The 55,508-nt window shown below is 61.8% G+C and carries 53 protein-coding genes and 1 pseudogene (2 of these 54 only partly in view); 29 read left to right on the top strand and 25 right to left on the bottom strand.

Translation table 11 applies throughout. The annotated features are described in order from the left end of the window. The 4 genes from arcC to arcD (PFZ56_RS28510) form a co-directional block, all read right to left on the bottom strand. A protein-coding gene (arcC, locus tag PFZ56_RS28525; protein WP_102860581.1) for a carbamate kinase crosses the window boundary here: on the bottom strand, window positions 1–72 show its 5' end (the start). 858 nt of this gene lie to the left of the window's left edge; the window shows 72 of its 930 coding nt (coding positions 1–72); its start codon is at window positions 70–72; its stop codon lies off the left edge, out of view. 59 nt (window positions 73–131) lie between these two features. Continuing rightward, on the bottom strand, window positions 132–1,142 hold the full coding sequence (locus PFZ56_RS28520) for an ornithine carbamoyltransferase (RefSeq protein WP_015636749.1): 1,011 nt from the start codon (window positions 1,140–1,142) through the stop codon (window positions 132–134). 77 nt (window positions 1,143–1,219) lie between these two features. Next, window positions 1,220–2,476, bottom strand: a complete 1,257-nt coding sequence (arcA, locus tag PFZ56_RS28515; RefSeq protein WP_102860582.1) for an arginine deiminase — start codon at window positions 2,474–2,476, stop codon at window positions 1,220–1,222. Between the two features lie 51 nt (window positions 2,477–2,527). Continuing rightward, window positions 2,528–3,955, bottom strand: a complete 1,428-nt coding sequence (arcD, locus tag PFZ56_RS28510; protein WP_115580751.1) for an arginine-ornithine antiporter — start codon at window positions 3,953–3,955, stop codon at window positions 2,528–2,530. 451 nt (window positions 3,956–4,406) lie between these two features. Between arcD (PFZ56_RS28510) and arcD (PFZ56_RS28505) the strand changes: the two genes are divergently transcribed. Next, entirely contained in the window at window positions 4,407–5,834 is a 1,428-nt protein-coding gene (gene arcD, locus PFZ56_RS28505; RefSeq protein WP_110594852.1) for an arginine-ornithine antiporter, read from the top strand. Window positions 5,835–5,902: 68 nt separating this feature from the next. Here arcD (PFZ56_RS28505) and PFZ56_RS28500 read toward each other — a convergent pair whose 3' ends face one another. The 8 genes from PFZ56_RS28500 to gap form a co-directional block, all read right to left on the bottom strand. After that, complete coding sequence (locus PFZ56_RS28500) at window positions 5,903–8,047, bottom strand: methyl-accepting chemotaxis protein (RefSeq protein ID WP_123394098.1); 2,145 nt, start codon at window positions 8,045–8,047, stop codon at window positions 5,903–5,905. A 226-nt stretch (window positions 8,048–8,273) separates the two neighbouring features. Beyond that, a complete protein-coding gene (locus PFZ56_RS28495) occupies window positions 8,274–8,687 on the bottom strand; it encodes a YbaN family protein (RefSeq protein ID WP_102880668.1) in 414 nt (137 codons plus the stop codon). A 117-nt stretch (window positions 8,688–8,804) separates the two neighbouring features. Beyond that, window positions 8,805–9,413: a biliverdin-producing heme oxygenase gene (locus tag PFZ56_RS28490; RefSeq protein WP_102860588.1), complete on the bottom strand. Its 609-nt coding sequence runs from the start codon at window positions 9,411–9,413 to the stop codon at window positions 8,805–8,807. A 112-nt stretch (window positions 9,414–9,525) separates the two neighbouring features. Continuing rightward, on the bottom strand, window positions 9,526–12,144 hold the full coding sequence (locus PFZ56_RS28485) for a TonB-dependent receptor (protein WP_110594845.1): 2,619 nt from the start codon (window positions 12,142–12,144) through the stop codon (window positions 9,526–9,528). A gap of 119 nt (window positions 12,145–12,263) precedes the next feature. Next, window positions 12,264–13,235 (bottom strand): FecR domain-containing protein, encoded by a 972-nt coding sequence (locus tag PFZ56_RS28480; protein WP_110594843.1) that lies wholly within the window; start codon window positions 13,233–13,235, stop codon window positions 12,264–12,266. 113 nt (window positions 13,236–13,348) lie between these two features. Then, window positions 13,349–13,867, bottom strand: coding sequence for an RNA polymerase sigma factor (locus tag PFZ56_RS28475; protein WP_102860591.1), 519 nt, complete (start codon window positions 13,865–13,867; stop codon window positions 13,349–13,351). Window positions 13,868–13,940: 73 nt separating this feature from the next. After that, the gene (locus tag PFZ56_RS28470) at window positions 13,941–14,405 is read right to left on the bottom strand and encodes a methylglyoxal synthase (RefSeq protein WP_170001698.1); all 465 of its coding nucleotides are present in this window, start codon (window positions 14,403–14,405) and stop codon (window positions 13,941–13,943) included. 15 nt (window positions 14,406–14,420) lie between these two features. Continuing rightward, a complete protein-coding gene (gap, locus tag PFZ56_RS28465; protein ID WP_102880664.1) occupies window positions 14,421–15,425 on the bottom strand; it encodes a type I glyceraldehyde-3-phosphate dehydrogenase in 1,005 nt (334 codons plus the stop codon). Window positions 15,426–15,648: 223 nt separating this feature from the next. On the opposite strand from gap, the gene edd reads away from it, so the two are divergent. The 11 genes from edd to PFZ56_RS28410 all read left to right on the top strand — a co-directional run bounded on the left by edd (window position 15,649) and on the right by PFZ56_RS28410 (window position 29,077). Continuing rightward, window positions 15,649–17,475: a phosphogluconate dehydratase gene (edd, locus tag PFZ56_RS28460; protein WP_102860594.1), complete on the top strand. Its 1,827-nt coding sequence runs from the start codon at window positions 15,649–15,651 to the stop codon at window positions 17,473–17,475. Then, entirely contained in the window at window positions 17,472–18,428 is a 957-nt protein-coding gene (locus tag PFZ56_RS28455; RefSeq protein WP_102880663.1) for a glucokinase, read from the top strand. The genes edd and PFZ56_RS28455 overlap by 4 nt, the downstream gene beginning before the upstream one ends. A 107-nt stretch (window positions 18,429–18,535) precedes the next feature. Beyond that, window positions 18,536–19,267, top strand: a complete 732-nt coding sequence (locus PFZ56_RS28450) for a response regulator (protein ID WP_102860596.1) — start codon at window positions 18,536–18,538, stop codon at window positions 19,265–19,267. Continuing rightward, on the top strand, window positions 19,257–20,726 hold the full coding sequence (locus PFZ56_RS28445; protein WP_170001700.1) for an ATP-binding protein: 1,470 nt from the start codon (window positions 19,257–19,259) through the stop codon (window positions 20,724–20,726). Before PFZ56_RS28450 ends, PFZ56_RS28445 begins: the two co-directional genes overlap by 11 nt. Before the next feature lie 226 nt (window positions 20,727–20,952). After that, on the top strand, window positions 20,953–22,212 hold the full coding sequence (locus PFZ56_RS28440; RefSeq protein WP_170001702.1) for an AGE family epimerase/isomerase: 1,260 nt from the start codon (window positions 20,953–20,955) through the stop codon (window positions 22,210–22,212). Window positions 22,213–22,328: 116 nt separating this feature from the next. After that, a complete protein-coding gene (locus tag PFZ56_RS28435; RefSeq protein ID WP_102880658.1) occupies window positions 22,329–23,621 on the top strand; it encodes an ABC transporter substrate-binding protein in 1,293 nt (430 codons plus the stop codon). A 122-nt stretch (window positions 23,622–23,743) separates the two neighbouring features. Next, the gene (locus PFZ56_RS28430; RefSeq protein WP_102860601.1) at window positions 23,744–24,652 is read left to right on the top strand and encodes a carbohydrate ABC transporter permease; all 909 of its coding nucleotides are present in this window, start codon (window positions 23,744–23,746) and stop codon (window positions 24,650–24,652) included. Next, window positions 24,645–25,490 (top strand): carbohydrate ABC transporter permease, encoded by an 846-nt coding sequence (locus tag PFZ56_RS28425; protein WP_102880657.1) that lies wholly within the window; start codon window positions 24,645–24,647, stop codon window positions 25,488–25,490. The genes PFZ56_RS28430 and PFZ56_RS28425 overlap by 8 nt, the downstream gene beginning before the upstream one ends. Before the next feature lie 3 nt (window positions 25,491–25,493). Further along, window positions 25,494–26,654, top strand: a complete 1,161-nt coding sequence (locus tag PFZ56_RS28420) for an ABC transporter ATP-binding protein (protein ID WP_102880656.1) — start codon at window positions 25,494–25,496, stop codon at window positions 26,652–26,654. Between the two features lie 88 nt (window positions 26,655–26,742). Next, window positions 26,743–28,092: a carbohydrate porin gene (locus tag PFZ56_RS28415; RefSeq protein WP_123394102.1), complete on the top strand. Its 1,350-nt coding sequence runs from the start codon at window positions 26,743–26,745 to the stop codon at window positions 28,090–28,092. A 130-nt stretch (window positions 28,093–28,222) separates the two neighbouring features. After that, window positions 28,223–29,077 carry a D-hexose-6-phosphate mutarotase gene (locus PFZ56_RS28410; RefSeq protein WP_115580741.1) on the top strand — a complete coding sequence of 285 codons (855 nt, stop codon included), beginning with the start codon at window positions 28,223–28,225 and terminating at the stop codon, window positions 29,075–29,077. 29 nt (window positions 29,078–29,106) lie between these two features. Here PFZ56_RS28410 and PFZ56_RS28405 read toward each other — a convergent pair whose 3' ends face one another. Next, window positions 29,107–29,967 (bottom strand): MurR/RpiR family transcriptional regulator, encoded by an 861-nt coding sequence (locus PFZ56_RS28405; protein ID WP_170001736.1) that lies wholly within the window; start codon window positions 29,965–29,967, stop codon window positions 29,107–29,109. Between the two features lie 225 nt (window positions 29,968–30,192). Here PFZ56_RS28405 and zwf point away from each other — a divergent pair, with 225 nt between their 5' ends. Genes zwf through PFZ56_RS28390 form a run of 3 tightly spaced genes read left to right on the top strand, consistent with a single transcriptional unit; the run spans window position 30,193 to window position 33,045 of the window. Next, window positions 30,193–31,662 carry a glucose-6-phosphate dehydrogenase gene (gene zwf / locus PFZ56_RS28400; RefSeq protein ID WP_102880653.1) on the top strand — a complete coding sequence of 490 codons (1,470 nt, stop codon included), beginning with the start codon at window positions 30,193–30,195 and terminating at the stop codon, window positions 31,660–31,662. Continuing rightward, window positions 31,649–32,362, top strand: a complete 714-nt coding sequence (gene pgl, locus PFZ56_RS28395; protein ID WP_110651425.1) for a 6-phosphogluconolactonase — start codon at window positions 31,649–31,651, stop codon at window positions 32,360–32,362. Before zwf ends, pgl begins: the two co-directional genes overlap by 14 nt. 17 nt (window positions 32,363–32,379) lie before the next feature. Next, a complete protein-coding gene (locus tag PFZ56_RS28390) occupies window positions 32,380–33,045 on the top strand; it encodes a bifunctional 4-hydroxy-2-oxoglutarate aldolase/2-dehydro-3-deoxy-phosphogluconate aldolase (protein WP_102880651.1) in 666 nt (221 codons plus the stop codon). A 114-nt stretch (window positions 33,046–33,159) separates the two neighbouring features. On the opposite strand, the gene PFZ56_RS28385 is transcribed toward PFZ56_RS28390, so the two are convergent. Both PFZ56_RS28385 and PFZ56_RS28380 read right to left on the bottom strand, forming a co-directional pair. Continuing rightward, a complete protein-coding gene (locus PFZ56_RS28385; protein ID WP_170001706.1) occupies window positions 33,160–34,350 on the bottom strand; it encodes an aminotransferase class V-fold PLP-dependent enzyme in 1,191 nt (396 codons plus the stop codon). Between the two features lie 13 nt (window positions 34,351–34,363). Further along, window positions 34,364–34,600, bottom strand: coding sequence for a DUF3820 family protein (locus PFZ56_RS28380; protein ID WP_025126856.1), 237 nt, complete (start codon window positions 34,598–34,600; stop codon window positions 34,364–34,366). Window positions 34,601–34,829: 229 nt separating this feature from the next. Between PFZ56_RS28380 and PFZ56_RS28375 the strand changes: the two genes are divergently transcribed. The 4 genes from PFZ56_RS28375 (at window position 34,830) to PFZ56_RS28360 (ending at window position 38,512) form a co-directional block, all read left to right on the top strand. Beyond that, window positions 34,830–35,297 (top strand): PA2169 family four-helix-bundle protein, encoded by a 468-nt coding sequence (locus PFZ56_RS28375; protein ID WP_102860610.1) that lies wholly within the window; start codon window positions 34,830–34,832, stop codon window positions 35,295–35,297. A gap of 156 nt (window positions 35,298–35,453) precedes the next feature. After that, entirely contained in the window at window positions 35,454–37,442 is a 1,989-nt protein-coding gene (locus tag PFZ56_RS28370; protein WP_170001708.1) for an FUSC family protein, read from the top strand. Next, window positions 37,429–37,635: a DUF1656 domain-containing protein gene (locus PFZ56_RS28365; RefSeq protein WP_102860611.1), complete on the top strand. Its 207-nt coding sequence runs from the start codon at window positions 37,429–37,431 to the stop codon at window positions 37,633–37,635. Before PFZ56_RS28370 ends, PFZ56_RS28365 begins: the two co-directional genes overlap by 14 nt. Window positions 37,636–37,645: 10 nt before the next feature. Beyond that, window positions 37,646–38,512, top strand: coding sequence for an HlyD family secretion protein (locus tag PFZ56_RS28360; protein WP_102880649.1), 867 nt, complete (start codon window positions 37,646–37,648; stop codon window positions 38,510–38,512). Window positions 38,513–38,593: 81 nt separating this feature from the next. Here PFZ56_RS28360 and PFZ56_RS28355 read toward each other — a convergent pair whose 3' ends face one another. Both PFZ56_RS28355 and PFZ56_RS28350 read right to left on the bottom strand, forming a co-directional pair. Further along, a complete protein-coding gene (locus PFZ56_RS28355; protein ID WP_011062855.1) occupies window positions 38,594–39,064 on the bottom strand; it encodes a MaoC family dehydratase in 471 nt (156 codons plus the stop codon). A gap of 50 nt (window positions 39,065–39,114) precedes the next feature. Beyond that, window positions 39,115–40,059, bottom strand: coding sequence for an alpha/beta hydrolase (locus PFZ56_RS28350; protein WP_110594823.1), 945 nt, complete (start codon window positions 40,057–40,059; stop codon window positions 39,115–39,117). A gap of 213 nt (window positions 40,060–40,272) precedes the next feature. Here PFZ56_RS28350 and fadD2 point away from each other — a divergent pair, with 213 nt between their 5' ends. Both fadD2 and fadD1 read left to right on the top strand, forming a co-directional pair. Next, window positions 40,273–41,961, top strand: a complete 1,689-nt coding sequence (gene fadD2 / locus PFZ56_RS28345; protein WP_170001710.1) for a long-chain-fatty-acid--CoA ligase FadD2 — start codon at window positions 40,273–40,275, stop codon at window positions 41,959–41,961. Between the two features lie 339 nt (window positions 41,962–42,300). Beyond that, window positions 42,301–43,989, top strand: a complete 1,689-nt coding sequence (gene fadD1 / locus PFZ56_RS28340; RefSeq protein ID WP_102860615.1) for a long-chain-fatty-acid--CoA ligase FadD1 — start codon at window positions 42,301–42,303, stop codon at window positions 43,987–43,989. Between the two features lie 67 nt (window positions 43,990–44,056). On the opposite strand, the gene PFZ56_RS28335 is transcribed toward fadD1, so the two are convergent. Continuing rightward, window positions 44,057–44,434 (bottom strand): hypothetical protein, encoded by a 378-nt coding sequence (locus tag PFZ56_RS28335; RefSeq protein WP_110594821.1) that lies wholly within the window; start codon window positions 44,432–44,434, stop codon window positions 44,057–44,059. Window positions 44,435–44,646: 212 nt separating this feature from the next. Here PFZ56_RS28335 and PFZ56_RS28330 point away from each other — a divergent pair, with 212 nt between their 5' ends. From PFZ56_RS28330 to def, 3 genes are all read left to right on the top strand, one after another. Then, window positions 44,647–44,838, top strand: coding sequence for a CsbD family protein (locus tag PFZ56_RS28330; protein ID WP_110594819.1), 192 nt, complete (start codon window positions 44,647–44,649; stop codon window positions 44,836–44,838). A 188-nt stretch (window positions 44,839–45,026) separates the two neighbouring features. After that, window positions 45,027–45,971, top strand: coding sequence for a YihY/virulence factor BrkB family protein (locus tag PFZ56_RS28325; RefSeq protein ID WP_102860618.1), 945 nt, complete (start codon window positions 45,027–45,029; stop codon window positions 45,969–45,971). A 2-nt stretch (window positions 45,972–45,973) separates the two neighbouring features. After that, on the top strand, window positions 45,974–46,513 hold the full coding sequence (gene def / locus PFZ56_RS28320) for a peptide deformylase (protein ID WP_102860619.1): 540 nt from the start codon (window positions 45,974–45,976) through the stop codon (window positions 46,511–46,513). 9 nt (window positions 46,514–46,522) lie between these two features. Here def and PFZ56_RS28315 read toward each other — a convergent pair whose 3' ends face one another. Together PFZ56_RS28315 and gstA are read right to left on the bottom strand one after the other, a co-directional pair. Beyond that, a complete protein-coding gene (locus tag PFZ56_RS28315) occupies window positions 46,523–46,948 on the bottom strand; it encodes a GNAT family N-acetyltransferase (RefSeq protein WP_170001712.1) in 426 nt (141 codons plus the stop codon). 323 nt (window positions 46,949–47,271) lie between these two features. Further along, a complete protein-coding gene (gene gstA, locus PFZ56_RS28310; RefSeq protein ID WP_170001714.1) occupies window positions 47,272–47,874 on the bottom strand; it encodes a glutathione transferase GstA in 603 nt (200 codons plus the stop codon). Between the two features lie 97 nt (window positions 47,875–47,971). Here gstA and PFZ56_RS28305 point away from each other — a divergent pair, with 97 nt between their 5' ends. From PFZ56_RS28305 to PFZ56_RS28295, 3 genes and pseudogenes are all read left to right on the top strand, one after another. Then, entirely contained in the window at window positions 47,972–48,832 is an 861-nt protein-coding gene (locus tag PFZ56_RS28305) for a LysR family transcriptional regulator (RefSeq protein ID WP_170001716.1), read from the top strand. Between the two features lie 527 nt (window positions 48,833–49,359). After that, a pseudogene (locus PFZ56_RS28300) lies at window positions 49,360–50,088 on the top strand (PAS domain-containing protein); the annotation flags it as partial. Window positions 50,089–50,106: 18 nt separating this feature from the next. Further along, on the top strand, window positions 50,107–50,676 hold the full coding sequence (locus PFZ56_RS28295) for a methyl-accepting chemotaxis protein (protein ID WP_253169425.1): 570 nt from the start codon (window positions 50,107–50,109) through the stop codon (window positions 50,674–50,676). 63 nt (window positions 50,677–50,739) lie between these two features. Here PFZ56_RS28295 and PFZ56_RS28290 read toward each other — a convergent pair whose 3' ends face one another. The 4 genes from PFZ56_RS28290 to PFZ56_RS28275 form a co-directional block, all read right to left on the bottom strand. Next, window positions 50,740–51,246 carry a hypothetical protein gene (locus PFZ56_RS28290; protein WP_102880641.1) on the bottom strand — a complete coding sequence of 169 codons (507 nt, stop codon included), beginning with the start codon at window positions 51,244–51,246 and terminating at the stop codon, window positions 50,740–50,742. 182 nt (window positions 51,247–51,428) lie between these two features. Next, window positions 51,429–52,172: an NAD(P)-dependent oxidoreductase gene (locus PFZ56_RS28285; protein WP_102880640.1), complete on the bottom strand. Its 744-nt coding sequence runs from the start codon at window positions 52,170–52,172 to the stop codon at window positions 51,429–51,431. Between the two features lie 32 nt (window positions 52,173–52,204). Beyond that, complete coding sequence (locus PFZ56_RS28280; RefSeq protein WP_102860626.1) at window positions 52,205–52,837, bottom strand: glutathione S-transferase family protein; 633 nt, start codon at window positions 52,835–52,837, stop codon at window positions 52,205–52,207. A gap of 100 nt (window positions 52,838–52,937) precedes the next feature. After that, window positions 52,938–53,369, bottom strand: coding sequence for a PACE efflux transporter (locus PFZ56_RS28275; RefSeq protein ID WP_102860627.1), 432 nt, complete (start codon window positions 53,367–53,369; stop codon window positions 52,938–52,940). Between the two features lie 123 nt (window positions 53,370–53,492). Here PFZ56_RS28275 and PFZ56_RS28270 point away from each other — a divergent pair, with 123 nt between their 5' ends. Beyond that, window positions 53,493–54,410, top strand: coding sequence for a LysR family transcriptional regulator (locus PFZ56_RS28270; RefSeq protein ID WP_110594811.1), 918 nt, complete (start codon window positions 53,493–53,495; stop codon window positions 54,408–54,410). On the opposite strand, the gene PFZ56_RS28265 is transcribed toward PFZ56_RS28270, so the two are convergent. Next, complete coding sequence (locus PFZ56_RS28265; protein WP_170001718.1) at window positions 54,407–55,336, bottom strand: LysR family transcriptional regulator; 930 nt, start codon at window positions 55,334–55,336, stop codon at window positions 54,407–54,409. The genes PFZ56_RS28270 and PFZ56_RS28265 overlap by 4 nt on opposite strands. A 66-nt stretch (window positions 55,337–55,402) precedes the next feature. Between PFZ56_RS28265 and PFZ56_RS28260 the strand changes: the two genes are divergently transcribed. After that, window positions 55,403–55,508: the beginning of a LysE family transporter gene (locus PFZ56_RS28260; RefSeq protein WP_102880637.1), read on the top strand. The gene runs 515 nt beyond the window's last position; the window shows 106 of its 621 coding nt (coding positions 1–106); it begins with the start codon at window positions 55,403–55,405; the stop codon falls past the right edge of the window.

The following is a 55,508-nucleotide window of genomic DNA, read 5'->3' as shown; positions in this document are numbered from 1 at the left end:
TTGGTTGTCCGCGGTCATGGGTTCACCACGGCGGAGCAGGGCGTTACCGCCCAGTGCAACGACGATACGCATAATGCAGTCCTTCTAGAGGTTGCAGGCGCTGGCAAGCCAGCACCTGCAGGGGAGGCGGGTTAGAGGTCGGCCAGGGTCGAAACCAGGATCGCCTTGATGGTGTGCATGCGGTTCTCCGCTTGCTCGAAGGCGATGCAGGCCGGGGACTCAAATACGTCGTCGGTGACTTCGATGCCGTTGGCCAGGTGCGGATACTGCTCGGCGATCTGCTTGCCCACCTTGGTGTCGCTGTTGTGGAAGGCCGGCAGGCAGTGCATGAACTTGGTCCGCGGGTTACCGGTGGCTTTCATCAGCTGGGCGTTGACCTGATACGGCAGCAGTTGCTCGATGCGCTCGGCCCAGGCTTCCACCGGCTCGCCCATGGAGACCCAGACGTCGGTGTGGATGAAGTCCACGCCCTTGACCGCGGCCTTCGGGTCTTCGGTGAGGGTGATGCGGGCACCGCTTTCCTCGGCGTATTGCTTGCAGCGCTGCACCAGGTCGTCATGGGGCCACAGGGCCTTGGGCGCGCAGATGCGCACGTCCATGCCGAGCTTGGCGCCCACCAGCAGCAGCGAGTTGCCCATGTTGTTGCGGGCGTCCCCCAGGTAGGCGTAGCTGATCTCGTGGATCGGCTTGTCGGCGTGTTCACGCATGGTCAGCACGTCGGCGATCATCTGGGTTGGGTGGTATTCGTCGGTCAGGCCGTTGAACACCGGGACGCCTGCGAATTTCGCCAGTTCTTCGACGATTTCCTGCTTGAAGCCGCGGTACTCGATGGCGTCGTACATGCGCCCCAGCACCCGGGCGGTGTCCTTCATGCTTTCCTTGTGGCCGATCTGCGACGAGTTGGGGTCGATGTAGGTGACGTTGGCGCCCTGGTCATAGGCGGCCACTTCGAAGGCGCAACGGGTGCGGGTCGAGGTCTTTTCGAAGATCAGGGCGATGTTGTTGCCCTTGAGGTGCTGCTGCTCGGTGCCGGTGTACTTGGCGCGCTTGAGGTCACGGGACAGGTCCAGCAGGTAGCGCAGTTCGCGTGGGGTGTGGTGTTCCAGGCTCAGCAGGTTACGGTTGTGGATGTTGAACGCCATGATTAATTTCCTCGGATTCGGTAATCGGTCCGACCGGCGCCGGGTAGGCGCGGTCGGAGAGGGTGTCGTCTAAAGGCTCAGTAGTCGATCGGATCGCGGATGATCGGGCAGGTCATGCAGTGGCCACCGCCACGGCCGCGACCCAGTTCGCCGGCGCTGATGGTGATGACCTCGACCCCGGCCTTGCGCAGCAGGGTGTTGGTGTAGGTGTTGCGGTCGTAGCCGATGACCACGCCCGGCTCCACGGCCACCACGTTGTTGCCGTCGTCCCATTGCTCGCGTTCGGCAGCGAAGCTGTTGCCACCGGTTTCCACCACGCGCAGGGCCTTGAGGTTGAGGGCCTTGGCCACGGTGTCGAGGAAGCTGGTTTCTTCGCGGCGCACGTCAATGCCACCCGGTTTGCTTTCGTCAGGGCGCAGGCTGAAGGCGACGATCTGGCTCACCACTTCCGGGAAGACTGTGACCAGGTCGCGGTCGCAGAAGCTGAACACGGTATCCAGGTGCATGGCCGCGCGGGACTTCGGCAGGCCGGCAACGATCACCCGTTCCACGGCCTTGTGCTTGAACAGGCTCAGTGCCAGTTGGCCGATGGCCTGGCGCGATGAGCGTTCGCCCATGCCGATCAGGACCACGCCATTGCCGATAGGCATCACGTCGCCGCCTTCCAGGGTGGCATTGCCGTGTTCCTGGTCCGGGTCGCCGTACCAGATCTGGAAGTCGGCGTGGGTGAACTCGGGGTGGAATTTGTAGATGGCGGTGGTCAGCAGGGTTTCCTGACGTCGCGCCGGCCAGTACATCGGGTTCAGGGTTACGCCGCCATAAATCCAGCAAGTGGTGTCGCGGGTGAACTGAGTGTTGGGCAGCGGCGGCAGGATGAAGCTGGAGTGGCCGAGGAAGTCGCGGAACATCTCGATGGTCTTGCCGCCGAAGCTGCTGGGCAGGTCGTCGGCGGAGACGCCGCCGATGAGGAACTCGGCGACCTTGCGTGGTTCCAGGCTGCGCAGCCACGAGCCGACTTCGTTGACCAGGCCCAGGCCGACCTGATTGGCGGTGATCTTGCGCTCCAGAATCCAGTCCAGGGCTTCGGGGATGGCGACGATGTCGGTCAGCAGGTTGTGCATTTCCAGCACATCAATGTCCCGCTCGCGCATCTTGGTGACGAAGTCGAAATGGTCGCGTTTGGCCTGGGCCACCCACAGCACATCATCGAACAGCAGTTCGTCGCAGTTGTTCGGGGTCAGCCGCTGGTGGGCCAGGCCTGGGGAGCAAACCATGACTTTGCGCAGTTTACCGGCTTCGGAATGGACGCCGTACTTAACTTTTTCCGTGGTCATTACTGTGATCCTCCAGAGACAAAACAATCGGGTGTTGCTTGAAAGGCGGTGTTACAGGGTCAGGAAGCCGTCGTAGAGCCCGTAGGCCGCCACCAGGGCGCCTATGACCACCGCGGCAAAAATCAGCTTCTCGACGTTGGTGAAAATCGGTTTGTGCAGTTCCATCTTGGCCTTGGCGAACAGCACCACGCCGGGGGCGTAGAGCAGGGCCGAGAGCAGCAGGTACTTGACCCCGCCGGCATACAGCAGCCACATCGCGTAGAGCAGGGCGATGCCGCCGATGATCAGGTCCTTCTTGCGCTCGGCCAGGGCTTGTTCGTAGCTTTCGCCGCGCACTGCCAGCAGCACCGCGTAGGCCGCGGACCACAGATAGGGCACCAGGATCATCGAGGTGGCGAGGTAGATCAGCGACAGGTAGGTGCTGGCCGAGAACAGAGTGATGACCAGGAAGATCTGCACCATGGCATTGGTCAGCCACAGGGCGTTGGCCGGTACATGGTTGGCGTTCTCGCGGCGCAGGAACTCCGGCATGGTGTGGTCCTTGGCCGCGGCGAACATGATCTCCGCACACAGCAGCACCCAGGACAGCAGCGCCCCCAGCAGCGAGATGATCAGGCCGACGCTGATCAGCACCGCGCCCCAGTGGCCCACCACATGCTCCAGTACGGCAGCCATGGACGGGTTCTGCAGCTTGGCCAGTTCCGGCTGGGTCATGATCCCCAGGGACAGTACGTTCACCAGCACCAGGAACAGCAGCACGGTGATGAAGCCGATGACAGTGGCCTTGCCCACGTCCGAGCGCTTTTCCGCCCGGGAGGAGAAGATGCTGGCGCCCTCGATGCCGATGAACACCCAGACGGTGACCAGCATCATGTTGCGCACCTGGTTCATCACGCTGCCCAGGTCCGGGTTTTTCACGCCCCAGATGTCGGCGGTGAAGATGTCCAGCTTGAAGGCGAACAGGGCAATCAGCACGAACAGCAGCAGCGGTACGACCTTGGCGACCGTGGTCACCAGGTTGATGAAGGCCGCCTCCTTGATGCCGCGCAGCACCAGGAAGTGCACCGCCCAGAGCAGGATCGAGGCGCCGATCACTGCGGCCGGGGTGTTGCCCTCGCCGAAGATCGGGAAGAAATAGCCCAAGGTGCTGAACAGCAGGACGAAGTAGCCGACGTTGCCCAGCCAGGCGCTGATCCAGTAGCCCCAGGCGGACGAGAAGCCCATGTAGTCGCCGAATCCGGCCTTGGCGTAGGCATATACACCACCGTCCAGATCAGGTTTGCGATTGGCCAGGGTCTGGAAGACAAATGCCAGGGTCAACATGCCGACAGCGGTAATTGCCCAACCAATAAGAACTGCACCGACATCGGCGCTGGCTGCCATGTTTTGCGGTAAGGAGAAGATCCCGCCGCCAATCATGGAACCCACTACCAGGGCGACTAAGGCGCCCAGTCTTAGTTTACCGGGGGATTCAGACATTGCGTGACTCCAATGCAGGAGAAGAGAGACTTCAGAGTAAATCTGCTGGCAATCCGAACAGCTGACTTAGATCAGTTCATCGCTACATTCCGTTGTGAATGAATGACTTAAGATTTATTGCGGGAGGTAGAATGCTGCCCTGAAAGGGCCATTCCAGACGCTTTTTGATCTCCTAATCAGTAGGGGTTCTCATTACCGACGATGTTTGAAACTAGACCCTTTTGCAGAATGTGCAAATCTTTACCGGTGTTTAATAATCACTTGCTGATGATGGCACTTAGTACACTTACAGAACAAAACACTCGGTTATTCAGTGCCTTCTGCAGGGTATCTAAAGCCAGTGCGGATAAAGGATGATTAATTGACTGTTACTGTTAGACGCACATTTGTAGACGTTATTTAATAAACTTCAGGTTTATCGCCAGATCGACTCACTGAGGCAGAGGTAGGGATGACACAACCGGCGCAGAAGCTTCAACTCGGTGCACTGATCGCTCTGGTCGTGGGTTCCATGATTGGCGGTGGGATCTTTTCCCTGCCGCAGAACATGGCCGCCCGGGCCGATGCCGGTGCGGTGCTGATCGGCTGGGGAATTACCGCTGTGGGCATGCTGACCCTGGCGTTCGTTTTCCAGACCCTGGCCAATCGCAAGCCGGAGCTGGATTCCGGAGTCTATGCCTATGCCAAGGCCGGATTCGGCGACTACATGGGCTTCTCGTCCGCCTGGGGTTACTGGATCAGTGCCTGGCTGGGCAACGTCGGCTACTTCGTCCTGCTGTTCAGTACCCTGGGCTATTTCTTCCCAGTGTTCGGCCAGGGCAATACCCCGGTGGCCATCGGTTGTGCGTCATTGCTGCTGTGGGCCGTGCACTTTCTGGTGCTGCGCGGGATCAAGGAGGCGGCGTTCATCAACCAATTGACCACGGTGGCGAAGATTGTGCCGCTGGTGATGTTCATCGTCATTGCGGCCGTGGCGTTCAAGGCCGACATCTTCACCCGCGATATCTGGGGCCGCAGCAACCCGAATTTTGGCGGGGTGATGGACCAGGTGCGCAACATGATGCTGGTCACGGTATTCGTGTTCATCGGCATCGAGGGCGCCAGCGTCTACTCGGCCCGGGCGCAGAAACGCGCGGACGTCGGACGGGCCACGGTGATCGGCTTCCTGGGGGTGCTGGCGCTGCTGGTGCTGGTGAATGTGCTGTCCCTGGGGATCATGAGCCAGCCGGAGCTGGCCAAGCTGCAGAACCCTTCCCTGGCAGCGGTGCTGGAACATATCGTCGGCCCCTGGGGCGCCTTGCTGATCAGCATTGGTCTGGCGATTTCCCTGCTGGGGGCGCTGTTGTCCTGGGCCCTGCTGTGCGCGGAGATTCTCTACGCGACCGCCCGGGACCGGACCATGCCGGCGTTTCTGAAGAAGGAGAACGCCAACCATGTGCCGGTCAATGCTCTGTGGCTGACCAACGTGATGATCCAGATCTTTCTGTTGATCACCCTGTTTTCCGCCGGCACCTATACCAGCCTGATCTATTTGGCATCGTCGATGATCCTGGTGCCCTATCTGTGGTCGGCGGCCTACGCGGTGTTGCTCAGCGGCCGTGGGGAAACCTACGAGCAAGCCTCCCGGGAGCGGATGAAGGACCTGTTCATCGCCGTCGTGGCCCTGAGCTACGCCATCTGGCTGTTGTACGCCGGCGGCTTGAAGTACCTGCTGCTGTCGGCGCTGCTCTACGCCCCCGGCGTGGTGCTGTTCGCCAAGGCCAAGCGCGAGCAGGGCGAGCCGCTGTTCACGGCGTTGGAGAAGCTGATTTTTAGCGCGGTGCTCATGGGGGCGTTGTTGGCGGCTTACGGGTTGTACAGCGGCTTGCTGAAGTTGTGATGCAACAGGCGCCGCTGTCGATCGTCCTTGAGCGACAGCGTCCCTGACCTTGGGGGCAAGGCCTGGTGTTACACCCGGAATTGATCCATCAGCTTCATCTGCTGGGTCGCCAGGGCATTGAGCTGGCTGCTGACCTGGGCCGACTCGCTGGCTTGCTCGGTGAGGGTTTCGGTCACGCTGCGAATCGCCGAGACGTTGCGGTTGACCTCTTCGGCCACAGCACTCTGCTCCTCGGCGGCGCTGGCGATCTGCAGGTTCATGTCGCTGATCACGGTGACCGCGTCGCTGATCTTGCCCAGGGCCTGGACCGCTTGCTGGATCTGTCCGGCGTTGTTCTGCGCCTGGCTCTGGCTGGCGTGCATGGTGCTGACCACATCGCGGGTGCCGCTCTGGATGCGTTCGATCACCACGCGGATTTCCTCCACCGAGTCCTGGGTGCGCTTGGCCAGGTTGCGCACTTCATCGGCGACCACCGCGAAGCCGCGGCCGCTTTCGCCGGCACGGGCCGCCTCGATGGCGGCGTTGAGGGCCAGAAGGTTGGTCTGCTCGGCGATGCTGCGGATCACCTCCAGCACCGAGCCGATCTGCTCGCTGCTCACCGCCAGGGCTTCGACTTCACCCACCGCCTTGCTCACCTCGTCGGCCAGCAGGCTGATGTCCCGGGTGCTGCGTTCGATGATGCTCATGCCTTCCTTGGCCGACTGGTCGGCGCCACGGGCAGCCTGGGCGGCGTTGGACGCACTGCTGGCGACTTCGTGGGCGGTGGCGCTCATTTCGTTGGAGGCGGTGGCCACCTGGTCGATCTCGCGGAACTGCACTTGCATGCCTTCGCTGGTCTGGCGGGCGATTTCCGAAGACTGGTCGGCGGTGCCGCGGGCCTCGATGATGCTTTGCTTGATCTGGGCAATGGTCGGTTGCAGCTTGTCGAGGAAACGGTTGAACCAACTCACCAGCTCGCCCAGTTCGTCTTTCTTGCTGTAGTTCAGACGCTGGGTCAGGTCGCCGTCGCCGCTGGCGATGGCCTGGAGCATCTGCGCCACGCTGTTGATCGGCCGGGTTACGCCGGAGGCGCTGAGCCACATCAACAGCAGGCCCAGCAGGCCGGCACCGACGGCGACCAGCAGGGTTTTCAGGGTGCCGCTGGTCTGGGCTTGATCCAGCAGGGTTTGCAGCTTGACCGAGTCCGCCAGCAGTACCTGTTGTGGCAGGTCGATGGTCACGCCCCAGGCCTTGGCATCGGCAATCGGGCTGAAGGGATAGACCGCGCGGATCAGGTCGCCTTGCTGGAGGATTTTCGATGGGCTACCGCTGAGTGTTGCGAGGATGTCCTTGCCCTGGGCGCCAAGGGTTTCATTGATGTTCTTGCCGACCTGGCCGGCATCGGTGCCGACAGCGGCCAGCAGCCCACTACCGGCGAGGATCATCATGTGCCCGGCTCCGTCGAACAGGTCCCGCTGTGCCTCGACAGCGGCGGCTTGCAGGGAGTCCAGGGCGATGTCGACGCCAATCACCCCCAGCACCTTGCCGTCCACCAGCAGGGGCAGGGAGATGGTGGTCATCAGCACTTGTTTCTTGTCCTGGCCGATGGTGTCGGCATAGGGATCGAGCAAGCAGATGCGTCGGGTGTCCCGGGGGCAGGTGTACCAGATGTTGTAGGGTGTGCCGCTGAGGTTGAGGGTGGTCTTGGTCATGTCCTCCTCAGCCATCACGGTATTGAGTTGCTGGCCGCCGGCGCGACTCCAGTAGCTAGCAAAACGTCCGCGCTCGTTGGAGGCCCGGGTGGCATCGTTGGCGAACTCGCTGTCCTTGCCATCCAGGGCATTGGGCTCATAGGCGAGCCAGATGCCGAGCACCTTGGGGTTGCGCTCGAAGGCGGTTTTCAGGCTGCGGTTGAGTTCTTCGCGCAGCGCTGCAGCATCCAGGCCGCGCTGGTTGGCCAGGTCTCGCAAGTCCCGGACCTGATCCGCCAGGGCGGTGATCACCAGCTGGCTTTCGCCGAAGGTCTTCTGAATGTGTGCCGCTTGTTCGGCTGCCTTGGCCTGCAACAGGTCCTCGACACCGGCCGTCAGCATCTGCGTGCTGGAGGTGTTGACCAGTTGGTTGTTCTGCTGGCTTTGATAGATGTTCATGCCGACGATCAGCGCCACCACGCCCAACAGGCACAGTCCGGACAACAGCACGATTTTCAGGCGGATGGAGAGAGAGTCGAACATGAGGCGATCTCGCGAAAGGACGGATGGTAAGCACGGAATCGGTTGATTCCGGTCGCCAAGTCCTTTCAGCGCCATGTTTGGAACATCGGCTTGGCCTGCTTTTGCGTGAGGTTTAGCCGACGAACGGTAGGTATGAGGCCTTCGCCGCGTAGGCGCCGGCTTACCAGCGAAAAGGTCCGTGAACTTCATGCCAATGCTGAGGGCGCTCTGCCCGGCAAGCGGGCTGTTACAGAGGCGGGGTGCAGGTTTGCGGCAGGGCTTCGGGGCGCGACCAGATCCACAGGTTGCCCAGGGTCATGCCAGCGATGGCGGCGTACATCGTCCAGTGATGATTGAGCAGGGTCAGCATCAGGCCGGCGCACAGCAGCATGCTGAGGGTGGCGCTGACTTTGGCCTTGCGGCTGACAATCCGGCCGTTACGCCAGTTGCAGAGGATCGGGCCGAACAGCCGGTGGTTCTCCATCCAGGCACTCAGGCGTGGCGAACTCTTGGTAGCGGCCCAGGCGGCCAGGAGGATGAATTCGGTGGTCGGCAGGCCCGGTACGACGATGGCGATCAGGCCGATAGCCAGGCTGATATAGGCCAGCACGCCAAACAGCAGGCGGGATATTTTCGACGAGGAGGGGCGAGTGGGGGTCATGGCTTCGATGATGAGGTAACGCGTCGTGTGGCTCAATCCGGGGAAGATGCCGGCCGACAAAATACCGCTGTGGGCAGGGCAGAGGGGTCAGCCGCCACCGTGCCCACAACGTCGGGGTCAGGCCGGTTGCGCGGCGCTGGAGTAAGCCTGCTCCAGCAGTACGGTGAAGCGGTTGAAGGCATCCAGGGCGCCTTTTTCCGCAGCGGCTTCTTCTTCGGCGGTGAATTCCAGGCCGTCGAGGATGCGGGTGAAGGTCTTCCAGCCTTCGGCACGGCCACCGGCCGGTTCGCCCAGGTGCCGGGCGCCGAAGGTTTCGCTCAGGCCCAGGCCCACGGCGCGCTTGATCAGGAACGCGGCGCCGAGCTTGGAACCCTCGGAAACGAAGATCCAGCCCAGGGCTTCGGCCTTGCTCGGGTTGCGCACGGCGCCGGCTACCGGTGCTGGCACTTCAGTATCCAGGTCCGCCAGGTCGGCCTTGGCCGCTTCGGCGCGGCAGCGCTCGGCCAGGTCAGGCACGATGCGGTTCAGTTCGGCATCGTTGTACAGGTCCACCAGTTCCGACTGGAACAGGTATTGGGCGACCACGAAGCGGGCGAAGGCGCCCTGGGTTTCAAACGGTGCGTGGGCCTTGACCAGGGCGTCGAGCTTGGAATGGGGCTCGTGGGTGATCTGGTTCAGACGCTGGGAGCGCAGGTGATGACGCTGGGAGGAATCCTGGGAGGTCATGCAGATGTCCTTGAGAATGAGAGGCACTTAGTGACTAGACGAACAAGAAGACGCGACACAGTAAAAAATCCTCACTGCCCCGGATGAAAAAGGGCAGTGAGGCGGTTTGGGGTCAGATGTCCCACACCAGGTTGACCGAGAAGTTGCGGCCGGGCTGGGTCAGGCGGTCGAGGTTGGCGGGTGCGGTTTGTCCGGCCTCACCGACACTGTCGTAGCCGCGCACGTCGTCCCAGTTCCAGTATTTCTTGTCGGTCAGGTTGTACAGGCCGGCGTTCACGGTGAGGTCATCGGTGACCTTGTAGAAGCCGCTGAGGTCGAGGATGCCGTAGCCCGGTGTCTTGAACTGACCGCTGGTGGCGCGGCCATCCGGGGCCTTGAAGGTGCTGTTGTCGACCCGGTCCTTGCGTTTGACCAGGGTCCAGCTCAGCAGCGCGCCATAGTTGTCCTGGTCGTAGCCGAGGCCAAATACGCCCTTGAGCGGGTTGACACTGTTGATCGGCTCGCCGTTGTCATTGTTGCGACCGTAGGCGTAGGCCAGCGAGCCGATGCTGTACAGGCCCTGTGGTGCACCGAAGGCATCGAGGTTCAGACGGCCCCTGGCTTCGGCGCCCTTGATGGTGGCGTGTTTGATGTTGTTGCTCTGGATCACCGATTGCAGTGCGCCGGCGGTGATGGCGTCTTCGTTGATGAAGTCGCGGTACTGGTTGTAGAACACCGAGACATCGAAGGAGCCCGCGTCGAAGTTGCCGCGCAGGCCGGTTTCATAACCTTTGCTGGTTTCTGGCTTGAGGTTGGAGTTGGGCTCGACCACGTACCCGGTGGCGAGGTTTTCAAAGCGGCCGTAGAGCGCCTTGGCCGACGGCGTGCGGAAGCCCTCGGAATACTGGCCATAGGCCGTGTAGTGCTCGTCGAAGGCGTAGGTCAGGCCGAACTTGGGCGAAACCCGGTGCCAGGTCTTCTTGTCGTCGCTGACCGGAAAGTTGCCGGTAGGGTTGGCGACATTGAGGAACTCCTGGGTCAGTTTCGGCTTGAGCTGGGTGTAGTCGTAGCGCAGGCCAGGGGTGAAGGTCCAGGCATTCCAGCTGATCTGGTCCTGGGCGAACAGGCTGTAGGTGCTGACGGTGGGGTCCGGGAAGTCGCTGGATTTTTTCACGCTGTCGCCGGCGTTCGGGCTTGGCGCGCCGATGGCGGTGCAACCGGCACCGACCTTCAGGCAGGTGGCGGTGCCGTAGCGCGAGCCGGTAACTTTCTGTTGCTTGAGGGTCGTACCGTAGGTCAGTTGATGATCGGTTTCACCCAGGGTGAAAGCCTTGTCCAGTTGCGCGTCGAATACCCATTGTTTTTCCTGGTACAGGGTTTGCCGTTCACGCAGCACGTCGCGGGCGTTGGGGGAGAACACCGAGACCGGGTTGTAGCGCTCGGACGTGGTCTGGTCGGTCTTGGCGATCTGGTAGTTCAGGCTCCACTTGATCTGGTCGGCGATCGGCGATTGCACGGCGAAGCTGTTTTCCAGGCCGAAGCGCTCACGGGTGATGGTGTCGTTGCCGACCCGCGAGCGATACCAGTTCTGACCGACGCCGTTGAGAAACAGGCCGCCTACTGCGCTTTTCTGGTTGGTGTCGCGGTCATCCTTGTACTTTTCGTACGTCAGGCCCAGGCGAGCATCCGGTGCATAGTTCCAGCCGAGCTTGGCCAGGACGTTGGTGGTGCGGGCGTCTTCCGGGTTGGCGGCGGTGCGGTTGAGGCCGGTGCCGTTGTTGCTGCCATAGGACTCGGTTTCGTGGCCATCACGCCGGCTCAGGTGCAGCAGGGCGTCGAAGTCGCTGGCCCGGCCGGCGACGGTGGCGGATTTCAGCCAGCTTTCGTCAGCCGAGCTGTAGCCGCTCTTCAGGCGCGCGCCAACGTCCTGACCGGGTTTGATGATGTCGTCGGCGTCCAGGGTGTAGTAGCTGACGGCGCCGCCGATGGCGCTGCTGCCGTAGAGCACCGAGGCCGGGCCACGGAGGATTTCCACGCGCTTGACGATTTCCGGGTCGACATAGTTGCGGTTGGTCTTGGCGTAGGGACCGCTGAAGAAGTGATCCGGCACTTCCACGCCATCGACCTGGGTGAGAATCCGGTCGCTGTCGATGCCGCGGATGTTGTAGCCGCTGAGTCCTGCGCGCTGACCTGCACCACCGACGGACACCCCAGGCTCGTAGCGCACCAGCTCCTTGATGGTGTTGACGTTCTGGCGGTCCAGTTCTTCCCGGGTCTGCACGCTCACGGTGCTCGGCACCGAGTTGATGTCCTGCTCCTGGCGGGTAGCGCTAATGGTCACTTGCTGCAGGTTCACCACGTTGGCGCCGCTGCGCTTCTCCAGGACGATGCTGTTGTTGCCCAGTTTGCGGTAGCTCAGGCTGGTGCCGCTGAGCAGCCGATCCAGGGCCTTTTCCGGCGGCAGCGAGCCGCGTACGCCGGGGGAGGCAACGCCGGAACCCAGCTCGGCGGGCAGGCCCACTTGCCAGCCGGTGACCGCGGTAAAGGCATTGAGCGCCGAGACCAGCGGTTGCTCGGCAATGGCGAAGTTGTAGTTGCCCATGCGCTGGCTGGAAGGCGCCGGGGCATCGGCGGCCATGACAGGAGTGGCGTGAGCGCCGGCCAGCAGGATCGCTGCGGTGAGCAGCGACAGCGTGCAGTTCTGCAGACGGGTACAGGGAACAGAGGATCGGCTGTTGAGGCGAGGGGACATCGAGAGCGCTCCGGGTCGCACGAATCTTATAGGTGCAGACACGCATTAAAAATGCGAATCAGTTGCATTGGCTATAACGAGACGTATGACCCATGGCTATCGCGTAAAAATAATTATTCTCAGTTGAGAATCACCAGCGCCGGGAATTCCGAGAGTCGCGCCGAGGTGATATGGGCCAGGGAACGCAACACATCCAGGGGCTGGTCCAGGCGGTAGTTGCCGGTGACCGCAACACTTGCCAACTGCTCGTTGTTGTTGACGATCCAGCCCGGGTAATAACGTCGCAGTTCCGCCAGCACCTGATTGAGGGGGCAGTTCTCGAACACCAGGCGCCCCTCGACCCAGGCCAGGTCCTTGCCAGCATCGAGCTTGGCCGGGCGCTCAAACCCCTGAGGGCCGACGCGTACGCTTTCTCCGGCCCTCAAGCGAATGCGCTGGTCTGCGTGGGTCGCCCGCAGGTCGATATCGCCGCGTTGCACCTGGACCTGGGCGATGCCGTCCAGATAGCGCACGGCGAAGGCGGTGTCGCCCACGCTGGCCTTGACCGGACCGGCGTCCAGTTCCAGGGGCCGGCCGAGAGTCGCCGGGATCTCGAAGAAGGCTTCGCCCTGGTACAGCCGAGCCACGCGCTGGTGATCGTTGATCTGGCTGGAAAACGCCGAGTTGGTGTTGAGCAGGACTTTCGAGCCGTCTTCCAGTTGCAGGCGCTGGCGTTCACCCACCAGGGTCAGGTGGTCGGCCTGCAGGCGCAGGGGCAGGTTGCTGAAGCTGAACAGCCCAAGCACCAGCACCGCGGCGGTGGCCAGGGGCTTCCAGTGGGGGCGCAGGCGAGCCAGGCGTGAAACCTTTGGTGCAGGGGCGGCCAGGGCCTGTGCACAGAGCGCCACTTGCGGTCCGTTCCAGATGGCCTGGGCCTTTTCGAAGGCCTGGGCATTGAGCGGTGAAGCCGCCAGCCACTGATGAAACTGGCGCACGTGTTCCTCGTTCGGATGTTCCAGCTCGATCAGCCAATCCAGCGCCTGATCCATGGCAAGGGTGCTTGAGTGCGAGCCGGCAGGGGTGGGCGGCTCGGCGCTGTGAAAATCCGTCACGGGTGTTCCTCGGCGGCGTCTGTGCGCAGCTGTTTTTTCAAGAGAGAGCGAAAGCCGGCCAAGGTTAACAAAGGCCTGGGGCTGACGCAGTCATTGTGCTCAGCGGTTGAGACTCACTGGCCGTCGAGACGTTCGGCGACGCCGATGCAGATGGCCATGATCAATTTCAGTTCCTTTTGCACGGTGCTCAGCGACACCCCGAGTGCGTCGGCGATCTCCTGATAGCTGTGGCCGTGCAGGCGGCTGAGGATGAAGATCTGCTGCTGGCGCGGGCTGAGCTGACCGAGGCTGAGGTTCAGGCGTTCGAGCAATTGCTCGGCGTGGGCTGCGTCCTCGGCGCTGCTGAGGGGAGCGGCGACGCTCTCCACCACCTCCGGTGGCACATCTTCCAGCAGGGTGCGGCCCTGGATACGCCGGGCCCGCAGGTGGTCGAGCGCCAGGTTGCGTGCAGTCTGGAACACGAAGGGCTCAAGGTGGGTGATCGGCCGCTCGCTGAGGGCGCGGGTCACCCGCAGATAGGTTTCCTGCAGCAGGTCTTCGGCGGTGCTGTGGTTGTTGACCATCCGCTCCAGCGTTCGCAGCAGAGAAATTCGTTGAGTGAGGAAGACGTGGTTGAAGTGCGATTGACTCACAGCAAGGCCTGATCCATTTTTGCAGCAGATGATAATGATTGTCATCTGCGCCAATGGTCAAGCCTTGTGTGATTTATCCCCGAGCGGCCAGGTACGCCTGGTAGTCGGGAATCCGGTGTTCATGGGCCTGGCTCATCAGTGGGCTGCTGAGCAGGTAGTCGGCGCTGCACTCGTTGCAGGCCACGGGAATGTTCCACACCGCCGCCACGCGCAGCAGGGCCTTGATATCCGGATCGTGGGGCTGGGGTTCGAAGGGGTCCCAGAAAAACACCAGCAGGTCGACCCGCTGTTCAGCAATCTGCGCGCCCAGTTGCTGATCGCCGCCCAGAGGGCCGCTGATCATGCTTTGCACCGGCAGTCCCAGGCGTTTGCTCAGCAGCAGCCCGGTGGTGCCGGTGGCCAGCAGTTCATGTTCGGCCAGGCGTGACTTCTGCCGCTCGGCCCAGTCCAGCATAAAGACCTTGCAGTGGTCATGCGCGACCAGGGCGATGCGCTTGCGCGCCGCCATGGTCTTTTGGGTAAAACTGATACCGATCATCGACGAATATCCGTTTTATTCCGCGTTGCACAGGGCCAGGCAGTTATCCAGCATGCGGTTGGAGAAGCCCCACTCGTTGTCGTACCAGGCCAGCACCTTGAGCAAGCGACCGCCGCTGACCTTGGTGTGGTTGGCGTCGAAGATCGACGACAGCGGGTTGTGATTGAAGTCGCTGGAGACCAGCGGCAGGGTGTTGTAGCCGAGGATCTTCGAATGCTGGCTGGCACTCTTGAGCAGGGCGTTGACCTCTTCGGCGGTGGTGTCGCGCTTGAGGGTCACGGTCAGGTCCACCAGGGATACGTTGATCACCGGTACCCGCACTGCCATGCCGGTCAGCTTGCCCGCCAGCTCCGGCAACACCAGGCCCACGGCTTCGGCGGCGCCGGTCTTGCTCGGAATCATGTTCTGGGTGGCCGAACGGGCGCGGTAGGGGTCGCTGTGATAGACGTCGGTGAGGTTCTGGTCGTTGGTGTAGGCGTGGATGGTGGTCATCAGGCCGTTGTCGATGCCCAGCTCGCGGTGCAGCACCTGGGCCACCGGGGCCAGGCAGTTGGTGGTGCACGAAGCGTTGGAAATGACCTGGTGCGACTGGCGCAGGATGTCGTGGTTGACCCCGTAGACCACGGTGGCGTCGGCGCCTTTGGCCGGGGCCGAGATGATCACTTTGCGGGCGCCGGCAGTGAGATGGGCAGCGGCCTTGGCGCGGTCGGTGAACAGGCCGGTGCATTCGAAGACCACGTCGATCTTTTCCGCGGCCCAGGGCAGTTCGGCCGGGTTGCGGATGGCACTGACGGCGATGCGGTCACCGTTGACGGTCAGGCTTTCCTGGTCGTGCTGGACTTCGGCGTCGAAGGTGCCGTGGACGGTGTCGTATTTCAGCAGGTGGGCATTGATCGCGCTGTCCCCCAGATCGTTGATGGCGACGATCTGCAGATCCTGACGATAGCCTTGGGTATAGAGTGCGCGCAGGACGTTACGGCCAATACGGCCAAAACCGTTGATTGCGATTCGAAGAGTCATGTGCAAACGCCTGTCGTTAAATTTGTTGTTGGAATTACAAGATTATTCGCATAGAAATAGAAAACAAGCCTTTTTAGTGGCAATATTTTGTCTTATCTACAACGAGTGACCTGAATCAACTGGTCCAAATGGTCAGAAATGTCCTCCACTGTCCCTCGGTGGCGGGGCTTCTGATCAGCATAGACAAACAGGTCGCCACATCCGTTAGCCTGGAGTTCTACATATGCATCCCCGCGTTCTTGAGGTCACCGAACGGCTTATCGCTCGCAGTCGCGCCACTCGCCAGGCTTATCTGGCGTTGATCCGTGGTGCCGCCAGCGATGGTCCGCAGCGCGGCAAGCTGCAGTGTGCGAACTTCGCCCACGGCGTGGCCGGTTGTGGCGCCGACGACAAACACAGCCTGCGGATGATGAATGCGGCCAACGTGGCAATTGTTTCGTCATATAACGACATGTTGTCGGCTCACCAGCCTTACGAGCGTTTTCCCGAGCAGATCAAGAAAGCCCTGCGCGAGATCGGTTCGGTGGGCCAGTTCGCTGGCGGCACCCCGGCCATGTGCGATGGCGTGACCCAGGGCGAGGCCGGCATGGAACTGAGCCTGCCGAGCCGCGAGGTGATTGCGCTGTCCACGGCCGTGGCCCTGTCGCACAACATGTTCGACGCGGCGCTGATGCTGGGGATCTGCGACAAGATCGTCCCGGGCCTGATGATGGGCGCCCTGCGCTTTGGTCATCTGCCGATGGTCTTCGTCCCGGGCGGGCCGATGGTGTCGGGGATTTCCAACAAGCAGAAGGCCGATGTGCGCCAGCGTTACGCTGAAGGCAAGGCCAGCCGCGAGGAGCTGCTGGAATCGGAAATGAAGTCCTACCACAGCCCGGGCACCTGCACCTTCTATGGCACCGCCAACACCAACCAGTTGCTCATGGAAGTCATGGGCCTGCACCTGCCGGGCGCCTCGTTCGTCAACCCCAACACGCCGCTGCGCGACGCCCTGACCCATGAGGCGGCGCAGCAGGTCACGCGCCTGACCAAGCAGAGCGGCAGCTTCACGCCCATTGGCGAAATCGTCGACGAGCGTTGCCTGGTCAACTCCATCGTCGCTCTGCACGCCACCGGCGGTTCCACCAACCACACCCTGCACATGCCGGCCATTGCCCAGGCGGCAGGCATCCAGTTGACCTGGCAGGACATGGCCGATCTGTCCGAGGTGGTGCCGACCCTGTCCCACGTCTATCCCAACGGCAAGGCCGACATTAACCACTTCCAGGCGGCGGGCGGCATGTCGTTCCTGATCCGTGAACTGCTGGAAGCCGGCCTGCTTCACGAGGACGTCAATACCGTGGCCGGCCGTGGCCTGAGCCGCTACACCCAGGAGCCGTTCCTCGATAACGGCAAGCTGGTATGGCGCGAAGGCCCGATCGAAAGCCTCGACGAAAACATCCTGCGGCCGGTGGCCCGGGCCTTCTCCCCGGAAGGCGGCTTGCGGGTCATGGAAGGCAACCTCGGCCGCGGGGTGATGAAAGTGTCCGCCGTGGCCCCCGAGCATCAGGTCGTCGAAGCCCCGGCCGTGGTGTTCCAGGACCAGCAGGACCTGGCCGACGCCTTCAAGGCCGGCCTGCTGGAAAAAGATTTCGTCGCGGTGATGCGCTTCCAGGGCCCGCGCTCCAACGGCATGCCCGAGCTGCACAAGATGACCCCGTTCCTCGGGGTGCTGCAGGACCGTGGCTTCAAGGTGGCGCTGGTGACCGATGGACGTATGTCGGGTGCCTCGGGCAAGATTCCGGCGGCGATTCATGTCAGCCCCGAAGCCCAGGTCGGCGGTGCGCTGGCTCGGGTGCTGGACGGTGACATCATTCGCGTTGACGGGGTCAAGGGCACCTTGGAACTCAAGGTCGACGCCGCCGAATTCGCCGCCCGGGAACCGGCCAAGGGCCTGTTGGGCAACAACGTCGGCACCGGTCGTGAACTCTTCGCTTTCATGCGCATGGCCTTCAGCTCGGCAGAGCAGGGCGCCAGCGCCTTTACCTCTGCTCTGGAGACGCTTAATTGAAACTGGCCCTGGTCGGTGACATCGGTGGCACCAACGCGCGCTTCGCGTTGTGGAAAGACCAACAACTGGACGCGATCCAGGTCCATGCAACGGCGGACTATCGCTGCCCGGAAGACGCCATCAAGGCGTACCTGCAAGACCAGGGCCTGGCCCTGGGTTCCATCGGTTCGGTATGCCTGTCGGTGGCCGGTCCGGTCAGCGGCGATGAGTTCCGTTTTACCAACAACCACTGGCGCCTGAGCCGCCAGGCGTTCTGCCAGGCCTTGCAGGTGGAGCAGTTGCTGCTGGTCAACGATTTCTCGGCCATGGCCCTGGGCATGACCCGCTTGCAGCCCGATGAGTTTCGCGTGGTCTGCGAAGGCGTTGCCGAGCCCTTGCGTCCGGCGGTGGTGATCGGCCCGGGCACTGGTCTCGGCGTCGGTACCCTGTTGAATTTCGGCGACGGCCGCTACATGGCCTTGCCGGGGGAGGGGGGGCATGTCGACCTGCCCTTGAGCAGCCCGCGGGAAACCCAGCTGTGGCAGCACATCCACGATGAAATTGGCCATGTCAGCGCCGAGACCGCTTTGAGTGGCAGTGGATTGCCGCGGGTGTACCGGGCGATCTGTGCGGTGGACGGTCATGAGCCGCGCCTCGATACCCCGGAGGCCATCACCGCTGCCGGGCTGGCCGGCGACCCGATTGCCCGGGAAGTGCTGGAGCAGTTCAGCTGCTGGCTGGGGCGAGTGGCGGGCAACAACGTGCTGACCACGGGCGCGCGGGGCGGGGTGTATATCGTCGGCGGGGTGATTCCCCGTTTCGCCGACTTCTTCATCCACAGCGGCTTTGCCAGGAGTTTTGCCGACAAGGGCTGCATGAGCGACTACTTCAAGGGCATTCCGGTGTGGTTGGTGACGGCGCCCTATTCCGGGCTGACCGGTGCCGGCGTAGCGCTGGAGCAGGCCCAGGGTTGACCTTGAGCCGCACGGCGTAGGAGCCGGCTTACCGGTGAAGAGGCGGTAACACGCCTCCCGGCATCAGGCATAATCGCGCTCCCTGCCTAACAATAAGGACGGCCCCGGTGAGTTCAGTCAGTAAGTCGATTTTGTTGGTTGACGACGATCAGGAAATTCGCGAGCTGCTGGAAACCTACCTCAGCCGCTGCGGCTTCCAGGTGCGCACGACCGCCGATGGCGCCGGCTTTCGTCAGGCCCTGAGCGAGGCCCCCAGCGACCTGGTGATCCTCGACGTGATGCTGCCCGACGAAGACGGCTTCAGCCTGTGCCGCTGGATTCGCCAGCACCCACGGTGCAGCCAGGTGCCGATCATCATGCTCACCGCCAGCTCCGACGAGGCCGATCGGGTGATCGGTCTGGAGCTGGGGGCCGACGACTACCTGGGCAAGCCCTTCAGCCCACGGGAGTTGCAGGCGCGGATCAAGGCGCTGTTGCGCCGGGTGCAGTTCGCCCAGGAACGGGTCGCAGGTGACGTGCTGTGCTTCGACGAGTGGCGCCTGGATGTGATCAGTCACCGCTTGTTTCATAACGACGGCGAGGAGGTGATCCTCTCCGGCGCCGACTTTGCCCTGCTCAAGCTGTTCCTCGACCACCCCCAGGAAATCCTCGACCGCGACACCATCGGCAATGCCACTCGCGGGCGCGACCTGATGCCCCTGGACCGCATCGTCGACATGGCTGTCAGCCGCCTGCGCCAGCGTCTGCGGGACACGGAAAAGCCACCGCGGCTGATCCGTACCGTGCGTGGCAGTGGCTATCAATTGGCAGCCAATGTGGTTGCCGGCAATGGTCACTGAGGCAGTGCGCAGAGTATTGCGGCGGGTGCCGGTGCCTCGCTCGCTGCTGGGGCGCATGCTTCTGCTGACCTTGCTGGCGGTGTTGTTCGCCCAGGCCCTGTCCAGCGTGATCTGGGTTTCGCAGTTGCGCGCTACTCAGCTCGAAGGCCTGGTGACCAGCGCCCGCAGCCTGGCTCACTCGATGACCGCCAGCGTCAGTTACCTGCGTTCGCTGCCGGTGGCTTATCGCCCCCTGGTGCTCGACCAGTTGCGCAGCATGGGCGGTACCCGTTTTGTCGTGACCCTCAATGACAAGCCCCTGGGCATGCAGGTGCTGCCCGCTACACCGCGCAAAGAGGCGGTATTGCAGGCGGTGGAGCAAGTGCTGCGCCAGTCCCTGGGCAACGACGCGGATTTATCCGTGACCTTTGTCAGCCCCGATGATCTGCGGATTTTCAATGGCGGCCTCAAGCTCGACGAATTACCCCGCTCCTGGGCCCATTACGCCTTGACCCTGGAGCCGGTGAACCCGCCGGTGCTGGTGACCCAGATCCAGATGGCCCCGGGAGAATGGCTGTACATCGCTTCGCTGTTGCCCGAGCCCTACACCAGTCTCGAAGAGCAGGGGCTGCCGGCGCAGCAGGTGTGGTTCATCCTGCTCACCAGCGGTTTTCTGCTGCTGTTCATCGGCCTGCTGGTGCATTGGCAGAGCCGGCCCCTCAAGCGTCTGGCCCGGGCGGCGCGGGACATGTCCCTGGGCGCCGATGTCGAGCCGGTGGCGCAGGGCGGCGGCAGTGAAGTGGTGGAAGTGGGGCGGGCCTTCAACAGCATGCGCGAACGCATCAGCCGCTACCTGACCGAGCGCAGCCAGCTGTTCAGCGCCATCTCCCACGACCTGCGCACCCCCATCACCCGCCTGCGCCTGCGGGTCGAATTGTTGGAGGACGAACAACTTCAAGCCAAGTTCGGCCGCGACCTGGACGAGCTGGAACTGCTGGTCAAAGGTGCGTTGCAATGCGTCAAGGACACCGACATCCACGAGAACATCGAGCCGGTGGACCTCAATCAGGTGCTCGACTGCCTGGTGGAGCCTTACCTGGCACCCAACGGCAATGGCCGCGTGACCCAGCAGGGCCGGGCGCTGGCCAGCTACCCGGGCAAGCCCCTGGCGCTCAAGCGCTGCATGGGCAACCTGATCGACAACGCCCTGAAGTACGGCCAGAACGCCCATCTGTACATCGAAGACGACGACAGCGGTTTTGTCCTGCATGTAGACGACGAAGGCCCTGGCGTACCGGAGCAGCGCCTGGAGCAGGTGTTCGAGCCGCATTTCCGTCTGGCCGGCCAGCAGCAGGGCTACGGCCTGGGCCTGGGCATCGCGCGCAACATTGCCCACAGCCATGGCGGCGAAGTCAGCCTGCAGAACCTGCGCGAAGGCGGCCTGCGCGTGACCCTGTACCTGCCCCGGACCTTCGACTGAGCGGCTGGCCTGTGCAGACGCTGATTTGTGTAGGCGCTGGCTTGCCAGCGAAGGCGTTCCCAAGGGCACTGCAGGACTCAAGGGCCTCTTCGCCGGCAAGCCGGCTCCTACGGGTGGAGCCGCGCAATGTCACGGTTTGGTGACATTGTGCTGGCCCTTCGTTACCTGCGGTTGCGAGCGGCTTGATTAGACTCAAGCCTTCGATAAAAACAACAACAGGCCACTCATGGACTCTCTCCCCCTGCCGCTGCGCAGTTGGCTGAACGCGCCCGCTCACCATTCCTGGCTCGCCGCCGAAGGCCAGCGCCTGCTTGATTTCGCCAAGGCTTCACGACTTGCCGAAGGCTTCGGCAACCTCGATGCCCGGGGCTGCCTGCCCGCCGGTGCCCAGGCCGAAACCATGAACACCGCGCGCATGACCCACAGCTTCGCCATGGCGCACATCCAGGGCCTGCCGGGTTATGCCGGGCTGGTGGATCACGGCATCGCCGCGCTCATGGGGCCGTTGCGCGATGCCGAGCACGGCGGCTGGTTCGCCGTGGCCGGTCAGGCCGATGGCAACGGCACCAAGGCTGCCTATCTGCATGCCTTTGTCGCCCTGGCCGCCAGCTCTGCGGTGGTGGCGCAGCGGCCGGGTGCCCAGGCCCTACTTGAGGAGGCGATCCGGATCGTCGATGGGTATTTCTGGAGCGAGGAGGAGGGCTCCATGCTCGAGTCCTTCAACCGTGACTGGCGCGAGCCGGAAGCCTATCGCGGCGCCAACAGCAACATGCACGCCACCGAGGCCTTTCTGGCCCTGGCCGATGTCACCCAGGACCCGCGCTGGCTCAACCGCGCCCTGCGCATCGTCGAGCGGGTGATCCATCAGCACGCCGCCGCCAACGACTTCATGGTGATCGAGCATTTCAACGCTGACTGGCAGCCCCTGCGCGACTACAACCGGGCCTTTCCCGCCGATGGTTTCCGGCCCTTCGGCACCACGCCGGGCCACGGTTTCGAATGGGCGCGCCTGCTGTTGCACCTGGAGGCATCGCGGGTCCAGGCCGGCCTGTTGACCCCGGGCTGGCTGGCGCTGGATGCGCAACGTCTGTTTGCGAGCAACTGCCGCCACGGCTGGGACGTGGATGGCGCCCCGGGCATTGTCTACACCCTGGACTGGGACAACCGGCCAGTGGTGCGCCAGCGCCTGCACTGGACCCACGCCGAGGCCAGCGCCGCCGCCAGCGCTTTGCTCAAGCGCACCGGCCAGGAGCAATACGAGGTCTGGTACCGGCGTTTCTGGGAGTTCTGCGAAGCCCATTTCATCGATCGTCAGCAGGGCAGCTGGCATCACGAACTGGGCCGCGACAACCGCCCGGCTGCCGAGATCTGGGGCGGCAAGCCGGACCTCTATCACGCCTGGCAAGCCGTGCTGATTCCGCGTCTGCCTCTGGCGCCGAGCATGGCCTCGGCTTTGGCCCAAGCGTCTGTTCCGGGCCTTGTGTAACCATGTCGTGACATTTCCCCGTCGCTTCGTTACCCGAACGTTCGACTAGGCTGTTTAGACTCGTATGCAGCGCAAGCACCAGACTTGCATGCATAACAACAAGAAAGGTACTTCAAATGAATGCGATTTCTCGCCTCGCCACTGTCATTTCCCTTGCCTCTCTGTTTCCCCTGAGTGCCCTCGCCGCCGATTCCAAAGGTTCCGTGGAAGTCGTCCACTGGTGGACTTCGGGTGGTGAAAAAGCTGCTGTCGATGTGCTCAAGGCCCAAGTGGAAAAAGACGGTTTCACCTGGAAGGACGGCGCCGTGGCCGGTGGTGGCGGTTCCACTGCGATGACCGTGCTCAAAAGCCGCGCCGTGGCCGGCAACCCGCCGGGCGTAGCCCAGATCAAGGGCCCGGATATCCAGGAATGGGGCAGCACCGGCCTGCTCAGCACCGACACCCTCAAGGACGTGGCCAAGGCGGAAAACTGGGACGGCCTGCTCTCGTCCAAGGTGGCCAATACCGTCAAGTACGAAGGTGATTACGTAGCAGTGCCGGTGAACATCCACCGGGTCAACTGGCTGTGGATCAACCCTGAAGTGTTCAAGAAGGCCGGGATCGACAAGGCCCCGACCACCCTCGAAGAGTTCTATGCCGCCGGCGACAAGCTCAAGGCCGCGGGCTTTATCGCCCTGGCCCACGGTGGCCAGCCGTGGCAGGACAGCACCGTGTTTGAAGACGTGGTGCTCTCGGTCATGGGCCCTGAAGGCTACAAGAAAGCCCTGGTGGACCTGGACCAGAAAACCCTGTCCGGCCCGGAAATGACCAAGACCTTCGCCGAACTGAAGAAAATCACCGGCTACATGGACCCCAACCGTGCCGGGCGTGACTGGAACATTGCGGCTGCCGACGTGATCGGCGGCAAGGCCGGCATGCAGATGATGGGCGACTGGGCCAAGAGCGAATGGACGGCGGCGAAGAAAGTTGCCGGCAAGGACTACCAGTGCGTGCCGTTCCCGGGCACTGACAAGGCCTTCACCTACAACATCGACTCCCTGGCGGTGTTCAAGCTAAAGGCCGATCGCAAAGGTGATATCGCCGCTCAGCAGGACCTGGCCAAGGTCGCCCTGGGCAAGGACTTCCAGAAGGTCTTCAGCATCAACAAGGGCTCGATCCCGGTGCGCACCGACATGCTCAACGACATGAGCGCCGAGGGCTTCGACTCCTGCGCCCAGGCAGCGGCCAAGGACTTCCTGGCCGACGAGAAGACCGGCGGCCTGCAGCCGAGCATGGCGCACAACATGGCCACTTCCCTGGCGGTGCAGGGCGCGATCTTCGATGTGGTCACCAACTTCATGAACGACAAGGATGCGGACCCGGCCAAGGCCAGTGCGCAACTGGCCTCGGCGGTCAAAGCCGCGCAGTAATCCTTGACCCCGCCGCCGGTACGCCGGCGGCTGACCTGTGACTGTGTTGCCGCCCTGCAGGGCTTACGTCCATGCAGCGGCGGCGTGCATCCCGGATTCACTTCAATAACTGGGTTTTTGCGATGAGCTCTGTGGCGGTTTTCAGCAAGGCCTCACCCCTGGACGCACTGCAGCGCTGGCTACCCAAGCTGGTGCTGGCGCCGAGCATGGTGATCGTGCTCGTGGGGTTTTATGGCTACATCATCTGGACGTTCATTCTGTCCTTTACCAATTCCAGCTTCATGCCGAGCTACAAGTGGGTCGGCCTGCAGCAATACCTGCGCTTGATGGACAACGACCGCTGGTGGGTGGCGAGCAAGAACCTCGCGCTCTTCGGCGGCATGTTCATTGCCATCAGCCTGGTGCTGGGGGTGTTCCTGGCGGTGCTGCTGGACCAGCGCATCCGCAAGGAAGGCTTCATCCGCACCGTGTACCTGTACCCCATGGCGCTGTCGATGATCGTCACCGGTACTGCCTGGAAGTGGCTGCTCAACCCTGGCCTGGGCCTGGACAAGATGCTCCGTGACTGGGGCTGGGAAGGCTTTCGCCTGGACTGGCTGGTGGATCAGGACCGGGTGGTCTACTGCCTGGTGATCGCCGCCGTATGGCAGGCCTCGGGCTTTGTCATGGCGATGTTCCTCGCCGGTCTGCGCGGTGTTGACCAGTCGATCATCCGCGCCGCCCAGGTGGACGGCGCGAGCCTGCCGACCATCTACCTGCGGATCGTGCTGCCGAGCCTGCGGCCGGTGTTCTTCAGTGCCTTCATGATCCTCGCCCATATCGCCATCAAGAGCTTCGACCTGGTGGCGGCGATGACCGCGGGCGGCCCGGGCTACTCCTCCGACCTGCCGGCGATGTTCATGTACTCCTTCACCTTCAGCCGGGGCCAGATGGGCATCGGCTCGGCCAGCGCCATGCTGATGCTCGGTGCCGTGCTGACCATCCTGGTGCCGTACCTGTACTCCGAACTGCGAGGCAAGCGCCATGACTAACTCCCTCGCCAAGCCGACCCTGAACTTCAGTCGGATCGCCATCTACGCCACCTTGCTGCTGGCGGCGGCGGTGTACCTGATTCCATTGGTGGTGATGCTGCTGACCAGCTTCAAGACCCCGGAAGACATCCGCACCGGCAACCTGCTGAGCTGGCCCCAGGTGGTGGACGGCATCGGCTGGATCAAAGCCTGGGACGCTGTGGGCGGCTACTTCTGGAACTCGGTGAAGATCACCGTGCCGGCGGTACTGATCTCCACCTTCATCGGTGCAATGAACGGCTACGTGCTGTCGATGTGGCGCTTTCGCGGCTCCCAGCTGTTCTTCGGCCTGCTGCTGTTCGGCTGCTTCCTGCCATTCCAGACCGTGCTGCTGCCGGCCTCGTTCACCCTTGGCAAGTTCGGCCTGGCCAACACCACCACCGGCCTGGTGCTGGTGCACGTGGTTTACGGCCTGGCCTTCACCACGCTGTTTTTCCGCAACTACTACGTGAGCATCCCCGATGCCCTGGTCAAGGCCGCGCGCCTGGATGGCGCCGGGTTCTTCACCATCTTCGGCAAGATCCTGCTGCCGATGTCGGTGCCGATCATCATGGTCTGCCTGATCTGGCAGTTCACCCAGATCTGGAACGATTTCCTGTTCGGCGTGGTGTTTGCCAGCGGCGATGCGCAACCGATCACCGTGGCCCTGAACAACCTGGTCAACACCAGCACCGGGGCCAAGGAATACAACGTTGATATGGCGGCGGCGATGATCGCCGGGCTGCCGACACTGCTGGTCTACATCTTCGCCGGCAAGTATTTCCTGCGCGGGCTGACGTCCGGCGCAGTCAAGGGGTAAAGCATGGCCACTCTCGAATTACGCAACGTCAACAAGACCTACGGTGCCGGCCTGCCGGACACCCTGAAGAATATCGAACTGAAGATCGACGACGGTGAGTTCCTGATCCTCGTCGGCCCGTCCGGCTGCGGCAAATCCACCCTGATGAACTGCATCGCCGGCCTTGAGAACATCAGCGGCGGGGCGATCCTGGTGGACGACGCCGACATCAGCGGCATGAGCCCCAAGGATCGTGACATCGCCATGGTGTTCCAGTCCTACGCGCTGTACCCGACCATGAGCGTGCGCGACAACATCGCCTTCGGCCTGAAGATCCGCAAGATGCCCAGCGCCGAGATCGACGCGGAAGTGGCACGGGTGGCCAAGCTGCTACAGATCGAGCACCTGCTGACCCGCAAGCCGGGCCAGCTCTCCGGTGGCCAGCAGCAGCGGGTGGCCATGGGCCGGGCGCTGGCGCGGCGGCCGAAGATCTACCTGTTCGACGAACCGCTGTCCAACCTCGACGCCAAGCTGCGGGTCGAGATGCGCACCGAAATGAAACTGATGCACCAGCGCCTCAAGACCACCACGGTCTACGTCACCCACGACCAGATCGAAGCCATGACCCTGGGCGACAAGGTTGCGGTGATGAAGGATGGGATCATCCAGCAGTTCGGCACCCCGAAGCAGATCTACAACGATCCGGCCAACCTGTTCGTAGCGAGTTTTATCGGATCGCCGCCGATGAACTTCATCCCCCTGCGCCTGCAACGCAAGGACGGCCGCCTGCTGGCGCTACTGGACAGTGGCCAGGCCCGTTGCGAGCTGCCTCTGGGCATGCAGGACGCGGGGCTCGAAGACCGCGAGGTGATCCTCGGCATTCGTCCGGAGCAGATTGCCCTGGCCGCCACCGAAGCCAATGGCTTGCCGACCTTGCGCGCCGAGGTCCAGGTGGTCGAGCCCACCGGTCCCGACACCCTGGTGTTCGTCACCCTCAATGGCACCAAGGTCTGCTGCCGCCTGGCGCCGGATCAGGCGCCCGAGGCAGGAGAAACCCTGACCTTGCAGTTCGATCCGGCCCGAGTGCTGCTGTTCGATGCCCAGAGCGGCGAGCGCCTGGGAGCGGCCGGCGCGCCTGTGTCCGAGCCCCGTAGCGGCAACGTGGCGCAGTTCAAGGGGCGATGAATCCGTGGCGGATGGCCTGTCATCCGTCGCACCCGCTGTAAACCGCGTTGGATAAATCGTTAATAACAATAAAGACGAGGATGTAGGGATGAAAAAGCAACACAGCAATACCCGGCTGCTTTGCCAGTTGTCAGCGGCTGCGGCATTGGTCCTGTCCGCCAATGCCATGGCGGACGAGGCGTTCAGCGCCGACTCCAAGTGGATGACCGGCGACTGGGGTGGTGAGCGTATCAAGCTGATCGAGCAGGGGATCGACATCAAGGCCGACTACGTCGGTGAAATGGGCGCCAACTTGCATGGCGGCTACAACGATGACAAGACCGGGCGCTACAGCGATCAGTTCGGTCTCGGCGTGGCCTTCGATCTGCAGAAGCTGCTGGGCTGGGACAATACCCAGGCCAAGATTCAGCTGACCAACCGTAACGGCCAGAACATTTCCAACGATCGCATCGGCGACCCGCGTGCCGGCACCCTGAGTTCTTCCCAGGAGGTGTACGGTCGTGGCCATATGGTGCGTCTGACCCAGCTGTGGATTCAGCACCAGTTCCTCGACGGCAAGCTGGACGTCAAGGCCGGTTACTTCGGCGAAGGCGAAGACTTCAACACCTTCCCCTGCGAGTTCCAGAACCTGGCCTTCTGCGGCTCCCAGGTGGGCAACTGGGCCACCGGCATCTGGTACAACTGGCCGGTCAGCCAGGCGGCGCTGCGGGTCAAATACCACATCACCCCCGAGCTGTATGCGCAGATCGGCGCTTACAACCAGAACCCGTCGCAGCTGGAGCATGGCAACGGCTTCAAGCTCAGCGGCAGCGGCACCAAGGGCACGGTATTGCCGGTGGAACTGGTCTGGTCGCCCAAGCTCAATAGCCTGCCGGGCGAGTACCGCGTGGGTTACTACAAGAGCACGGCCGACGCCAATGATGTGCGCAAGGACGCCAACGGCCAGGACGCCGCGGACACGGGCGACGCCTATCGCGTGCACAACAGCAAGCACGGCTACTGGTTCGTTGCTCAACAGCAACTCACCACCCACAACGGTGACGCTTCCCGTGGCCTGAACATCGCCGCCAACGCCACCTTCCATGACAAGGACACCAACGTCGTCGACAACTACCAGTCGCTGATGTTCGTGTACAAAGGGCCGTTCGATGCGCGTCCGAAAGATGACGTGGGCATCGGTTTTGCGCGGATCCACGTCAACGACGATGTGCGCAAGAACGCCCAGCTGATCAACGAGGACAACGGCATCAGCAACTACGACAACCCGCTGTACATGCCGCTGCGCGACACGGAATACAACTACGAGATCAACTACGGTTTCCACGTCACCAACTGGCTGACCGTACGCCCCAACCTGCAATACATCACCCATCCGGGCGGTGTGGATGAAGTGGATAACGCGTTGGTGGCCGGTCTGAAAATTCAGTCGGTGTTCTAGAGCTGTTGCGATAAGCTCCTCCTCCATGTGCGCATTTTGCGGATGGCCCAGGCCGTCCGCTTTTTTTTGTGGGGATTGCAAGTCCCCCTGATGAGTATCGAGACAGCAGTGAATTTCAGGACCGCGGCCCATGCATGAGCATCCGCTACAACGCTTTTTCAAATCCCTGCGCGAACGCCCGGTGTTCGCCTGGGAGCGCTATCAGATGCGCGATGTGCTGGTGATCGATCACCCGCTGTGCCAGGCGGTGTTCAGTCGCCAGGGCGCTCAACTGCTGCACTTTCAGCCGGCCGGGCAGAAGCCCTGGCTGTGGTGTGCCTCGAAGTGGCCGCAAGTGGGGGCGATCCGCGGTGGTGTGCCGGTGTGCTGGCCCTGGTACGGTCGCCATCCCAGTGAAAATGCCTGGCCGTCCCACGGTTGGGCGCGGCTGCTGGACTGGAAACTGCTGGACAGCAGCAGCGACGAGGACGGCGTGCGCCTGCACTGGCAATTGCAGTTGTGCGACTGGAAGGTCGATCTGCACGCGCACCTGGGGCAAAGCATGGATCTGCGCCTGAGCACCGAGCACCAGGACAGTGAGCCTTGTCAGTTGAGCCAGGCTTTGCATGCCTACTGGCGTATTGGTGACGTCGGTGAGGTAGCGCTGTCCGGGCTTGATGGCGCCCAGGGTTACGACCAGTTGAACCGCCAGGTCTGTCAGCAGCAGGGCGAGTTGCGGGTCGAGGGCGGGTGCCAGCGGGTGTTCCAGCACGAAGGCGAATTGCAGCTCAAGGACCACGCCTGGCAGCGCGAGCTGTGTATCGATACCGGTGACGATGCCGACACCGTGGTCTGGCACCCCGGCACCCGGCCCTTGCTGGGGGTGAGCTGGAATGAGGTGTCGCGGTTTGTCTGCGTCGAAGCGGCTGCCGGCGGCACCGACAGCCTGTGCCTGGCGCCGGGGGAGCAGGCGCACCTGAGCTTGCAGGCGCGGGCTGCGGTGTAGGAGTCGGCAGGCCGGCGAACCGGCCAGCCTCAGTTGAACTCGTCGCCCACCGGATAGCGGCTGGCGTTGAGGCTTTCCTTGATCTTGCGCAGGTGCGGCTGGAAGTCCACGCCACGGCGCAGGGTCATGCCGGTGGCCAGCACGTCGAGCACGGTGAGCTGGATGATCCGCGAGGTCATCGGCATGTAGATGTCGGTGTCTTCCGGCAGAGGGATGTTCAGGCTCAAGGTACTGGCCTTGGCCAGCGGCGAGTTCTCTGCGGTCAGCCCCAGCACCGATGCGCCGTTTTCCCGGGCAATGCGTGCCACTTCCACCAGTTCGCGGGTCCGGCCGGTGTAGGAAATGATCACGAACAATTCGCCGGTGTGGGCCACCGAGGCGATCATGCGCTGCATCAGCACGTCGGCATGGGCCGTCACTGCCAGGTTGAAGCGGAAAAACTTGTGCAACGCATCCATGGCCACCGGGGCCGAGGCACCGAGGCCGAAGAAGTGGATCTGCCGAGCCTGAATCAACAGGTCAACGGCCTTGCTGATCAGGTTCGGGTCCAGGGCCTGGCAGGCACTGTCCAGGGAGGCGATGGCACTGCCGAAGATCTTTTGTGTGTAGGCCTCGGGGTTGTCGTCGGCCTCTACGGCGCGGCTGACGTAGGCGGCGCCGCTGGCCAGGCTCTGGGCCAGTTGCAGCTTGAGTTCCGGGTAGCCGCTGACACCGAACGAGCGGCAGAAGCGATTGACCGTCGGTTCGCTGACCGAAGCGGCCTGGGCCAGCGCAGCGATGCTGAAGCGAGTCGCCTGCTGTGGGTTGAGCAGGATGACTTCGGCGACTTTACGTTCCGCCTTGTTCAGTTCTTCAAGGCGGTTCTGGATCTGCTCCAGAAGATTTCGCACTCGGTCCATTCAGGTTTCCTAGATCGGCTAGACAGGCGCAGCAACAGAGCCGCTAGAGCGCCCGCAATGCGAAGTTGAGAGGTGGCCTATCCTACTGATGGCCTGGATCGACCACCACCTGGAATCTGTATTTTGTAAAAATGTTGTGTTTATTACTACATTTTTCCTTGAGTGATGCCTTGAAAAAAGGTATTTGTAGCTTAACTTGATAAAAGAACAAACATCATGCCTTCGATAACGGTTGAACCCTGCACCTTTGCCTTGTTCGGCGCGCTGGGCGATCTGGCGCTGCGTAAGCTGTTTCCTGCCTTGTACCAACTCGATGCCGCCGGTCTGTTGCATGAAGACACGCGGATTCTGGCCCTGGCTCGTGAGCCGGGCAGCGAGCAAGAGCACCTGGCGAATATCGAAACCGAGCTGCGCAAGTACGTCGGCGACAAGGACATCGACAGTGAGGTCCTGCAGACTTTTCTCGCTCGCCTGAGCTACCTGCATGTGGACTTCCTCAAGGCCGAGGACTATGTGGCCCTGGCTGAGCGCGCCGGCGGCGAACAACGCTTGATCGCCTACTTCGCCACACCGGCGGCGGTGTATGGCGCGATTTGCGAGAACCTGTCTCGGGTCGGACTCAACCAGCACACTCGCGTGGTCCTGGAAAAACCCATTGGCTCGGACCTGGAATCGTCGCGCAAGGTCAACGACGCGGTGGCCCAGTTCTTCCCGGAAAATCGCATCTACCGGATCGACCACTACCTGGGCAAGGAGACGGTGCAGAACCTGATCGCCTTGCGCTTCGCCAACAGCCTGTTCGAAACCCAGTGGAACCAGAACTACATCTCCCACGTGGAAATCACCGTGGCCGAGAAGGTTGGCATCGAAGGCCGCTGGGGCTATTTCGACAAGGCCGGCCAGCTGCGGGACATGATCCAGAACCACTTGCTGCAGTTGCTGTGCCTGATCGCCATGGACCCACCGGCCGACCTGTCTGCCGACAGCATCCGTGACGAGAAGGTCAAGGTGCTCAAGGCCCTGGCGCCCATCAGCCCGGAAGGCCTGACCACCCAGGTGGTGCGTGGCCAGTACATTGCCGGTCACAGCGAGGGCCAATCGGTGCCGGGTTACCTGGAGGAAGAAAACTCCAACACCCAGAGCGACACCGAAACCTTCGTTGCCCTGCGTGCCGACATCCGCAACTGGCGTTGGGCCGGGGTGCCGTTCTACCTGCGTACCGGCAAGCGCATGCCGCAAAAACTGTCGCAGATCGTCATCCACTTCAAAGAGCCGTCGCACTATATCTTCGCCCCCGAGCAGCGCCTGCAGATCAGCAACAAGCTGATCATTCGCCTGCAGCCGGATGAAGGTATCTCGTTGCGGGTGATGACCAAGGAACAAGGCCTGGACAAGGGCATGCAGCTGCGCAGCGGTCCGTTGCAGCTGAATTTTTCCGATACCTATCGCAGTGCACGGATTCCTGATGCCTACGAGCGGTTGTTACTGGAAGTGATGCGCGGCAATCAGAACCTGTTTGTCCGCAAAGATGAAATCGAAGCCGCGTGGAAGTGGTGTGACCAGTTGATCGCCGGGTGGAAAAAATCCGGTGATGCGCCCAAGCCGTATGCGGCCGGGTCCTGGGGGCCGATGAGCTCCATTGCACTGATCACGCGGGACGGGAGGTCTTGGTATGGCGATATCTGATTTGCAACTGCCGGCGGGGGTAGCAGCCCACGAATTCCGCAGTCCTACCTTGTTGGCTGAAGGCCAGGCGCTGAGAGTGGCCGAGCTGCTGCGCGAGGCCATTGCCGCCCGCGGCAACGCGACCCTGGTGGTATCCGGTGGCCGTAGCCCGGTGGCGTTTTTCCAGGCCCTGGTGAAGCAGGAACTGGATTGGTCCAAGGTGCTGATCACCCTGGCGGACGAGCGTTGGGTGCCGGTGGAACATGCCGACAGCAATGCCGGTCTGCTCAAGCGCTATCTGCTCCAGGGGCCGGTGGCCAAGGCCAGCTTTCTCAGCCTCTATAGCGCGGCGGCCAACCTGGAAGAAGCGGCCCAGCAGGCCGATCGTCTGCTGGCCGAGCTGCCGGGGATTGATGTGCTGGTGCTGGGCATGGGTGATGACGGTCATACCGCCTCGCTGTTCCCCAACAGCCCGAACCTGGCCGAGGCGCTTCGGGTCGATGGCAGCCGTCGCTGCTGGCCAATGCTGGCGCCGACTGTGCCCCATCAGCGCCTGAGCATGAGCCGGGCCTTGCTGGCCTCGGCCCGCCATCAGCTGTTGTCGATTTCCGGTCAGTCCAAGCTGACCACCCTGAGTGCCGCACTGGCCGGTGACGCTGTTGCCGAAATGCCGATTCGCGCCTTCCTGCAAACCCCGTTAGAGATTTACTGGTGCCCATGAGCCAAGGATCAGCCGCTATGACAAACCTACCCCCGACCGTTTCCATGGCGGACAAAGTTGCCCTGATCGACAGCCTCTGTGCCAAGGCGCGGATTCTGCCGGTGATCACCATCGCCCGTGAGCAGGATGTGCTGCCACTGGCAGACGCCCTGGCGGCAGGTGGCCTGACGGCCCTGGAAGTGACCCTGCGTTCGCAGTTCGGCCTCAAGGCCATCCAGATCCTGCGCGAGCAGCGCCCGGAACTGGTGACCGGTGCCGGCACTGTGCTTGATCCGCACATGCTCGCCGCGGCGGAAGCGGCAGGCTCACAGTTCATCGTCACCCCGGGTATCACCCGTGACCTGTTGCAGGCCAGTGTCGCCAGTCCGATCCCGCTGTTGCCGGGGATCAGCAATGCTTCCGGGATCATGGAGGGTTATGCCCTGGGTTATCGTCGCTTCAAGCTGTTCCCGGCTGAAGTCAGCGGTGGCGTGGCGGCGATCAAGGCCCTGGGCGGTCCGTTCGGTGAGGTGAAATTCTGCCCGACTGGCGGCGTTGGCCCGGCCAATATCAAGAGCTACATGGCGTTGAAGAATGTGATGTGCGTGGGCGGTAGCTGGATGCTCGATCCCGAGTGGATCAAGAACGGCGACTGGGCGCGGATTCAAGAGTGCACGGCCGAGGCCCTGTCTCTGCTGGACTGAAATTTTTACCTGATTCGTTGGTGTGTTCTACGGCTTTACGGTGCGCTTGGTCGGTGCACCGTTTTTTTTTGCCTGGAGAAAAAGCCTCGCCCCTCGCTTGAAGAGAGGGAGGCGTCACTGGTTGGCCAATTCGCCAAGGGCCCTGATCAAGCACTGGATGTGCTCCAGAGGCGTCACCAGCCCCGGGGTGATGCGGATGCAGGGGCCAAAACCGGCGCCGGTGCGGGTTACGGCGAACAGGTTGTAGTCGCGCAGCAGGCGCTCCACCAGGGCTTGCTGGTCGGCGTGGCGGGTAAAGCGCAGGGCGCTGATGGCGCAGCACAGGCGCGGGTCTTTCGGGGTCAGGATTTCGATCCCTGGCGTCTCGCGCACGGCTTCGGTCCAGGTCGCGCGCAGGTAGTTCAGGCGTGCCCCCTTGGCCGCCGAACCGCCCATGGCTCGATGCTCCTCGAACACCAGGGGCAAGGTCATCAGCGCCGGGATGTTCGGTGTGCTGTAGGGCGTTCGGGCCCTGATGTCGTCGACCGGGAAGTGGAACTCGCCCATGTCCGGGTCGATATCCTCCAGGCGTTCCGGGTGGATATAGATAAAGCCCAGGCTCAGCGGCGCGCCGATCCATTTGTGCAGGTTGAAACCAGCGAAGGCGATCCCCAGCTGGGGCAGGTCGAACTCGATCTGGCCCAGGGCATGGGCGCCGTCGAGAATGATGTCGACTTGGTGTTCCCGGGCGGCGGCGGCAATGGCCTGGACTGGCATGACCAGTCCGCTGCGATGGGTGACATAGGTCAGGGGCATCAGCTTGAGTCGCGGGTAACGCTCGAACGCGCTTGTATAGGTGTCGACCAGGCTGTCAAAACTGGCAGGGTGCTGGTGCTCGATTTCTATCACCTCCACACCCCGGTGACGGGCCAGCCAGCGCATCGCGCTTTTCACCGTGTCGTACTCCAGGTCGCTGAGCAGCACCTGGTCGCCGGGTTGCAGGCGGTTGTAGTTGCGGATCAAGGATTGCAGGGCGTCGGAAGCACAGCGAGTCAGGGCCACGGCATTCTCCGGGGCCTCCAGCAGTGCTGCCAGCTGGCCACGGATCTGCAGGGCCTCGATCTGTTCGAAGCGCTGGCGCACATGCACCGAGTTACTGCGGTTCACCCACTGGATATTGTGTTGGTACTCCTCGGCCACCTTGCGCGTCATGCGCCCGAAATAGCCGTTTTCCAGATTGATCGGCCCAGGATCGATGTCGAACTGCCGGGCGATTGCACGCCAATGGTCTTCGTCATGGGCAAGGGGTGCTGCAGTCCTTGGCATGGTGGGCTCTTTTTCAGTGACGGGGCTTGGGTTTGCCGTGTTTGGCGCGCAGCGGGTCGAGCAGGTCGGACAGGCCGTTGTGATCGATCTCCTGCATCAGGGCCAGCAGGCCGCCGAGCTCGCCCTTGGGAAAGCCCTCGCGGGCGAACCAATTCAGGTAGGGGCCGGGCAGGTCGGCCAGGATGCGGCCCTTGTACTTGCCGAAGGGCATTTCCCGGGTGATCAGCAGTTCAAGTGTCTCGGGGGTCATGGCGCAACTTTCGTGTGATTCGAACGCCATGGAAAATACAGGCATTCTGCATGCAGGCCAAATGACAGATCATGCAAATAACGCGGATACAGATTTTTAGTTAAAAGATAACTTATTGAAAATTAAGAAAAAAATATAAATTCAAAGTCTGGCATGGCGGGTGCAACGGTTAATTCAGCAGTTAACTCAGCAGTTGACTCAACTCTCCCAACCCGCAAGGAACCAGAAAATGACTGACTTGAATAAAGAAGCAATTTCGGTGCTCAACAGCCTGATCGAGACCAGCAAGGATGGTCAGGAAGGGTTCAAGACCTGTGCTGAAGACATCAAGCACCCAGAACTCAAGGCGCTGTTCATCAAGCGCTCCACCGATTGCGCTACTGCCGCCGCCGAACTGCAGTCCGTGGTGCGCTCCATGGGTGGCGAACCGGAAACCTCCACCAGCGTCAGTGGCGATCTGCACCGTCGTTGGGTCGACCTCAAGTCACTGGTGACCGGCAAGGATGAGGAATCGGTGCTCAACGAGGCCGAGCGTGGCGAAGACCATGCCTTGAAGTCCTACAAGGAGGCGCTGGATAAAATCAGCAAGCACAACCTGGTGGGTATTCGTGATGTGGTAGAGCGCCAGTACCACGGCGTGCAACGCAATCACGATCAGGTCAAAGCCTTGCGCAACCAGGCCCGTGCCCGTTCGTAACGGTTAAAACCTGTCAAAAACGCCAGCCAGTCTGGCGTTTTTTTATGCCTGTGATTTAGTGCTGGACGGGAATTAGTTAGCTAGCTAATAATTAGCTCGCGCCCACTCGTGGCGATCCCGACTATGGTTATTCAGTCCTTCAAAGAGTCCTTGTTCGTGCCCATTACCTTGCAGGCCTTGCTTGCTCCCAGCCTTCCTGCGGTGCAGTTCGCGATCAAGACGCTGCTGGGTGGCGGCCTGGCGCTGTGGCTGGCGTTGCGTTGGGGCCTGGAGCAGCCGGCCTGGGCCCTGATGACCGCGTTCATCGTCGCTCAGCCGTTGTCCGGAATGGTTCTGCAAAAGGGGCTGGCCCGGCTGCTGGGGACCTTGGTCGGTACGCTGATGTCGGTGCTGTTCATGGGCCTGTTCGCCCAGACGCCCTGGTTGTTCCTGCTGGCCCTGGCCCTGTGGCTGGGGTTGTGCACCGCCAGTTCCACGCTGCTGCGCAGTGCCTGGTCCTATTCCTTCGTGCTGGCGGGCTACACCGTGGCGATCATCGCCTTGCCCGCCATCAGTCACCCGTTGACCGTGTTCGATCAGGCCGTGGCCCGTTGCACGGAAATCTCCCTGGGGATCATTTGCGCCACCGCCAGCAGTGCCCTGATCTGGCCGATGCGGGTAGAGCGGCAATTGGCGGATCAGGCCCGCAGCGCCTGGCACAGTGGCATGCAGGCGGCCCGCGCCACCCTGGCCGGCGATGCCCTGGCGCGCAAGGGCCTGCTGGAAATTCTCGGGCGCATCGTCGCCGTGGACTCCCAGCGCGAACACGCCTGGTTCGAAGGTCCATCGGGGCGCCAGCGGGCCCGGGCCATCAGTGGCCTGAGCCAGAAGCTGCTGATGCTGTTGCGGATCTCCCGTTCGGTGCGGCGCCAGTGGAAACAACTGGACGCCGACGAAGCCCGGCAACTGCAGCCCTGGTTGGATCGGGTTCAGGAAGCCCTGGCGGCGGCCGACAAGGCTGGTTTGCAAGCGCTGCGTCCGCGCCTGCAGGAAGCGTCCCATGAGCTTCAGATCAGTCCGGCGCAGAGCTTTTGCCTGGCGCGTTTTGCGTTGTTGCTGGATACCGCCCTGGCGGCAACCCAGGCCCTGGACGCGGTGCAGGAGGGGCGGGCGCCGGTGGAGCAACCGGCAACCCTGACTCCCCATCGTGATCTGTCGCTGGCCCTGGTATTCGGTGCCCGCAGTGCCTTGGCGTTCCTCACGGTAGCCAGCTTCTGGCTGGCCACTGCCTGGCCTGCTGCCTCCGGTGCCATGCTCCTGACGTGTGTGGTCTGCAGCCTGTTCGCCAGCCGTGAGAACGGCGCGCAGATTGGCATGAGCTTCATGCGCGGAATCTTCCTGGCGATTCCGGCGGCGTTCCTGGTGGGGCAGATCCTCCTGCCTCAATGGAGCGGTTTTGCGATGTTGGCCATGGCCATGGGCGTGCCGCTGTTCTTCGGCGCCCTGGGCATGGCCAAGCCACAGATAGGCGCCACTGCCACTTCGTTCTGCCTGCATTTCATCGTGTTGATTTCGCCGATGAACCGCATGAGTTTCGATGTCGCCAGCTTCTTCAATAATGCCCAGGCCATGGTGCTGGGGGTGGGCGCCGCGGTACTGGCCTTCCATCTGCTGATTCTGCGTAACCCGGCCTGGCATGGCCGGCGCCTGCTGGCGGCGACCCTGAGTGATCTGGTGCGTTTGACCCGGCGCAACCTGCGGGGCGCGGAAAGCTGGTTCGGCGGGCGCATGGCCGATCGCCTGCTGCAACTGGCCCGGCATTATCCGGAGCTGCCGGAGCAGGCCCGCAGTCGCTGGGACGATGGCCTGTTGGGCCTGGACGTCGGCGATGAACTGATGCACCTGCGCCTGAGCCTGGCGGTGGCCCAGGTGCCGGTGAGTGCGGCGCAGCGCGAGTATTTCGAGCAGTTGCAACGCATCCTTGAACAGGGCCCGGCCGGTCATCGCCAGGAAGCCCTGGTGGCGCCCAGTGCGGCCTTGCTTGACGCTTTGGGCCGGCAGCCACCCAGTGACGCGCTGAAACTGGCCAAGGGGGCGGTGCTGCAATTGCAAAACAGCTGGCGCAGTTGGTGCCGGCAGCAGGAGGACAGCCATGGGGCTGCGTGAGTGGTCGTTGGGCGGGGTGCTGCTCAGCCCGTTTCTGATTTACGTGGTGCTGGCGCTGGTGGTCACCGGCGTGCTGCGAGTGCTGGTGCGAGTCACCGGATTGGGGCGCTGGATCTGGCATGAAGCCCTGTTCGATTGTGCCCTGTACGTCTGTGTATTGACGGTGATCACTGTGGTCCTGGGACCTTTATAAGGAGTTGATTATGCGTACACCCGTACGTGTCGTATTTACCCTGTGCCTGGTGGCGGTGGCGATCTTCGCCGGTTATCACCTGTGGCAGTACTACATGCTGACGCCCTGGACCCGGGACGCGCGGATTCGCGCCGACGTGGTGATCGTGGCCCCGGACGTATCCGGCTGGGTACGCGAGCTCAAGGTGGCGGACAACCAGCCCGTGAAGGCCGGAGACTTGTTGCTGAGCATCGACCGCGACCGGTTCGAGGCGGCCCTGGAAAAGGCCCAGGCCGTGGTTCAGACCCGTCAGCAGCAATTGAGTCTGCGCGAGCACGAGGCCAGTCGCCGTGCGGCCCTGGGTCCCCAGGCCATCAGTGCCGAGCTGCGCGAGAACGCCCAGATCAATGCCGGCATAGCCCGGGGCGAACTGCGTCAGGCCCAGGCCGAGGCCAAGGTCGCGGAGCTCAACCTGGCCCGCAGTCAGGTGCGCGCGCCCCGTAACGGGCATATCACCAACCTGCGCCTGGCCGAGGGCAACTACGTCAATGCCGGGCAGCCAGTGATGGCGCTGATCGATGATTCGACGTTCTACGTCCAGGCTTATTTCGAGGAAACCAAGCTGCCGCGAATCCAGGTCGGCGACCGGGTTAAGGTCTGGCTGATGAGTGCCGGCGATGCCCTGCCGGGCCATGTGCAAAGCGTCAGCCGGGGGATTACCGACCGCAATGCCACCCCTGACGGGCAATTGCTGGCGGAGGTGGAGCCGACCTTCAACTGGGTTCGTCTGGCCCAGCGGATTCCGGTGCGGATCAAGCTGGACAAGGTGCCTGAAGGCATCAACCTGAGCGCCGGCATGACCGCCAGCGTGCAGGTCGAGGAGGGCAGTGGACGGTAGGAGACGGCTTGCTGGCGCAAGCCATGACGAGCAAAGCCTTCGCCGACAAGCCGGCTCCTGGAGGACTACGTGGGGCGCGGTTTAGCCAATGGTGATGGCCGGCAGGGTCGGCAGGGTCACGGTCTGTTGCTTGCGTGGGGCGAGAATCTCGGCTTCGCCGTCCACCACCAGCTCGTCGCGCTGGTTGAATACGCGAGTGGCGATGCGGACGCGGAATTTCGGCAGTTTTTCGAGGATTTCCAGGCGTACGGTCAGGGTGTCGCCAATCTTCACCGGCTTCTGGAAGCTCATCTGCTGGCCGATGTAGATGGTGCCCGGCCCAGGCAGTTCGCAGGCCACGGCGGCGCTGATCAGGGCGCCGCTGAACATGCCGTGGGCAATGCGCTCCTTGAACATGGTGGCGGCGGCGAACTCGGGATCCAGGTGCACCGGGTTGTGATCGCCGGACATGGCGGCGAACAGCTGGATGTCACGCTCCTCGACGGTCTTGCTGTACTGGGCGGTCTGACCGACTTCCAGGGCTTCGTAAGGGGTGTTGGTAACCTGGGTCATGTTGCTGAAATCCTCTGACAGGTAAATGAGCGCACTGACCGCGCCGTCGCTTACTCCGACCGTGGAGGCCGGCGGTGTTGCAGCGCTTGGTCCAGCCAGGCCAGTACGTCGTGGGTCACTTGATCACGGTTGCTTTCGTTGAACAGCTCATGACGTGCCTGCGGGTAGATATTGAGTTGCAGGCACTGGCTGCCGGCCTCGCGCAATGCGTTGGCCAGATCCTTGAGACGCTTGCCATCACTCACCGGATCACATTCTCCGCCCATGACCAACAATGGCAGGCCGGGATCGATCTGCGCCAGGTTGGAAATCTTGCTGATTTGCTGCAGGCCACCGAGCAGGTCGATCCACAGCTGGTTGGTGCAGCGATAGCCACACAGCGGGTCGTTCACGTACTTGTCGACTTCGGCCGGGTCGCGGCTGAGCCAGTCGAAGGCGGTGCGATTGGGCTTGAAGGCCTTGTTGAAGGAGCCGAACGACAGCCACTCGATCAGTGCGCTGCGTCCCTGGCCGCCCTGGCGCCAGCGTTCGAACCGCGCGATCAGGCTGGCGGCGCGGTACAGGGCCACTGGCTGGAAGTTCGAGCCGCTGAGAATCGCCCCGTGGAGGCTGGCGCTGTGATGTTGCAGGTAGGCCTGGGCGATGTAGCTGCCCATGCTGTGGCCCAATAGCACGATGGGCGTGCCGGGGTGTTGCTGGCCGATGTGCTGGTTGAGGCTGGCCAGGTCGCCGACGACCTTGTTCCAGCCACCCTGGTCTGCGTAGTGGCCGAGGACCCCGTGTTCCGCGCTTTTACCGTGGCCGCGTTGATCCGGGGCATAGATTCCATAACCCTCGGCGCACAGGGCCTCGGCCAGGCGAGCATAACGCCCGCTGTGCTCGGCCATGCCGTGGGACAGCAGGATGAGTGCCTTGAGCGGGCGCTCGGGCAGCCACAGGTTGACGAAGAGGCGTTGGTGATCACTCGTGGTCAACCAGAACGTGTCGTGGGTCATGGCGATTCCTTTGCACGAAGACGCTGCACTTTATAGCGTATCGCCGCGTGTGCGTCTGATGCGCACGCCTGTTGGAAGCAAGATTCATAAAATTAATGACACACTTGCGCATATTTGCCTGATTCACCATAGCTGCTAACGTCCGAGGAGCCCCGCCGCTGATAGCGTTACAGAGGCGGCCCGGACCGTTCAGGTAATGAGAGGACAAGAATAATGCAACCTGATTTCTGGAATGATAAGCGCCCCGCCGGCGTCCCTAACGAGATTGACCTGGGGGCCTTCAAGTCGGTGATCGAGGTGTTTGAGCGTTCCTGCAAGAAATTTGCTGATCGCCCGGCCTTCAGCAATATGGGGGTGACCCTCACCTACGCCGAGCTGGAACGCTACAGCGCGGCCTTTGCCGGTTATCTGCAAAGCCATACCGATCTGGTTTCGGGGGATCGTATTGCGGTGCAGATGCCCAACGTCCTGCAGTACCCGATCGCGGTCTTCGGTGCGCTGCGGGCCGGTCTGGTGGTGGTCAACACCAATCCGCTGTACACCGCCAGGGAGATGCGTCATCAGTTCAAGGATTCAGGAGCCCGGGCCCTGGTCTACCTGAATGTCTTCGGGCAGAAGGTCCAGGAAGTTTTGGGGGATACCGATATCCAGTTCCTGATCGAGGCCAAGATGGGCGACCTGATGCCCACCGCCAAGGGCTGGTTGGTCAACATGGTGGTGGACAAGGTCAAGAAGATGGTCCCGGCCTATCACCTGCCCCAGGCCATTTCCTTCAAGAGTGCCCTGCGCCTGGGGCGTGGCCAGGGGATCAAGCCGCTGCAGGTGGGGCTCGATGATGTTGCCGTATTGCAGTACACCGGTGGTACCACCGGCCTGGCCAAGGGCGCGATGCTGACCCACGGCAACCTGGTGGCCAACATGCAGCAAGCCCGGGCCTGCCTCGGCCAGCACGGGCCCGACGGTCATAGCCAGTGGCGTGAAGGGCAGGAAGTGATGATCGCGCCGCTGCCGCTGTACCACATCTATGCCTTCACCGCGAACTGCATGTGCATGATGGTCACGGGCAACCACAACGTGCTGATTAGCAATCCGCGGGATATCGGCGCCTTTATCAAGGAACTGAAGAACTGGCGTTTTTCCGCCTTGCTGGGGCTCAACACCCTGTTCGTGGCGCTGATGGATCACCCGGAATTCAAGAACCTGGATTTTTCCAACCTCAAGCTGACCAACTCCGGTGGCACGGCCTTGGTCAAGGCCACGGCTGAGCGCTGGCAGAAACTCACCGGCTGCCGGATCACCGAAGGTTATGGCCTGACCGAAACCTCGCCGGTGGCCTGCACCAACCCTTATGGCGACCGCTCGCGGTTGGGTACGGTTGGTCTGCCAGTGCCGGGCACCACCTTGAAGGTCATCGATGACCAGGGCACCGAGCTGCCGCTGGGCGAGCGTGGCGAGCTGTGCATCAAGGGACCACAGATCATGAAGGGCTACTGGAACAAGCCGGAGGCCACGGCCGAAGTGCTGGATGCCGAGGGTTGGTTCAAGTCCGGCGATATTGCAGTGATCGATCCCGATGGTTTCGTGCGCATCGTTGATCGTAAGAAGGACATGATCATCGTCTCGGGTTTCAACGTTTACCCCAACGAGATCGAAGATGTGGTCATGGCTCACCCCAAGGTCGCCAACTGCGCGGTGATCGGGGTGCCGGACGAACGTTCCGGCGAGGCGGTGAAGCTGTTTGTGGTGCCTCGTGAGGCGGGGGTCAGTCTTGAAGAGCTCAAGGCCTACTGCAAGGAGAATTTCACGGGGTACAAAGTGCCCAAGCACATCGTGCTGCGTGAGTCTCTGCCGATGACGCCTGTGGGCAAGATCCTGCGTCGCGAGCTGCGCGACATCGCCTGATCCCTGGCTTTTTCCATCGCGGGCAAGCCTGTTGGCTCAACGGGCTTGCCCGCGATGCATTCTGGGGGCGCAAAGCCCCGTGCCAGAGCGGAATTCAAGGTTGTAGAATTTTTACTCTAAAAATGACTATTAGAATGTCTTGAGTCATAAATGTGACTATTGAGGCCTTTTTTGGCTCTAGGCGGCCTTTTCCAAAGCTGCTACTCTCGGCGCGCTTTGTGACTTCTCGGCCTAAGTAAAAGCCAGACTCACCAACAATAGACACCAATAAAAAACACAGACAAATAATAATCGCATCAAATGCGGTGATGAATTCGCGTTGCTGAGGAGTGGGCTTCCATGATCGAAGACTTTTGGAAGGATAAGTACCCAGCTGGGATTGCTGCCGATATCAATCCTGACGAGTATCCGAATATTCAGGCGGTGTTGAAGCAGTCCTGCCAACGTTTTGCTAACAAACCGGCCTTTAGCAACCTCGGCAAGACAATCACTTACGGTGAACTGTACGAACTGTCTGGGGCCTTCGCCGCGTACCTGCAGCAGCATACCGATTTGCAGCCTGGCGATCGAATCGCCCTGCAGTTGCCCAACCTGTTGCAATACCCGATTGCGGTGTTCGGTGCTATTCGTGCCGGCCTGATCGTGGTCAACACCAACCCGCTGTACACCGCGCGGGAGATGGAGCACCAGTTCAACGACTCTGGAGCCAAGGCTCTGGTTTGCCTGGCCAACATGGCCCACCTGGCAGAGACCGTGGTCCCCAAAACCTCGGTCAAGCACGTGATCATCACCGAAGTGGCGGACCTTTTGCCCACCTTCAAGCGTGTGCTGATCAACAGTGTGGTCAAGTACGTGAAGAAGATGGTGCCGGCTTATCACTTGCCCCAGGCCGTCAAGTTCAATGAGGTGTTGAGCAAGGGCCACGGCCAGCCAGTACAGGAAGCCAACCCTGCCAGCGGCGACGTGGCGGTACTGCAATACACCGGCGGTACCACCGGCGTGGCCAAGGGGGCGATGCTGACCCATCGCAATCTGGTGGCCAACATGCTGCAGTGCAAGGCGCTGATGGGCTCCAACCTCAATGAAGGTTGCGAGATCCTCATCACTCCGCTGCCGCTGTACCACATCTATGCGTTCACCTTCCATTGCATGGCCATCATGCTCATGGGCAACCACAACATCCTGATCAGTAACCCGCGGGATCTGCCGGCGATGGTCAAGGAACTGTCGAAGTGGAAGTTCAGCGGTTTTGTCGGTCTCAACACCCTGTTCGTTGCCCTGTGCAACAACGAAGCGTTCCGCAAACTGGATTTTTCCGCGCTCAAAGTCACGCTGTCCGGAGGCATGGCCCTGCAACTGGCGGCCGCCGAGCGTTGGAAGTCGGTCACCAATTGCTCGATCTGTGAAGGCTACGGCATGACCGAGACCAGTCCGGTGGCCACGGTCAACCCGATCCAGAACATCCAGATCGGCACCATCGGCATTCCAGTGCCTTCGACCTTGTGTCGGGTGATCAACGACGCGGGCGACGAACTGCCCCTCGGGGAAGTGGGTGAACTGTGCGTGAAGGGCCCGCAGGTGATGAAGGGCTACTGGCAGCGTCAGGACGCTACTGACGAAGTCCTCAGCGACGGCTGGTTGAAGACCGGTGACATCGCCCTGATTCAGCCGGACGGCTATATCCGCATCGTCGACCGCAAGAAGGACATGATCCTGGTCTCGGGTTTCAACGTGTACCCCAACGAACTGGAAGACGTCCTGGCTTCCCTGCCGGGGGTCCTGCAGTGTGCAGCGATCGGCGTACCGGACGAGAAGTCTGGCGAGATCATCAAGATCTTCATCGTCGCCAAGCCAGGCGTGACCCTGACCAAGGAGCAGGTGATGGAACACATGCGCGCCAATGTCACCGGCTACAAGGTGCCCAAGGCCGTGGAGTTCCGCGATGCGCTGCCGACCACCAACGTCGGCAAGATCCTGCGCCGTGAACTGCGTGACGAAGAGTTGAAGAAGCTCGGCGTGAAGAAGTAAGCCGCAGCATCCACAAAAAAGCCCCGCCAGTGCGGGGCTTTTTCATGGGGTCGTAACTTGTGCCGGCTTACTGCTGGAACTGGGCAAAGTTCACGCCGGTGCCGGCCGGGCGCACGTCCTTGAGGAAGGAGTCCTTGTCGGCACTCAACTCCAGGCTCAGAGCGGCCTTGCGCTTGCCTTCATTGCGGATCACCAGGCCTTCCATCTTTTCCCGCAGGAACACGGTCGGCACTTTCAGGTGCAGCAACTGGTTGGTGTCCGGGGTGTGCAGCAGCAGGTGCACCCATTCGTACTGACCAATGGCCAGACGGGTCACCAGGATATCGAACCACCAGATATTGCGATTGCGGTTCAGTTCCGCGAAATGGCAGTTGTTGACGCCCAGCACCGCACCGCCCAGTTCCTGGTTTCTACGGGCAATGGCCTGCTTTTTATCGAGTTTCATAACATTCCTACGGGGATTGGATCTTCAGTGCTTGGCCTGAACAGGTCGAGCATTCTCCCGGGTTGCCCGACAAACATAAAGGGCAACCTCGGGCCTGCGATGAAATGCCTGACGAAAAATAATTGAAACTCTGCGCAACGGCCACGAGTCAACCTTGGGTAACGACGCAAATCCTCTTTGTTTGATCAATGAATGTTCTACGGAGAAATACCATGGGCAGCACAGCAGATAAGGCAAAAGGTCTGGCCAACGAAGCCATCGGCAACGTCAAGCAGGGTGTCGGCAAGGCCACCGACAACCCCAAACTGCAGGCAGAGGGCAAGTTGCAGGAGAAGAAAGGCGAAGCCCAGCAAGCCCTTGGCAAGACCAAGGATGCAGTGAAAAAGACCATCGACAAGGCCTGAGTACGAGGCCTTCGATGATGCACCGCAGCGGCCATCCTCGGATGGCCGTTTTCATGTGTGCGTTACCGTCGAGGACCCGTAATCAGCCCGTGCGAATGGTTGCGGTTCGCCAACTAGGCTAATTTGTTGTAGAAAACGCCCCCTGAGTCGCCATCGACTTCAACCTTTTTGCGGCGAAAGGAGACGCTATGATTTTTCCGGACCTCAAAGGTTTGCCCCTGCACCGTGTGCTGATCCGCACGGTCAATGAATTCATCGCGGACGAGATGTCCACCTATGCCTCGGCGCTGGCCTACCAGATGCTGTTCTCGCTGTTCCCCTTCATCCTGTTTCTCATTGCCCTGATCGGTTTCCTGCATCTGCCGGACTTCTTTACCTGGCTGCGCCTGCAATCGGAATTGGTGCTGCCGCCCCAGGCCCTGGAGCAGGTGAATCCGGTGATCGATCAATTGCAACAGTCCAAGGGCGGATTGCTCTCCGTGGGTATCGTCATCGCCCTGTGGACCGCCTCGGCGGGCGTGCGCCTGATGATGAGCGCAATGAACGCTGCCTACGATGTGGTCGAGGGCCGGCCGATCTGGAAGCGCTTTCCGCTGTCGGTGTTCTATACCGTGGGCATTGCCGGCATGCTCCTGGCCGCGGCAGCCCTGATGGTACTGGGGCCCCAGGTGATGACCTGGCTGGCTGGGCAGGTGGGCCTGGAAGAGTTCATCGTCACCCTGTGGACCATCCTGCGCTGGCCGGTGATCGTGCTGCTGATGATGGTGGCCGTGGCCTTGATGTACTACGTGATGCCCGATGTGAAGCAGAAGTTTCGCTTCATCACGCCGGGCTCGGTGCTGGCGGTGGTGGTCTGGATTGTCGCGTCCCTGGGCTTTGCCTACTACGTGAAAACCTTCGCTAACTACAACGCCATGTATGGCAGTATCGGCGCGATCATCGTGTTGCTGCTGTACTTCTACATCTCTGCTGCAGTGCTGTTGCTGGGGGCGGAGATGAACGCGGTGATCGAACACATGTCGGCCGAAGGCAAGGAACCTGGCGAAAAGGACTTTGACGGGCCCGGCGATAAACAACACGTATCGGGACTGGGCCGGGATCACTCGCGCCATCCGACCACTGACGAAGCCTGAACATGATCCGTGAAATCCTCAAAATGGGCGATGAACGCCTGCTGCGTATTGCGCCCCCGGTGGCGCCCGAGATGTTCGACAGCCCCGAGCTGTGGCAACTGATCGACGATATGTTCCAGACCATGGAAAGTGTCGGTGGCGTTGGCCTGGCAGCACCGCAGATCGGTGTCGATCTGCAACTGGTGATCTTCGGCTTCGAGCACAGCGAACGTTATCCGGAGGCGGAGGCAGTGCCTCAGACCATCCTCATCAATCCCCTGATCACGCCCTTGAGTCCGCAACTGGAAGAGGGCTGGGAAGGTTGTCTCTCGGTGCCAGGGCTGCGGGGCGCGGTGCAGCGCTACCAGCATATTCGCTATGAAGGTTTCAGCCCCAAGGGCGAGCCTATCGTGCGTGTGGCCTCGGGCTTTCATGCCCGGGTGGTGCAGCATGAGTGCGATCACTTGATCGGGCGGCTGTACCCGTCGCGGATCAGTGATTTCAGCAAGTTCGGTTTCACCGAGGTGCTGTTTCCCGACCTCGATCCCAACGCTGACGCATAACACCCAAGCCTACGGACCCAGGCAAACGCTGTCGGTCCCCATGGCCAGCAGCGGCTTGCTGCGTTGATAGCGAGCCAGCCTTTCGGCCAGCGGCTGGGGTAATCGGGTCGCGGTGGAAAAACTCATGCACTGATACAAAGTTTCCAGGTCCGGGTGACAGAACAGCCAGACTGGCCCTTCGACCTGCTTCAGCGCCCGCTCCACCAACTGTCCGGCCAGCCCCTGGCCGCGGTGGTCGGGGGCGACGAACAAACCCGTTAGCCAATGTCCCTGGGCCACCGGGGTCAGGCTCATTCCGGCGACGATCCCCTCGTTCCTGGCCACCCAGAGCTGGCCTGCGGACGAGGCCCGCATGGGCGACTGGTGCTGGCGATAGAACTTGTTCAGCAAGGGGCGCGCGGCCTCGGCAAGGAGGCAGATCTGGAGGCTGGACATGGCTTTCCGGGATTGCAACAGGGAGCGGCGGATTATAAAGGAACCCCCGGCCGCTATAGGTGCTATACCTGAGTCCTATCCCGCAGCAGTGGAGTAAAGATCATGTCCAAAGGTATGAACGCCAAGAAAAATGCCAAGAAGAAACCGGCAAAGAGCGCAGACGAGAAGCGCGCCGAGAAAAAGGCCAAGAAAACCGAAGTGAACATCTTCGGCCATTGATCAATTTGACGAAGCCCGCAACGCGGGCTTCGTTTTATCCCTCCTAGAATGGCAGGCGCGCGTTCTGCCTGTTCAGCGCGACTTCTCCATTTGCTGTTTCGAACCTACGCCAGTTCCACCGCCAATGCCTCCCGCACCGCCGGCCGCTGCTCGACCCGGGCCTGGAACTTCGCCAGTGCCGGCCAGGCTCCCAGATCGATGGCAAACAGCGCAGTCCAGCGCAGCACGGTGAACAGATAGGCATCGGCGATGCCGAACTGTCCGCCTTGCAGATAATCCTGGCGATCCAGGGTCTGCTCTAACAGGGCAAAGCGTTTGAACAGCTTCTGCCGGAACACCTCCTTCACACTGTCATCGAGCCCTGGGTTGAACAGCCAGCCCATGATCCCGTGAACCTCGCTGGTGATGAAGTTCAGGGTTTCCTGCAGCCTTACCCGTTGCCAGCTGCCATTGGCCGCCGCCAATCCGGCCTCGGGCTTGAGGTCTGCCAGGTATTGCAGGATCGCCGGGCCTTCGGTGAGCACTTCGCCGTTGTCCAGCTGCAGGGCGGCCACGTAGCCCTTGGGGTTGAGGGTGAGGAAATCCTGGCCGTCGGCGGTGCGCTTGCTGCGATTGTCGACGCGGATGGCGTCGAACGGCAGTTGCAGTTCCCGCAGCACGATATGGGAGGCCAGGGAGCAGGCTTGAGGGGCGTAGTAGAGTTTCATCGGCAGGTCTCTGGTTGATGTTCGAGCCAGTGTCGGGGCAGCACTGGCATGGGTAAAATTAATCTTTCAGAAAATGGCCATAAGGAAAGCTACTGCCATGATGAACCTGATGCATTGGCGCTTGCTGGTGGCAATCGCCGAGTGCGGCACCATCACCCGGGCCGCCGAACAGGTGGGCATGACCCAGTCCGGGGCCAGTCAGGCCTTGGCCCAGATGGAAGACATGCTGGGCGTGCAACTGTTCATCCGGGAAAGCCGCCAGGCTTTGCCCACGGCAATCGGTCTACAGGTGCTGGAGCAGGCCCGGGTGATGCTCGGAGCCCTGGCCCAGGTTCGCCGACAAGTGGACACGGCCCGGGGCATCCTCCAGGGCAGTTTGCGCCTGGCGGGCTTTCCCATGGTCCTGGCGAGCTTCCTGCCACCGGTGCTGCGACGTTTCAAGCAACTGTACCCGGGGATCGAGGTGGTGCAGTTGGAGGTCAGCGACGATGAGGTCGAAGCCCTGCTGGAGGCGCAACTGGTGGATCTGGGAGTGGTACTGAATCCGCCTCCCGAGCGTCGTTCGTGGTTGCTGGGTGTCGATTCGTGGGTGGCCGTGCTGCCTCAGGATCACCCCTGGAAGGCCCCGACCATCGAACTTGAAGCCTTGCTGGCGCAGCCTTTTATCCTGGCCACTGGCGGCTGCTCGGTGAATGCCCGCAGCCTGGCGCTTGAAGCTGGAGTGTCGTTGGCGGATGTGCGGATCGAAGTGCGCGAGTGGAAGAGCGCATTCAGCCTGGTGCGTGAACGTTTGGGGGTGACCCTGGTGCCCGAGAGCACCTTGCCTGAACAGCGCCAGGGATTGCGGGTGCTACCTTTGAGTTGCGCGATCGAGCGCCAGTTCGCCCTGGTGGCGGCGCCGGGGCAGGAGTCGAACGGACTGGTTCAGGCCTTTGTGCAGATGCTCGCTCGGGCCTAGTCGGCGGGCGGTTCCTGGCGAGTCATGTTTATGCCTTGATTGAGACTTTTCGCAAAGGCTTGAGAGGCATTTACAAGTTGTGAAAACAGAATGACTGGTGACCTTGCATAGAGTCGGCGTCTGTCTATGCTTAATTGTGAAAAAGCGTATCGGTCGCTTTTCCAACCACTGTCTCGTGATGTTTCAGCCTTATAACGGCTGTTTGTGGAATGTTCATCCGGGCACGAAATTGACTTCATGAATAAAGACGAGAGTGCGCATTTAGAGGCACCGCAGGATCAGGAGTAATTAATTAGATGGAATTTCTTTTCTTTGTTAGGTCCGACCCGACAGCGGGTCATCAAGAAAAGGATGGCTTGATAAGAGCGTTGCAACATTGACTCTCCGATTAAACATCATTTGTCACCTGACACTTCCTTTCTCATATGGAGAGAGGCGCTTGCCCTGTTAATGGAACGTTGTGGTGGATCAGTTGAAAGACTAGAAACTTCCGTCAATCAAAAGACAGCGTTGAAGGTGATACAACCATGTTTAACCTACATCACAAGGCAGACCTTCTAGAGATCGAGCGCTTTAATTGTGCGTTGACCGAGGCCAATGCCAAGTTGGCGGCGATCAGTCATTCCATGGCGATGATCGAGTTCTCTCCCGATGGCATCGTGCTCGACGCCAACGAAAACTTTTGCAAGGCCATGGGCTATTCCGCGGAAGAAATACGCGGCAAGCATCACCGGATCTTCTGCGAGGAAGCGTTCTACCGCAGTGAGGAGTACGCCAAGTTGTGGCGTGATCTGGGCCGGGGTGAGCCTGTCAGCGGCACCTTCCTGCGGCTGAACAAGCGCGGCCAGGAGATCTGGCTCGAAGCCAGCTACATGCCGGTGTTCGATGCCGAGCGTCAGGTCAAGAGTGTGATCAAGGTGGCTTCGGACATCTCCGAGCGCATCCATCTGGAACATGAAAACCAGAGTCTGTTGAACGCCATTGGCCGCTCCATGGCAATCATCGAATTCACCCCGGATGGCAAGATAGTTGCCGCCAACGACAACTTCCTCAAGACCATGCAGTACTCCCTGAATGAAATACTCGGTCAGCACCACAGCATGTTCTGTCATCGCTCTGAAGCCGAGTCTGCCGAGTACAAGCAGTTCTGGGCCTCGTTGAACCGTGGTGAATACCATTCCCACCGTTTCGAGCGGGAAAACAAGTACGGCCAGACCGTGTTCCTCGAGGCTTCCTACAACCCGCTGTTCGACACCAAGGGGCGCTTGTACAAGGTGGTCAAGTTCGCCAGCGATATCACCCAGCAAGTGACCACTCTGCAATCTGCCGCCGAATCGGCCCACAGTACCTCGGTGCAGAATGATGCCTGCGCCCAGAAGGGCTCGGAGGTGGTGCAACAGACGGTGGGGATCATTCAGCAGATTTCCCACGACCTGAACGAAGCCGCCCGCAGCATTGATGCGGTCAGCAAACAATCGGAGATCATCGGCAGCATAGTCCAGACCATTCGCGGGATTGCCGACCAGACCAACCTGCTGGCGCTCAATGCAGCCATCGAGGCGGCCCGGGCCGGCGAGCATGGACGGGGGTTCGCGGTGGTGGCGGACGAGGTACGCAGCCTGGCGGCACGCACCAGCCAGGCGACGGTGGAGATCGTCGAGGTGGTGCGCAAGAACCACGACCTGTCCATGAGCGCGGTCACCAGCATGCAGTCGAGCCTGAGTCGTACTGGACTTGGGGTCGAGCTGGCCAATGAGGCGGGGGAGGTGATCCTGGAGATTCAGCAGGGCTCAAGGCATGTGGTGGATGCCATCAGCCAGTTCAATTCGACCTTGCAGCTGTAGCCGCGCTTTTCCTTCGGATACAAAAAAGGGTTCCCATGCAGGGAACCCTTTTTGTTGGCGCTGTTACAACGCAGCGAGGAACTTCTCGTCGATCGGCTTGGCGCTGTCCTTGGCCTCTTTCTCTTCCTTGGCCAACTGCATCTTGTCTTGCAGGCGCTGGGCGATTTCCTGGTTGATCGTCAGTTGCCGTTCAGGTGGCAGGTTCCTCAGGTCTTCTTCGGTCAGCCCCATATCCTTGAGGATGCTGTCGCGCAGACGCTGTTCGGGCGTCTTGCTCATGTAGTCCTTGAACTCGCTCAGGGCACCGGTTTCCGTGGCGCTGGTGGCCTGTGGAGTGCTGGTGGCGGGCGGCGTGGCCTGGAGCAGGACACGGGTCTTGGCGAACGCTGCATTGACGTTGTCGTCCACGGTATTGCCTTGCAGGCTGGACTGGGACGTCGGCACGGTCACGGAGTTCTGGGCCTGCTGCAACATGCCGCTGTACAGCGCGCTGGCGGCAGCGGTGGTCGGGTCCATATCGGTGCGCGAGGTGGGCTGCACCGAAACGGATTTCTGGGCGTTGACCAACATGATCGGGAACCTGTGTGAGAGAACTAGGCTGAAGTTTTAGCAAGTTCCATGCCGATACTTTAGTCATTGAATATCAGTGGGTTAGGGCAATTGTTCTCGGCGGGTGGCCAGTAAGCGGACAAGTCTTGCCGCTTCCTGGCAATTGCCGCCCGCCTGTTTGCCGAGGGGCGGCGATCAGCGTCTCAGTAAGTGATGGGAATGCCGAAATGCTCCTGGAAGGCATCGTCCACAGGCTCGTACCCCAGGATCTTGGTGGTTTCGCTGAGGTCCAGGCGCTTGAAGCGGTTGTTGGATATGCCATGGCCGATCAGGAACTGCACCCCGGGGGTTTCTACCGCTCGCTGCAGCAGTTGCACAGCGTCCCGAGGGCTGAGCCAGGCGCTCAGGTCGCGGGTGGTGGTCAGTTCGTGGTGTTGCGGGTCCTCGAACGCCCCGATGCGCAGGGCGATGCAGGACAGCCCGCGCCGGGCTGCATAAAAGGCACACAGGGCTTCGCCATAACATTTGCTCACACCGTAGAGGTTGGCCGGCATCACCGGCATGCCCGGGGTGATCTGCCGGTCCACCGGGTAGCCTTCGATGGTCTGGGCGCTGCTGGCGAACACCAGGCGCCGGCAACCGGCGTTCACTGCGGCCTCGAACAGGTAGGTGGTGGCGAGGATGTTGTTGGGCAGCAATTCGTCGAAACCGGCAGTGGCGTGGGGGATGCCGGCCAGGTGCACGATGACGTCGATCCCCGGCAGCAGGCGGCTGATGGCTTGCGGGTCATCAAGGTCCAGGCGCACGAAACGGTGGGGCGCCGGGATGTCGAAGTCCGGCTCGACGCGGTCAGTGAGGGTGAAGCGATGGCGCTCCTGGGAGCCCTGGAAAAACACTTTGCCGATCCTGCCGCAGGCGCCGGTCAGTAGTACGTTGAGTCCATCCATGTCGAATCTCCGGTGGGCTGAGAAGGGGCAGGCTAGGGCGTGCCGTTACGTCCATGCAGCACAAAGCCCGGACGCAGGCTGAGGCGTTCGTAGTAGGCGGCCACGGCGGGGAAGTCCGGGTGTTCCATCGGGGTCATCTTCCAGCGATTGACCGAGAGGCCAAGGACGATATCCGCCAGGCTGAAGTCTTCACCGAGAACATAGTTCCCGGTGCTCTCAAGCTGCCGTTCAAGGATCGCCATCTTGCCGTTCCAGGCCAGCAGGCTGGCGCCGATGCGCCGGCTGTCCTGGCAATCCGGATGCTGGCGCACCAGGCCCATGAAGGCGTAGCTCCAGGCCGGATTGAGTTCGGTGGCCTGCCAGTCCATCCACTGTTCCACCAGGGCCCGGGCTCGCGGGGCGATGGGCAGCAGGCCGCTGCCGGGGTGCAGGTTGGCCAGGTAGCGGCAGATGCTGTTGGACTCCCACAGGGCTCCGGCATCATCGATCAGCACCGGGACCTGGGCGTTGGGGTTGAGGGCGAGGAATTCGGGACTGTGGGTCGACTGGAAGCCGCTGCCCCAATCTTCCTGCTGGTAGGAAAGGTCCAGCTCTTCACAGGTCCACAAGACTTTCCTGACGTTGATGGACGAGGCTTTACCGAGAATTCTGCAGGGGGTTCCCATGACGCTTCCTTGTTCGTGGCACAGGTTGGCCATGGGAATCTATCAGCGAGCCAGGTTCTCGGCGACGGCCAAATTGCCTCCAGGGGTGTTTTGCCCAGCTTCAGGCCGGATCGGGCAGGGCCGAAGCCGGCAGACCGAAGACCCGGTCGAACAGCCAGTTGAAGGCGAAGGTGTAGCAGGGGATGAACAGGATCAGCGCCAGGTCCAGGAGGAAGGCCTGCACCAGGCTGATGTTCATCCACCAGGCGATGAGCGGGATCAGGAACACGATCAGGGTCAACTGGAAGCCCACGGCATGGGCGATGCGCCGCTTGACGGTGCGGGTGCGCGACGGCTGGCGGCTTTCCCAGCGCTCGAACAGCGTGGTGTAGATGAAGTTCCAGGTCACCGCGATGCTGGTGATGACCACGGCCAGCGGCCCGGTGCTGCTGGGGGACGTGCCGGACAGCAGGGCCAGGCCGAGGGCCGAGAACGTCATGCCGAACACCTCGAACAGGGATACGTAGACCAGTTTGCGTTTCACGCCTTGCATGGAAATTCCTCGGTATTGAATGGCAATGGCCAGGGCTGGACTGGCGCAGGGCGAGAAAGGTAGCTTCAATAGCAATGACAGAAAAAGTCGGAAGCTTTCAGTTTTATTGATAGGTTGCCCCCCATGAATTTCTCCAGTGACAGCATCCAGTTGTTTCTCGCCGTGCTCGAGCGCGGCTCCTTTTCTGCGGCGGCCCGCTCCCTGGGCAAGGTGCCCTCGGCGGTCAGCATGGGTATTGCCAACCTTGAGGCTGAACTGGGTTACGCCCTGTTCGATCGCCGCCATCGCGAGCCGGTGCCGACTCCCCTGGCCCTGTCCCTGGCGCCCCATGCGCGGTTGATCGCCGACCAGCTCAAGCAGTTGCAGGTGCACGCCATCGAGCTGTCCCTGGGCCTGGAGAGCAAGCTGTCGATCGCCGTGGTGGATGACATCGACAAGCAGCGAGTGCTGGCCGCCATCAAGCTGATTGCCGAGCGCTATCCGCTGCTGGAGGTGGAGGTGCTCAGTGCCCCCCAGGATGATGTGCTGCAACTGCTGCACAGTGGGCGGGTGAGTGTGGGCGTGGCCTTTGCCGGCTTGAGCGTGAATGCCCTGGAGTATTTCCAGTACATCGGCAGTGAGCGGGTGATTGCTTGCATCTCGCCGCGACATCCGGTGTTTGTGGCCAGCGATGGCTCGTTGTACCTGGAGGAGCTGATCCGGTTTCGCCAGGTTGTGGTGGCCAGCCGCGACTTGCCCATCAGCGATACGCGGCCCTTGGTGGGCGAGTCGCTGTGGCGCACCGACAGCCTGGCCATGGCCCTGCACATGGTGGAAGCCGGCATCGGCTGGGGCAATTTCCCCTTGTCGGTGATCCAGCCGCTGCTGGCGGCAGGGCGCCTGCAGAGGCTGAAGTTCAAGAACCTCGACAACGGCTTGTCTTTGCCGGTGCATGCGGTGTGGCTGAAGAACCGGCCGCTGCAGAAGGGCGCCCTGGCCCTGGTGCAGTTGCTCAGTGGCGAAGATCCAGCGCTGGGGCCGCTGCCCGCCCCCGGGGTTTAGCCCAGGGCCTGTTCACGCAACCAGCGCAGCAAATGACCGGCCGCCGATGCGTCGCTGATCGCCTGGGCGGATAACAGGTAATAGGCGCTGCCGTCGGCGACGAAGTCGAAAGGGGCGCAAAGCAACCCTCCAGCCAGATCATCGCGCACCAGTTGCCAGGGGGCGATGGCCAGCCCGAGTCCCGCCACCGCCGCTTGCAGGCTGAAGTAGAAATGCTCGAAGACTTGCTCCTGGAGAGGCGGGGTAGCAGGCAGCTGCCGCTGTTGCAGCCACTGCTCCCAGGCTTGCGGCCTGGTGGCACTGTGCAGGCGCGGGGCGTGTTCCGCCAGGGTCGGCTGGCCGTTTGGCGAAGGGGTCCAGTCAGCCTGTTTGTCCGGCCGGCACACGGGGCCAATGGCTTCGTCGAACAGCCAGTGGGCCTGAGTTTCATCACTCCAGGCGAAATCGTTGCGGCGGATCGCCAGGTCGATGCCGGCATTGAACGAGAAAGGCCCGCCGCCGGCCAGCAACTGGATTGATATTTCCGGGTGAGCGGCCTGGAACGCCGGCAGGCGTGGAATCAGCCAGCGCATCAGCAGGGTCGGTTCGCAGGACAGCACCAGTGGCGCCTCGGGGTCCGGTGCCCGCAGGCGGCTGGCGGTGTTCTCGATCAGGTCCAGGGCCTGGGTCACGCTGTGCAGCAGTTCGGCTCCGGCCGGCGTCAGAAATACCCGGTGGCTGCGGCGTTCGAACAGCGTCGTGCCCAGATCTTCTTCCAGGGCGCGCACGGCGCGGCTGATGGCGCCGTGGGTCAGGTGCAGGGCGGCGCCGGCCTGGGTGAAGCTTTCCAGGCGTGCCGCTGCTTCGAAGCAGCGCAAGGCGCCGAGGGGCGGTAGGCGTCGGCGCAATGTCTGTGAGTTTTTATCACTGAGAGTGTCAGTTTTCATCGTTGGCTGTCCCCGTGCCGATCCCCATACAGTAGCGCCTGATTCTATAACCAAGGCGTATGTAACGTGACTGAACTGTTAGTCGTAATCACCATTACCATTCTTGCTGTACTCAGCCCCGGAGCCGATTTTGCCTTGGTAACGCGCAATAGCCTGATGCTCTCGCGCCGCC

The sequence above is a fragment of the Pseudomonas danubii genome (genome assembly GCF_042980055.1).
GTDB lineage: Bacteria > Pseudomonadota > Gammaproteobacteria > Pseudomonadales > Pseudomonadaceae > Aquipseudomonas > Aquipseudomonas danubii.
This window is presented reverse-complemented; position numbering and strand designations above follow the sequence as displayed.

What these genes read in the sequence shown, in the direction of transcription:
- PFZ56_RS28520 (WP_015636749.1), bottom strand. Translation starts at nt 1,142, where the DNA reads ATGGCGTTCAACATCCACAACCGTAACCTGCTGAGCCTGGAACACCAC.
- arcA (WP_102860582.1), bottom strand. Translation starts at nt 2,476, where the DNA reads ATGACCACGGAAAAAGTTAAGTACGGCGTCCATTCCGAAGCCGGTAAA.
- arcD (WP_115580751.1), bottom strand. Translation starts at nt 3,955, where the DNA reads ATGTCTGAATCCCCCGGTAAACTAAGACTGGGCGCCTTAGTCGCCCTG.
- arcD (WP_110594852.1), top strand. Translation starts at nt 4,407, where the DNA reads ATGACACAACCGGCGCAGAAGCTTCAACTCGGTGCACTGATCGCTCTG.
- PFZ56_RS28500 (WP_123394098.1), bottom strand. Translation starts at nt 8,047, where the DNA reads ATGTTCGACTCTCTCTCCATCCGCCTGAAAATCGTGCTGTTGTCCGGA.
- PFZ56_RS28495 (WP_102880668.1), bottom strand. Translation starts at nt 8,687, where the DNA reads ATGACCCCCACTCGCCCCTCCTCGTCGAAAATATCCCGCCTGCTGTTT.
- PFZ56_RS28490 (WP_102860588.1), bottom strand. Translation starts at nt 9,413, where the DNA reads ATGACCTCCCAGGATTCCTCCCAGCGTCATCACCTGCGCTCCCAGCGT.
- PFZ56_RS28485 (WP_110594845.1), bottom strand. Translation starts at nt 12,144, where the DNA reads ATGTCCCCTCGCCTCAACAGCCGATCCTCTGTTCCCTGTACCCGTCTG.
- PFZ56_RS28470 (WP_170001698.1), bottom strand. Translation starts at nt 14,405, where the DNA reads ATGATCGGTATCAGTTTTACCCAAAAGACCATGGCGGCGCGCAAGCGC.
- gap (WP_102880664.1), bottom strand. Translation starts at nt 15,425, where the DNA reads ATGACTCTTCGAATCGCAATCAACGGTTTTGGCCGTATTGGCCGTAAC.
- edd (WP_102860594.1), top strand. Translation starts at nt 15,649, where the DNA reads ATGCATCCCCGCGTTCTTGAGGTCACCGAACGGCTTATCGCTCGCAGT.
- PFZ56_RS28445 (WP_170001700.1), top strand. Translation starts at nt 19,257, where the DNA reads ATGGTCACTGAGGCAGTGCGCAGAGTATTGCGGCGGGTGCCGGTGCCT.
- PFZ56_RS28440 (WP_170001702.1), top strand. Translation starts at nt 20,953, where the DNA reads ATGGACTCTCTCCCCCTGCCGCTGCGCAGTTGGCTGAACGCGCCCGCT.
- PFZ56_RS28435 (WP_102880658.1), top strand. Translation starts at nt 22,329, where the DNA reads ATGAATGCGATTTCTCGCCTCGCCACTGTCATTTCCCTTGCCTCTCTG.
- PFZ56_RS28430 (WP_102860601.1), top strand. Translation starts at nt 23,744, where the DNA reads ATGAGCTCTGTGGCGGTTTTCAGCAAGGCCTCACCCCTGGACGCACTG.
- PFZ56_RS28425 (WP_102880657.1), top strand. Translation starts at nt 24,645, where the DNA reads ATGACTAACTCCCTCGCCAAGCCGACCCTGAACTTCAGTCGGATCGCC.
- PFZ56_RS28420 (WP_102880656.1), top strand. Translation starts at nt 25,494, where the DNA reads ATGGCCACTCTCGAATTACGCAACGTCAACAAGACCTACGGTGCCGGC.
- PFZ56_RS28415 (WP_123394102.1), top strand. Translation starts at nt 26,743, where the DNA reads ATGAAAAAGCAACACAGCAATACCCGGCTGCTTTGCCAGTTGTCAGCG.
- PFZ56_RS28410 (WP_115580741.1), top strand. Translation starts at nt 28,223, where the DNA reads ATGCATGAGCATCCGCTACAACGCTTTTTCAAATCCCTGCGCGAACGC.
- zwf (WP_102880653.1), top strand. Translation starts at nt 30,193, where the DNA reads ATGCCTTCGATAACGGTTGAACCCTGCACCTTTGCCTTGTTCGGCGCG.
- pgl (WP_110651425.1), top strand. Translation starts at nt 31,649, where the DNA reads ATGGCGATATCTGATTTGCAACTGCCGGCGGGGGTAGCAGCCCACGAA.
- PFZ56_RS28390 (WP_102880651.1), top strand. Translation starts at nt 32,380, where the DNA reads ATGACAAACCTACCCCCGACCGTTTCCATGGCGGACAAAGTTGCCCTG.
- PFZ56_RS28385 (WP_170001706.1), bottom strand. Translation starts at nt 34,350, where the DNA reads ATGCCAAGGACTGCAGCACCCCTTGCCCATGACGAAGACCATTGGCGT.
- PFZ56_RS28380 (WP_025126856.1), bottom strand. Translation starts at nt 34,600, where the DNA reads ATGACCCCCGAGACACTTGAACTGCTGATCACCCGGGAAATGCCCTTC.
- PFZ56_RS28375 (WP_102860610.1), top strand. Translation starts at nt 34,830, where the DNA reads ATGACTGACTTGAATAAAGAAGCAATTTCGGTGCTCAACAGCCTGATC.
- PFZ56_RS28365 (WP_102860611.1), top strand. Translation starts at nt 37,429, where the DNA reads ATGGGGCTGCGTGAGTGGTCGTTGGGCGGGGTGCTGCTCAGCCCGTTT.
- PFZ56_RS28360 (WP_102880649.1), top strand. Translation starts at nt 37,646, where the DNA reads ATGCGTACACCCGTACGTGTCGTATTTACCCTGTGCCTGGTGGCGGTG.
- PFZ56_RS28355 (WP_011062855.1), bottom strand. Translation starts at nt 39,064, where the DNA reads ATGACCCAGGTTACCAACACCCCTTACGAAGCCCTGGAAGTCGGTCAG.
- PFZ56_RS28350 (WP_110594823.1), bottom strand. Translation starts at nt 40,059, where the DNA reads ATGACCCACGACACGTTCTGGTTGACCACGAGTGATCACCAACGCCTC.
- fadD2 (WP_170001710.1), top strand. Translation starts at nt 40,273, where the DNA reads ATGCAACCTGATTTCTGGAATGATAAGCGCCCCGCCGGCGTCCCTAAC.
- fadD1 (WP_102860615.1), top strand. Translation starts at nt 42,301, where the DNA reads ATGATCGAAGACTTTTGGAAGGATAAGTACCCAGCTGGGATTGCTGCC.
- PFZ56_RS28335 (WP_110594821.1), bottom strand. Translation starts at nt 44,434, where the DNA reads ATGAAACTCGATAAAAAGCAGGCCATTGCCCGTAGAAACCAGGAACTG.
- PFZ56_RS28330 (WP_110594819.1), top strand. Translation starts at nt 44,647, where the DNA reads ATGGGCAGCACAGCAGATAAGGCAAAAGGTCTGGCCAACGAAGCCATC.
- PFZ56_RS28325 (WP_102860618.1), top strand. Translation starts at nt 45,027, where the DNA reads ATGATTTTTCCGGACCTCAAAGGTTTGCCCCTGCACCGTGTGCTGATC.
- def (WP_102860619.1), top strand. Translation starts at nt 45,974, where the DNA reads ATGATCCGTGAAATCCTCAAAATGGGCGATGAACGCCTGCTGCGTATT.
- PFZ56_RS28315 (WP_170001712.1), bottom strand. Translation starts at nt 46,948, where the DNA reads ATGTCCAGCCTCCAGATCTGCCTCCTTGCCGAGGCCGCGCGCCCCTTG.
- gstA (WP_170001714.1), bottom strand. Translation starts at nt 47,874, where the DNA reads ATGAAACTCTACTACGCCCCTCAAGCCTGCTCCCTGGCCTCCCATATC.
- PFZ56_RS28305 (WP_170001716.1), top strand. Translation starts at nt 47,972, where the DNA reads ATGATGAACCTGATGCATTGGCGCTTGCTGGTGGCAATCGCCGAGTGC.
- PFZ56_RS28290 (WP_102880641.1), bottom strand. Translation starts at nt 51,246, where the DNA reads ATGTTGGTCAACGCCCAGAAATCCGTTTCGGTGCAGCCCACCTCGCGC.
- PFZ56_RS28285 (WP_102880640.1), bottom strand. Translation starts at nt 52,172, where the DNA reads ATGGATGGACTCAACGTACTACTGACCGGCGCCTGCGGCAGGATCGGC.
- PFZ56_RS28280 (WP_102860626.1), bottom strand. Translation starts at nt 52,837, where the DNA reads ATGGGAACCCCCTGCAGAATTCTCGGTAAAGCCTCGTCCATCAACGTC.
- PFZ56_RS28275 (WP_102860627.1), bottom strand. Translation starts at nt 53,369, where the DNA reads ATGCAAGGCGTGAAACGCAAACTGGTCTACGTATCCCTGTTCGAGGTG.
- PFZ56_RS28270 (WP_110594811.1), top strand. Translation starts at nt 53,493, where the DNA reads ATGAATTTCTCCAGTGACAGCATCCAGTTGTTTCTCGCCGTGCTCGAG.
- PFZ56_RS28265 (WP_170001718.1), bottom strand. Translation starts at nt 55,336, where the DNA reads ATGAAAACTGACACTCTCAGTGATAAAAACTCACAGACATTGCGCCGA.